This window comes from Pseudohaliea sp. (assembly GCF_040217025.1).
In the GTDB taxonomy this organism is placed as follows: Bacteria; Pseudomonadota; Gammaproteobacteria; order Pseudomonadales; family Halieaceae; genus Pseudohaliea.
Window position 1 is genome coordinate 172,483 of record NZ_JAVJOA010000012.1, and the last position, 57,671, is coordinate 230,153.

At 68.9% G+C, this 57,671-nt stretch carries 48 protein-coding genes (1 of these 48 running past the window's edge); 24 read left to right on the top strand and 24 right to left on the bottom strand.

All coding sequences use genetic code 11. The features are described 5' to 3' along the window. Positions 1–30: 30 nt before the first annotated feature. On the bottom strand, positions 31–510 hold the full coding sequence (locus RKE50_RS17710; RefSeq protein WP_350038749.1) for a YHS domain-containing (seleno)protein: 480 nt from the start codon (positions 508–510) through the stop codon (positions 31–33). A gap of 212 nt (positions 511–722) precedes the next feature. After that, a complete protein-coding gene (locus RKE50_RS17715; protein ID WP_350038751.1) occupies positions 723–1,151 on the bottom strand; it encodes a nuclear transport factor 2 family protein in 429 nt (142 codons plus the stop codon). 212 nt (positions 1,152–1,363) lie between these two features. On the opposite strand from RKE50_RS17715, the gene RKE50_RS17720 reads away from it, so the two are divergent. From RKE50_RS17720 to RKE50_RS17730, 3 genes are all read left to right on the top strand, one after another. Beyond that, entirely contained in the window at positions 1,364–1,930 is a 567-nt protein-coding gene (locus RKE50_RS17720; RefSeq protein ID WP_350038753.1) for a TetR/AcrR family transcriptional regulator, read from the top strand. A gap of 38 nt (positions 1,931–1,968) precedes the next feature. Continuing rightward, entirely contained in the window at positions 1,969–2,823 is an 855-nt protein-coding gene (yghU, locus tag RKE50_RS17725) for a glutathione-dependent disulfide-bond oxidoreductase (protein WP_350038755.1), read from the top strand. 271 nt (positions 2,824–3,094) lie between these two features. Beyond that, positions 3,095–3,229: a hypothetical protein gene (locus RKE50_RS17730; RefSeq protein WP_350038757.1), complete on the top strand. Its 135-nt coding sequence runs from the start codon at positions 3,095–3,097 to the stop codon at positions 3,227–3,229. Between the two features lie 227 nt (positions 3,230–3,456). Here the strand turns inward: RKE50_RS17730 and RKE50_RS17735 are convergent, their stop codons facing one another. Genes RKE50_RS17735 through RKE50_RS17745 form a run of 3 tightly spaced genes read right to left on the bottom strand, consistent with a single transcriptional unit; the run spans position 3,457 to position 6,313 of the window. Continuing rightward, the gene (locus RKE50_RS17735) at positions 3,457–4,539 is read right to left on the bottom strand and encodes a diacylglycerol/lipid kinase family protein (RefSeq protein ID WP_350038759.1); all 1,083 of its coding nucleotides are present in this window, start codon (positions 4,537–4,539) and stop codon (positions 3,457–3,459) included. Next, positions 4,536–5,183, bottom strand: coding sequence for a hypothetical protein (locus tag RKE50_RS17740; protein ID WP_350038761.1), 648 nt, complete (start codon positions 5,181–5,183; stop codon positions 4,536–4,538). The genes RKE50_RS17735 and RKE50_RS17740 overlap by 4 nt, the downstream gene beginning before the upstream one ends. Next, entirely contained in the window at positions 5,177–6,313 is a 1,137-nt protein-coding gene (locus tag RKE50_RS17745) for a mitochondrial fission ELM1 family protein (protein ID WP_350038763.1), read from the bottom strand. Before RKE50_RS17745 ends, RKE50_RS17740 begins: the two co-directional genes overlap by 7 nt. A gap of 142 nt (positions 6,314–6,455) precedes the next feature. Between RKE50_RS17745 and RKE50_RS17750 the strand changes: the two genes are divergently transcribed. The 3 genes from RKE50_RS17750 to RKE50_RS17760 are packed head-to-tail and all read left to right on the top strand — an operon-like array spanning position 6,456 to position 9,645. Then, on the top strand, positions 6,456–7,358 hold the full coding sequence (locus RKE50_RS17750) for a lysophospholipid acyltransferase family protein (protein WP_350038765.1): 903 nt from the start codon (positions 6,456–6,458) through the stop codon (positions 7,356–7,358). A gap of 2 nt (positions 7,359–7,360) precedes the next feature. Then, positions 7,361–9,103 (top strand): ABC transporter ATP-binding protein, encoded by a 1,743-nt coding sequence (locus RKE50_RS17755; RefSeq protein WP_350038767.1) that lies wholly within the window; start codon positions 7,361–7,363, stop codon positions 9,101–9,103. A 29-nt stretch (positions 9,104–9,132) separates the two neighbouring features. Beyond that, entirely contained in the window at positions 9,133–9,645 is a 513-nt protein-coding gene (locus RKE50_RS17760; RefSeq protein ID WP_350038769.1) for a LuxR C-terminal-related transcriptional regulator, read from the top strand. A gap of 73 nt (positions 9,646–9,718) precedes the next feature. Here the strand turns inward: RKE50_RS17760 and RKE50_RS17765 are convergent, their stop codons facing one another. Both RKE50_RS17765 and RKE50_RS17770 read right to left on the bottom strand, forming a co-directional pair. Continuing rightward, positions 9,719–11,371, bottom strand: coding sequence for a SulP family inorganic anion transporter (locus RKE50_RS17765; RefSeq protein WP_350038771.1), 1,653 nt, complete (start codon positions 11,369–11,371; stop codon positions 9,719–9,721). Positions 11,372–11,388: 17 nt separating this feature from the next. Then, the gene (locus RKE50_RS17770; RefSeq protein ID WP_350038773.1) at positions 11,389–12,081 is read right to left on the bottom strand and encodes a carbonic anhydrase; all 693 of its coding nucleotides are present in this window, start codon (positions 12,079–12,081) and stop codon (positions 11,389–11,391) included. Between the two features lie 131 nt (positions 12,082–12,212). Between RKE50_RS17770 and RKE50_RS17775 the strand changes: the two genes are divergently transcribed. Next, positions 12,213–13,193, top strand: coding sequence for a hydrogen peroxide-inducible genes activator (locus RKE50_RS17775; RefSeq protein WP_350038775.1), 981 nt, complete (start codon positions 12,213–12,215; stop codon positions 13,191–13,193). A gap of 12 nt (positions 13,194–13,205) precedes the next feature. Here RKE50_RS17775 and RKE50_RS17780 read toward each other — a convergent pair whose 3' ends face one another. Beyond that, positions 13,206–14,087 carry a LysR family transcriptional regulator gene (locus RKE50_RS17780; protein ID WP_350038777.1) on the bottom strand — a complete coding sequence of 294 codons (882 nt, stop codon included), beginning with the start codon at positions 14,085–14,087 and terminating at the stop codon, positions 13,206–13,208. Between the two features lie 170 nt (positions 14,088–14,257). Here RKE50_RS17780 and RKE50_RS17785 point away from each other — a divergent pair, with 170 nt between their 5' ends. Genes RKE50_RS17785 through RKE50_RS17795 form a run of 3 tightly spaced genes read left to right on the top strand, consistent with a single transcriptional unit; the run spans position 14,258 to position 16,112 of the window. Continuing rightward, positions 14,258–14,758, top strand: coding sequence for a hypothetical protein (locus RKE50_RS17785; RefSeq protein WP_350038779.1), 501 nt, complete (start codon positions 14,258–14,260; stop codon positions 14,756–14,758). Next, on the top strand, positions 14,755–15,741 hold the full coding sequence (locus tag RKE50_RS17790; RefSeq protein WP_350038781.1) for a universal stress protein: 987 nt from the start codon (positions 14,755–14,757) through the stop codon (positions 15,739–15,741). Before RKE50_RS17785 ends, RKE50_RS17790 begins: the two co-directional genes overlap by 4 nt. Further along, complete coding sequence (locus RKE50_RS17795; RefSeq protein ID WP_350038783.1) at positions 15,738–16,112, top strand: hypothetical protein; 375 nt, start codon at positions 15,738–15,740, stop codon at positions 16,110–16,112. The genes RKE50_RS17790 and RKE50_RS17795 overlap by 4 nt, the downstream gene beginning before the upstream one ends. A gap of 37 nt (positions 16,113–16,149) precedes the next feature. Here RKE50_RS17795 and speA read toward each other — a convergent pair whose 3' ends face one another. Continuing rightward, the gene (speA, locus tag RKE50_RS17800) at positions 16,150–18,057 is read right to left on the bottom strand and encodes a biosynthetic arginine decarboxylase (protein ID WP_350038785.1); all 1,908 of its coding nucleotides are present in this window, start codon (positions 18,055–18,057) and stop codon (positions 16,150–16,152) included. Positions 18,058–18,163: 106 nt separating this feature from the next. On the opposite strand from speA, the gene RKE50_RS17805 reads away from it, so the two are divergent. The 10 genes from RKE50_RS17805 (at position 18,164) to RKE50_RS17850 (ending at position 35,044) form a co-directional block, all read left to right on the top strand. After that, positions 18,164–19,195, top strand: coding sequence for an agmatinase family protein (locus RKE50_RS17805; RefSeq protein ID WP_350038787.1), 1,032 nt, complete (start codon positions 18,164–18,166; stop codon positions 19,193–19,195). Positions 19,196–19,301: 106 nt separating this feature from the next. Then, a complete protein-coding gene (locus RKE50_RS17810) occupies positions 19,302–20,267 on the top strand; it encodes a deoxyhypusine synthase family protein (protein ID WP_350038789.1) in 966 nt (321 codons plus the stop codon). A 297-nt stretch (positions 20,268–20,564) separates the two neighbouring features. Further along, entirely contained in the window at positions 20,565–25,982 is a 5,418-nt protein-coding gene (locus RKE50_RS17815) for an AMP-binding protein (protein WP_350038791.1), read from the top strand. Then, positions 25,979–29,617, top strand: a complete 3,639-nt coding sequence (locus RKE50_RS17820) for an SDR family NAD(P)-dependent oxidoreductase (protein ID WP_350038793.1) — start codon at positions 25,979–25,981, stop codon at positions 29,615–29,617. The genes RKE50_RS17815 and RKE50_RS17820 overlap by 4 nt, the downstream gene beginning before the upstream one ends. A gap of 12 nt (positions 29,618–29,629) precedes the next feature. Beyond that, the gene (locus RKE50_RS17825; RefSeq protein WP_350038795.1) at positions 29,630–30,094 is read left to right on the top strand and encodes a hypothetical protein; all 465 of its coding nucleotides are present in this window, start codon (positions 29,630–29,632) and stop codon (positions 30,092–30,094) included. 247 nt (positions 30,095–30,341) lie between these two features. After that, entirely contained in the window at positions 30,342–31,460 is a 1,119-nt protein-coding gene (locus RKE50_RS17830) for a class I SAM-dependent RNA methyltransferase (RefSeq protein WP_350038797.1), read from the top strand. A gap of 23 nt (positions 31,461–31,483) precedes the next feature. After that, positions 31,484–32,464: a CDF family Co(II)/Ni(II) efflux transporter DmeF gene (gene dmeF / locus RKE50_RS17835; protein ID WP_350038799.1), complete on the top strand. Its 981-nt coding sequence runs from the start codon at positions 31,484–31,486 to the stop codon at positions 32,462–32,464. Positions 32,465–32,574: 110 nt separating this feature from the next. Next, on the top strand, positions 32,575–33,531 hold the full coding sequence (locus RKE50_RS17840) for an OmpA family protein (protein WP_350038801.1): 957 nt from the start codon (positions 32,575–32,577) through the stop codon (positions 33,529–33,531). Beyond that, positions 33,528–34,031 (top strand): CIA30 family protein, encoded by a 504-nt coding sequence (locus RKE50_RS17845; protein WP_350038803.1) that lies wholly within the window; start codon positions 33,528–33,530, stop codon positions 34,029–34,031. Before RKE50_RS17840 ends, RKE50_RS17845 begins: the two co-directional genes overlap by 4 nt. Positions 34,032–34,150: 119 nt before the next feature. Then, entirely contained in the window at positions 34,151–35,044 is an 894-nt protein-coding gene (locus RKE50_RS17850) for a fructose bisphosphate aldolase (RefSeq protein WP_350038805.1), read from the top strand. A 27-nt stretch (positions 35,045–35,071) separates the two neighbouring features. Here the strand turns inward: RKE50_RS17850 and RKE50_RS17855 are convergent, their stop codons facing one another. Genes RKE50_RS17855 through RKE50_RS17865 form a run of 3 tightly spaced genes read right to left on the bottom strand, consistent with a single transcriptional unit; the run spans position 35,072 to position 36,434 of the window. Then, entirely contained in the window at positions 35,072–35,536 is a 465-nt protein-coding gene (locus RKE50_RS17855) for a methylated-DNA--[protein]-cysteine S-methyltransferase (RefSeq protein ID WP_350038807.1), read from the bottom strand. A 40-nt stretch (positions 35,537–35,576) separates the two neighbouring features. Further along, positions 35,577–36,170, bottom strand: coding sequence for a nicotinamide riboside transporter PnuC (gene pnuC / locus RKE50_RS17860; RefSeq protein WP_350038809.1), 594 nt, complete (start codon positions 36,168–36,170; stop codon positions 35,577–35,579). A gap of 3 nt (positions 36,171–36,173) precedes the next feature. Beyond that, positions 36,174–36,434: a YkoF family thiamine/hydroxymethylpyrimidine-binding protein gene (locus RKE50_RS17865; protein WP_350038811.1), complete on the bottom strand. Its 261-nt coding sequence runs from the start codon at positions 36,432–36,434 to the stop codon at positions 36,174–36,176. 260 nt (positions 36,435–36,694) lie between these two features. Here RKE50_RS17865 and RKE50_RS17870 point away from each other — a divergent pair, with 260 nt between their 5' ends. Beyond that, on the top strand, positions 36,695–38,551 hold the full coding sequence (locus RKE50_RS17870) for a hypothetical protein (RefSeq protein WP_350038813.1): 1,857 nt from the start codon (positions 36,695–36,697) through the stop codon (positions 38,549–38,551). Positions 38,552–38,624: 73 nt separating this feature from the next. Here RKE50_RS17870 and RKE50_RS17875 read toward each other — a convergent pair whose 3' ends face one another. The 7 genes from RKE50_RS17875 to RKE50_RS17905 form a co-directional block, all read right to left on the bottom strand. After that, positions 38,625–39,512 carry a ribose-phosphate diphosphokinase gene (locus RKE50_RS17875; protein WP_350038815.1) on the bottom strand — a complete coding sequence of 296 codons (888 nt, stop codon included), beginning with the start codon at positions 39,510–39,512 and terminating at the stop codon, positions 38,625–38,627. Then, positions 39,513–41,036, bottom strand: coding sequence for a thymidine phosphorylase family protein (locus tag RKE50_RS17880; RefSeq protein ID WP_350038817.1), 1,524 nt, complete (start codon positions 41,034–41,036; stop codon positions 39,513–39,515). It lies immediately after the preceding gene. Between the two features lie 57 nt (positions 41,037–41,093). Then, positions 41,094–42,950, bottom strand: coding sequence for an AMP-binding protein (locus RKE50_RS17885; protein WP_350038819.1), 1,857 nt, complete (start codon positions 42,948–42,950; stop codon positions 41,094–41,096). A gap of 125 nt (positions 42,951–43,075) precedes the next feature. Continuing rightward, positions 43,076–43,783 carry an OmpA family protein gene (locus tag RKE50_RS17890; protein WP_350038821.1) on the bottom strand — a complete coding sequence of 236 codons (708 nt, stop codon included), beginning with the start codon at positions 43,781–43,783 and terminating at the stop codon, positions 43,076–43,078. 143 nt (positions 43,784–43,926) lie between these two features. Further along, a complete protein-coding gene (locus RKE50_RS17895; protein ID WP_350038823.1) occupies positions 43,927–45,195 on the bottom strand; it encodes an aminotransferase class V-fold PLP-dependent enzyme in 1,269 nt (422 codons plus the stop codon). 3 nt (positions 45,196–45,198) lie between these two features. Continuing rightward, positions 45,199–45,750, bottom strand: a complete 552-nt coding sequence (locus RKE50_RS17900) for a VOC family protein (protein ID WP_350038825.1) — start codon at positions 45,748–45,750, stop codon at positions 45,199–45,201. Between the two features lie 129 nt (positions 45,751–45,879). Continuing rightward, positions 45,880–46,896, bottom strand: coding sequence for an SDR family oxidoreductase (locus tag RKE50_RS17905; RefSeq protein ID WP_350038827.1), 1,017 nt, complete (start codon positions 46,894–46,896; stop codon positions 45,880–45,882). Between the two features lie 141 nt (positions 46,897–47,037). On the opposite strand from RKE50_RS17905, the gene RKE50_RS17910 reads away from it, so the two are divergent. Beyond that, complete coding sequence (locus tag RKE50_RS17910) at positions 47,038–49,197, top strand: dihydrolipoyl dehydrogenase family protein (RefSeq protein WP_350038829.1); 2,160 nt, start codon at positions 47,038–47,040, stop codon at positions 49,195–49,197. 26 nt (positions 49,198–49,223) lie between these two features. Here the strand turns inward: RKE50_RS17910 and RKE50_RS17915 are convergent, their stop codons facing one another. Continuing rightward, positions 49,224–49,883 carry a 2OG-Fe(II) oxygenase gene (locus RKE50_RS17915; protein WP_350038831.1) on the bottom strand — a complete coding sequence of 220 codons (660 nt, stop codon included), beginning with the start codon at positions 49,881–49,883 and terminating at the stop codon, positions 49,224–49,226. Positions 49,884–49,960: 77 nt separating this feature from the next. Further along, a complete protein-coding gene (locus RKE50_RS17920; protein ID WP_350038833.1) occupies positions 49,961–50,641 on the bottom strand; it encodes a carbonic anhydrase in 681 nt (226 codons plus the stop codon). A 140-nt stretch (positions 50,642–50,781) separates the two neighbouring features. Here RKE50_RS17920 and RKE50_RS17925 point away from each other — a divergent pair, with 140 nt between their 5' ends. Next, positions 50,782–53,763, top strand: a complete 2,982-nt coding sequence (locus tag RKE50_RS17925; protein WP_350038835.1) for a diguanylate cyclase — start codon at positions 50,782–50,784, stop codon at positions 53,761–53,763. A 38-nt stretch (positions 53,764–53,801) separates the two neighbouring features. On the opposite strand, the gene RKE50_RS17930 is transcribed toward RKE50_RS17925, so the two are convergent. After that, positions 53,802–54,815 (bottom strand): DUF6607 family protein, encoded by a 1,014-nt coding sequence (locus RKE50_RS17930; RefSeq protein ID WP_350038837.1) that lies wholly within the window; start codon positions 54,813–54,815, stop codon positions 53,802–53,804. A gap of 209 nt (positions 54,816–55,024) precedes the next feature. Here RKE50_RS17930 and RKE50_RS17935 point away from each other — a divergent pair, with 209 nt between their 5' ends. Next, entirely contained in the window at positions 55,025–55,444 is a 420-nt protein-coding gene (locus RKE50_RS17935; protein WP_350038839.1) for a hypothetical protein, read from the top strand. Positions 55,445–55,472: 28 nt separating this feature from the next. Here the strand turns inward: RKE50_RS17935 and RKE50_RS17940 are convergent, their stop codons facing one another. Together RKE50_RS17940 and RKE50_RS17945 are read right to left on the bottom strand one after the other, a co-directional pair. Further along, complete coding sequence (locus RKE50_RS17940) at positions 55,473–56,426, bottom strand: alpha-L-glutamate ligase-like protein (RefSeq protein ID WP_350038841.1); 954 nt, start codon at positions 56,424–56,426, stop codon at positions 55,473–55,475. Beyond that, positions 56,423–57,671 carry the 3' portion of an inactive transglutaminase family protein gene (locus RKE50_RS17945; protein WP_350038843.1) on the bottom strand. It continues 269 nt past the right edge of the window, so only the last 1,249 of its 1,518 coding nucleotides appear in the window; the start codon falls outside the window, past its right edge; the stop codon is at positions 56,423–56,425. The genes RKE50_RS17940 and RKE50_RS17945 overlap by 4 nt, the downstream gene beginning before the upstream one ends.

The following is a 57,671-nucleotide window of genomic DNA, read 5'->3' on the forward strand; positions in this document are numbered from 1 at the left end:
CCCTCGAAGGCCAATAGGGGACCGGTTCAGTCAGTCTTCATTGACTTCGGCAACCGTCAGGTTGTGAATGCCGGACCAGTTGCGCTCGGCGGTCGCGATGTTGCCCGGTACATCCTCGAACCACTTCTTCTGGACCTGCTTGTTGAGGTTCAGATACAGCTTGCCGTCCTCGATGTGCCAGGCCATCGGATCGACGTCCAGCTTCTTGTTGAGAGCTACCCCCATTGCGCAGTAGCCCCCGAACTGCGGTGCGTACTTGGAGGGATCGGCGCGAAAAACGTCGCGATTCGACTCCGATGCGAAGTGGTAGATCGCGTCCTCGTAAGAGGCGCTGTACTTCGACTTGCCCTTTGCCGGGCCGGAACCCGAGAAATAGGCAACCGGATCGTAGCCATGAATCGCCAGGTCATTGGCGTCAGCGTTGATGTGGACATCCGCCGCGAAACTGCCGGCGGAAAGGGCGACCGCGATAACCGCGGTAAAACGCTTCAGGGTCTGAAAAAGTTTCATGTCGTGTGACTCCTTGTTACTCGTCGTGGATAAGTGAGTGTTGCCGGTACTGCGTGGCTGCAGTCATCGCCGGCAGCGGGTCGCTGCAGGCGCGTGACATCAGCTCGGATTTTTCTGCATCGCGATCCTCCCCTTTCTCGTCCTTTGTACTGACCATGGATGGCACGACCTCTGGAGCAAGCGCCGGGCCCCAAGGCACGACGCTGACCCGCTCAGGAGCGATCGTCCGCAGCGAAAAGCTGCCGCTGGTCCTCGCGAATCGCGACTTCATTGATGCTGGCGTCACGATTGTTCATCAGCCCGTCGTCGTCGAAGGTCCAGTGCTCGAGGCCGAACGCGCGAAACCACTGGCCGCTGTCGTCCCGGTACTCGTAGTGAAACTTCACGGCGATCCGGTTGCCGGTAAACGTGAACAGGTCCTTGCGCAGGCGATAGTCGAATTCCCGCCGCCACTTGCGCTGCAGAAATGCCTCGATCTCGCCACGCCCCCGCAGAAACTCGTTGCGGTTGCGCCAGCGGGAATCCTCCGTGTAGGCCAGGGCAACCGTTGCGGGGTCCCGCGTGTTCCAGAGGTCCTCCGCTCGCTGGACCTTCGCCAACGCCGTTTCGCGGGTGAAGGGGGGCCTTATCTGTTCAGTCATGGTGTGCCTCGCTAGGTAAACCGATCTGTCTATCTTGAGGTAAAGGTAGACCGATCTGTTTAGCTAGTCAACGCGCCGACTAGACGTTTTTGTTATATAAATCTGCAGTTTCTCTCGATTTATCTTTGAAAAAGGGCAAATGACCGACACTGACGATTGAGTTAAGGTGTCAAGTAGATATACTGATCGGTGTATCTAGAGGAGCGACGATCATGCCGTCACCGTCAAAGCGAGACCAGATAGTCGACAAGGCGTTGCAGTTGTTCTATCGCCAGGGCTTCAACGGCACGGGCGTCGACACCATCATTACCGAGGCCGGCGTTTCCAAGAAAACCCTCTACAGCCATTTCCGAACCAAGGATGAACTCATCCTTGCGACGCTACGCAAGCGGGATGAACTGTTTCGTAACAACCTGATGCGCGAGACCGAACGGCGAACTTCTGACCCGCGCGAGCGGTTGTTTGCCGTGTTCGACTTTCTTACCGGCTGGTTCCACGAGGAAGGATTCAGCGGCTGCATGTTTATCAATGCCGCAGCAGAATTTGCCGAACCAAGCCACCCCAGCCACAAGATTTCCGCGGAGCACAAACGACTCGTCGAGGACTACATCCGCCAGCAAGCGGAGTTGGCCGGGGCAAAAGACCCTGCTGCACTGGCTGGTGAACTCAACCTGCTCATGGAAGGCGCCATCGTGTATGCCTACGTGATGGGCGACAAGGAAGCGGCAGCGCGGGCGAAGCAGATGGCGAGGCCATTCGTCGAAAGACAGCTGGCCTAAGCGGCCGCCACAGGCAATGCAACCAAGGAGGAACACCCATGAGCGAGAGCAGCTACACACCCCCGAAGGTCTGGACCTGGGACAACGAAAGCGGCGGTCGCTTTGCGGGCATCAACCGCCCCACCGCCGGCGCGACACACGAGCGGGAACTGCCCGTCGGCGAGCATCCGTTCCAGCTCTACTCTCTCGCAACGCCGAACGGCGTCAAAGTTACGGTCATGCTGGAAGAACTCCTGGCTGATGGTGTTGCCGAGGCGGAATACGACGCCTGGCTGATCAACATCCAGGAGGGCGAGCAGTTCGGAAGCGGCTTCGTCGGGATCAACCCCAACTCAAAGATCCCTGCGCTGGTAGATCACAGCGGCCCCGATCCGGCGCGGGTTTTCGAGTCTGGCGCCATTCTCCTGTACCTTGCCGAGAAGTTTGACCGGTTTGTTCCCACGAGCCTCACCGCGCGCGCAGAGTGCTACTCCTGGCTCATGTGGCAAATGGGCAGCGCGCCCTTCCTCGGCGGCGGCTTCGGGCATTTCTACGCTTATGCACCGGAGAAGCTGGAATATCCGATCAACCGCTATGCCATGGAGGTGAAGCGGCAGCTCGATGTGCTCGATCGGAACCTGGCGGGGCGCCGCTACCTTTGCGGCGACGAGTACACGATCGCCGACATAGCGACCTTCCCCTGGTACGGCGCGCTGGCCATGGGGAAGCTCTACGACGCAGCTGAGTTCCTCGACGTTGGTTCCTACCGCAACGTGCTGCGCTGGGCCGAAGAGGTCTTTGAGCGCCCCGGCGTGATCCGGGGCCGACGCGTGAATCGTGCCTGGGGCCCGGAAGAAGAGCAGGTGCTGGAGCGCCACAGCGCTGCTGACCTCGATAGGCACGCACAGCGCTAGTAGTCCACCCGCGCCGGCCAGCCCATCCAATGTCGAAGCAGCCCCCGGTGCCACGCTGAGAACGGCGTTATTCCAGCTCACCAGGAACCGCACGTGCGGGTGAACTCGAGCCTGGACGCCGACAGCTGATTCGGACAGCTACACATCGCTCTGTGGCAAAAGCTCGACAGCCAGCATCTGCCTGCGAGGGTGCGGGCGTAGCTCAAAGCGTAGGTAATGTTGCCTGCAAACAAACAGATCGGTTGTCCGCGATAGCCGAAGGAGTTTCGTCATGGCACAAGCAGCAGTACCCATTCTCAATCTCCTGATCCTGGGTTCCTTCATGGCCTACGGTGTGTACCAGCTTCGTCAGTCCGAAACTGCGCTGACCCGGGTACGCATCGAGGACAAGGACGAAAGGCACTGAAGCTAAGCGGGCCGGCGAAAGTCGGCCCGCTCTCAGAGCATCCACGAGCGGACGTTCCGCGCACTGGCGATCGCGGATACCGTGCGGATACCGCGACGGGTATCGCAGGGATGCATCAAGCACTCGAGCGTGACGACCCTGCCCGCAGCCTGTGTTCCTACCGCGTGAGCGAAACGTGAAAGCAGGGCCACGGCGCGCCGAGGTCGATTTCAGCCGTCTCGATCGCTTTACAACCGTAGGAAGGTGAAGTCGCCGCCACGTTCTACGGTCACCGGACCGTGGCAACGCCGGACCCGATGCAGTTCGCCATCAAGGTTGAGCTCTCCGTCCAGCCGTAGCGACAGGCGGTGCCCCGTGTAGCTGTAGAAGCCTTCGGCTGCGCACAGGCTAGTCCCGGGTCGTCCGGCGAGCAGCCGCGGCAGCCTGCGAAGCAGGTACTCCGCATCTCCGCCAATGACCGTAGTCCTGACGGCACCGGCTCCCTCTCCCCAGAACGGCCGCACGCCGCAAAACAGGCGCGGAAGGCTGCTGACCAGCAGAATCGAAGCGGACGCCTCTTCCAGAACCGCATGGCCGTCCAAGGAAAGGCAAAGCCGAACCGGACGCTTGAAGCGGCAGTCCCCCCGACTGAGACCCCAAAGCGTGCGCGCCACGGCGATGGCGAGGCCGGCGTTGTCGCGGAGCCCGCGGGCGTGGAGCTTGCGGTGCGCATACTCGGTGCCCTGGATAACCGCACCGGCGCCGACGAACATGCCGTAGGCATTGTCGCGACCGTCGGCGAAACGCACCCTCAGGATCGGCCTGCTGAGCATTTCGCATGCGCCCCGATGCCGCCCGGCAGACCAGTCAAACAGCCGCCTGGCAGCCCTAGTCAGGCTGCCGCGTACGCCCAGCCGGCCCGCGGTCATGTTGGCGGTGCCGCCTGACAACAGGGCCAGCGGAAGGCGCCTGGAGAACGGCTCGTGCTCAAGGAGCTCGCCGAGAACCCGGGCCACGGTGCCGTCACCGCCGTTGATGGCCAGCACATCGATCTCGCGCCGGGCGAACTCGGCGAGGGCTTCGCGCACCTCCCCGCCGTGTCCCGTGGGCAGGTGCGTGACGTGAGGGTAACGCTGCGCAAGAGCCTCCAGGCGATCGAGTTGGCGACGGTTGCGGCCGCTGTTGGCGTTGCTGAGCAAACCCAGGCGCAGAGTTCCCTGGCGCAGGGCCGCAGGCGCCTCGCCCTGGACCTCGCCTTCATCGAACGCGGGCAGGGGCCAGCGGGCGACGGCACCGCCGGCCAGCAGCCCCTTCGGCTCCGCGGCGGTCATTTCGATCCCGGCGGCAGCGTGCCGCAGTCAACCCGCGGGCCGCACCCCGGATCAAGGTCTGCGGCCGGCGCTTCGCCTACGGTGACCAGCACGAGCAGCAACGCGTAGGCGTTCAATTCGAGTAGCTCCTCAAAGAGGCGGTTCGGGACCGCCAGCTGAACCAGCCCCTTGTCCAGCGCAGCCGCCGCAAGAACGAGTCCCGTGGCCAGCGGCAGCAGGAGGCCGGCGCCGGCGAGAAGGAAGCGGAGCATTCGGGCCGGCTCCCGGTAGAGGCAACGCAGGAGCAGGTAGAGCAGGTACCCGTAGCAGGCCGGGAAGACCGAGTACTTGAGCAGGTAAGAGAGCTGGTGCAGCAGGCTGCCGGGGGCAATCCAGGCCTGGAAGTCCGCCTCGCGATAACTGATCGCCAGCAGCGCCAGGGCCAGCGCGCCGAACACCCGGCGCCCGAATTCATCCACTGCCACGACCACGCGATGCCAAGCGAGCAGCGCTGCCAGTGCCACGAGCGCCAGCTGGCCGTACTCGAGCACGCTGTTCTCCTGGTAGGCCTCCGCCAGCGCTCCCCAGGGAAGCCGGGCGAGCAGCAGGTCCACGGCGAGCAGACCAGCCAGGGAGAGCGCCACCATGGTCCTGCGCATCAGCACGGCATGGCCCGGCCAAGGAGATCGCGGATGCGCCAAAGGGCACGGAGCTCATCGGCAGCCGCGGCAGGCCGCGAGGTCGCTTCGCGGGTGTAGGCGTCATCGCGATTCAGCCAGGCGGCCCCGCCGCCCGCGACCAGCTGCCGCTGGATGACGCCGATATCGCGCTGCATGTACGCGGGCCCGAAGAGGTGGGCGAGGCGGTCCCGCAGCGCGTGATAGCGAAAGGCTGCGCGCAGGCGCTGCAGCGATGTCCCGCCAGCGGGCAGGGGCTCGGCGAGATCGTAGATGAACAGCGGCTTGCCGGTCACGCTGGCCTCGGCAAGCATCGACACGCTTTCCCCCGTGGTGACGAGCCTGTCCGCTGCACCGAGAAAGGCGAAATAGGGGTTGTTCGCTGCTCCCTCCTGCCAGCGATATAGATAGCTGGGCACCGTGAGCTCGGCAGCGAAGGCCTCGAAGGTCTCCGGAGCCGTCCGCGCACTGTCGGTAACCAGCAGGGACCCCCCTTCCGCCCGTGCCCGGTCATTCACCAGGCGCCCGAGCTCGGCGCCCTTGCGCGGATTGAACACGAAGGAGCCACTGTTACCCCCGAGCAGCACCACCGTACGAGGGCCCGGCAGACGGCTGAACCGCGGTGCCCAGGCCGCCGCTTCCACGGCCAGTCGCTCGCGCGTGACGCGGTGCAGGGGCATACCGATCACCAGCACGTTGTCCCGCTCGGGCAGCGCGTACTGCGGCGTACTGATGACGAGGTCGAAGGCCTCGAGCGGCGCCCAGGGGCGGCCCATGTGCACGAGGCGGGTGCGTCCCCCGGCCTGCCGGCGAATCCAGCGCGCCACCGGCTCCATCTCCCGTCCAGCACTGACAACGAGGTCGGGCCAGGGCGGCGCCAGCGGCGTGCTGCGGCGCCGGTCCACGCCCGCCACAAGCAGGTTGCTGGAGCGGGCAGCAATGATCTTCGGTAATAGTACCGGCGAGCGGTAGACGACCCGTTTCCGGGCCGCAGGCAGGCCGAGTAGTTCCCCCAGGGCGACGACCTGGTTGTTGTCCCCCGCCCGGTCGCTCTGGAGAAGCCAGACCCTTGTTTCTATAGGCTTTTCAAGGCAGGCGGCTTTCAGCGGTGCGGTCATCGGTCCCCGGCTGGTCGGTGAAGGTGGCGCCGAAACTAGCCCAGGGCACAGGCCCGGCAATCCTCCCCGGGGGCTTATCCGGCGCCCCGGACCCGTTTGCTACCGTGCGCGCCGTGCAAAGGACACCGACAACCCACGCGCCATGAACGCCCGACCGGACAGCGCCCCCTGGCCCCGACGCCTCGCCTGGCACGCGCAGGCACTGCCCCTCGGCATGTTCTGGGCCTGCTCGAGCCTGCTCCCGCCGCCGCTCGCCGCCGCGGCCGGGAGCAGGCTGTTCCGCTGGCTGGGGCCGCTGACCCGCAAGCAGCGTTTCGTCGCCCGCAACCTCGAACTCGCCTACCCGGAACTCGGCGCCGCGGCACGCGACGCCATCGCCCGCGATGTCTGGAGCAACTTCGGTGCGGTGCTGGCCGAGTATCCCCACCTCGGCCGCTACGCGGCACCGGGTGCGGGGGCGCTGGAGACCGAAGTGCACCCGGCGACCCGGATGCTGCTCGACGCAGGTCGGCCCGCGGTCTTCGTCACGGCTCACCTGGCCAACTGGGAGCTGCCGGGGCTCGCCCTCAGCCGCCTCGGCATCCCCCTGAGCGTGGTCTATGCGCCGCAGAGCAACCCCCACGTGGACGCCATGCTGCAGCGCCACCGCAGCGCTCTCGGCTGCGACTTCGTGCCGAAAACCGATTCCATCCGCACCCTGCTCGCCGCATTGAAGGCGGGCCGTTCCGTGGGCCTGCTCTCGGACCAGCGCACGGATTTCGGTGAGCAGCTGCCGTTTTTCGGCCGGCCGGCCATGACTGCCATCAGCCCGGCCTGGCTCGCCCTGCGCCAGGGCTGCCCGCTGGTGCCGGTGCGGGCGGGACGGCGCGCCCAGGGGAGCTACCGCGTCCGTGTGCTTGCGCCGTTGGTCGGAGACGACGCGTCCCGCGCCGGTGTGCTCGCGCTCAGCCGGCGGCTGAACGCGCTGTTCGAGTCCTGGATCCGCGAGCGGCCCGGCCAGTGGCTGTGCATGCGCCGGCGCTGGCCCGGCCGCATCGAGGCCTGAGCGTGCGACTGCTCGGCGACATCTTCCGACGCTACCCGCTGCGCGGCGCCCTGCTGCTGCTCGCTTTGCTCCTCGCCAGCCTCGCCGAGGGCGTGGGTCTCGGCAGCCTCCTGCCCATGCTCACGGTGGCCGTGGAGGGCGAGGCGGGCGACGGCCCGGGCTACGCGGTCGTGCGCTGGCTCGCAGCCGCCGGGATCGAGCCGGAGCTGGGCCCGCTCCTCTTCCTGATTCTTCTCGGCATCACGCTGAAGAGCGTGCTCCTGCTCCTGGCCCACGGCCAGGTCGGAATCACGGCAACGCGCTTCGTGACCGCGCTGCGCCACGAACTGCTGGCCAGCACGCTCGCCAGCCGCTGGAGCCATTTCCTCCAGCTCCCCGCCGGCGCGCTCACCAATACGGTGAGCATGGAAACGCAGCGCGTCGCCACCGCCTTTCTCGCCGGTATCAACGCCGTGACTTTCCTGCTGCAGGCGCTGGTCTACGCCGCCGTTGCCGTCGCGATCTCCTGGCAGGCAACGCTGGTGGGCCTGGCCACGGGCGTCGTGGTCATCGGCACCTGCAGTCTTCTCGTCGCCGCGTCGCGCCGCGCCGGGCACCGGCAGACGGCGTCCATGCGCGACCTCGCCGGGCAGCTCGCCGATATCCTGCTCTCCGCGCGGCCGCTGAAGGCCATGGGCCGGGCATCCCTCGTGGAGGCGGCGCTGGTCGGCGAGAACCAGCGCCTGGACCGCGCCCTGCGGCGGCAGGTCGTGAGTGCGGCAGCGCTGACCGCCGGCCAGGAGGAGCTGTTCGCCATCGTCATCGTCGCCGGCCTCTACCTGGCCCTGGTGCCGCTGCAGATGCCTTTCTCGACGGTGCTGGTGCTGGTCCTCGTGCTCGGCAGGATGCTGGCGCAGCTGGGCAAGGTGCAGAAGGAGTACCAGAGGGTCGCGACCGGCGAGAGTGCCTACCTGTCCTGCCTAGGCACCATTGCCGCGGCGCGCGCTGCGGGCGAGCGGGGAGGATCGCGCCCGCCGCCACCGCTGCGCCGGGGCATTACCCTGGACAACATCCGCTTCAGCTACGGCGACGCACCGCTCTTCGACGGGCTCGACCTGCATATTGCCGCCGGCACCCTGACCACGCTGATCGGTCCCTCGGGATCGGGCAAATCGACGCTGCTGGACCTGGTGCTGGGCTTTGCGACCCCCCAGGCAGGGCAGGTACTGGTCGACGGCCAACCGCTGCAGGAAACCGCGCTGGCCGCCTGGCGACAGCAGGTCGGCTACGTGCCGCAGGAAACCCACCTGCTCCATGACAGCGTGCTGCACAACGTCACCCTCGGCGACCCGGGCCTCGGTCCCGCCGATGCCGAGCGGGCGCTGCGCGAGGCCGATGCCTGGGACCTCGTCGCCCGGCTCCCGGGGGCGCTTTCGCACGTGGTCGGCGAGCGCGGCGGGCGTCTCTCCGGGGGCCAGCGCCAGCGCATTCTCATCGCCCGGGCCCTGGCTCACCGCCCCCGGCTGCTGATCCTGGACGAGGCGACCAGCGCCCTCGACGACTTCAGCGAGGCGGCGATCTGCCGGACGCTCCAGCGCCTAAAGGGCAGGCTCACGATCCTCGCCGTTTCGCACCGGCCCGCCCTCGCCGAGATCGCCGACCGCGTCTACCGCCTGCCGGCCCCGGACACGACTACCGCGGCCTTGACCGCGATCAAGGTTGCGCAGGATTGCCCGCCTGCCGGCAGGGCGAATCCGGTACCCTGAAACGCTAGACTCCCAGTGGAGGATTGACTGTGCTCGAAGAAGCTCTCACCAGCGCCGAACTCGGCATCTGCATCAAGGACGCAAGCCGGCTCGTGCTCGCACAGAATGACCGCTGCCGCAGCATCTGCGGTGACCGCAGCGGCGCGGTGTGCGAGGACGGCTGCATGGCCCTGCACAGGGACGACGACAGCCTGCAGTGGCCCGACTGGGGCACGTCCGTTCACCGCAATGCCCGCATCGATGACGGCCACTACGACGTGACGCTCATCTGCAGCAGCGAGCGGGTCGTCACCCTGCTGCAGCCGCTCGAGAAGAAGTACCAGGAGGCCATGGCCTACTACCGGGCCCAGGACCTCACCCCGCGGGAACTGGAGGTGGTTTCCCTGCTCCTGCGCGGCCGCAGCAACACGGAGATCACCGCCGACCTCGGTATCAGCCACGCCACCCTGCGCACCCACCTGAACCGCGTCTACAGCAAGCTGCGCGACCAGGGTATCGACACGCACTTCCTGCCCCGCCGGCGCACTGCAGCGGGCCAGTAGCTCCCGCAATCCGGGCCTGAAAACAAAAACGCCGCTGCCTCTCGGCAGCGGCGCAGGTTGTGCCGGGAAAGCCTCAGGCCGGCGCGGGCGCCACGCCGTTCGGGGCCGCCTCGATGCGGCCGCGCTCGAGGTCTTCCACGGCCTGGCGCACCGCATCGATACGGCGCTTGAAGCGGGTATCAGTGGGTAGGTGGTGGTCTGCATCGAGGCCTGCCAGCACCGAGGCGACCTCCTCTTTGAGACCCGTCACATAAACATGCTTGCCGGCCTCGGTTGCATCCGTGGCGATCGTTTCCACCGCCCGGGCCGCCGAAACGTCCATAAAAGGCACGCTCGAGAAGTCCAGCACCAGCGCCGCCGCGCCGCGTCCCTTGCGGGTGCGCTCGCGCACGTGGTGGCCGAGGTCCGCCGCGGCGCCGAAGCTCAGCGGGCCGCCGAAGTCGAACACCTGCACCAGGCCCTGGGCGCGCTTGAGCAGCGCCGCCTCTTCCTCGGAGTCCGGCTCGAACTGCATCTCGCGGATCGCCCGCGTCTGCTGCTCGGCCACCTGGCGGACAAAGGCCAGCGCCGCGAGCACCACGCCGACACCGACCGCCGTGATCAGGTCGACGAAGACCGTGAGACCGAGGACCAGCACCATGAGGGCGAGGTCCCAGCGCGGACCGCGGTGCGCATTCTTCAGGTAACGCCAGTCGATGATGTCCCAGCCGACCTTGACCAGGATGCCGGCGAGAGCGGCGTGGGGAATCTTCGCCGCCAGCGGACCGAGGCCGAGCACGACCGCCAGCAGCAGCAGGGCGTGCAGCATGCCGGACAGGCGGGTACGACCGCCGGTGCGGATGTTCACCACCGTGCGCATCGTAGCGCCGGCGCCGGCGAGGGCACCGAAGAGGCCGGCCACGGTGTTGCCGATACCCTGGCCCACCAGCTCCCGGTTGGAGTTGTGGCGCGTACGGGTCATGTTGTCGGCGACCAGCGAGGTGAGCAGCGAGTCGATGGCGCCGAGGGCCGCGAGGATCAACGCCGCCTCCAGCACCAGGAACATGGCGTCGCGCTCGAACACGGGCATGTGCAGGCTGGGCAGTGCGCTGGGAATATCCCCGAGCACCGGCGCGGCCGGCAGGGCGAGCCCCAGGCAGGTGCAGATCACCAGTGCCGCCAGCGGTCCGGGCAGGTACTTGCCCCAGCTCGCTGGCCAGAGAAACACCGTGGCCAGGGCCACGGCGCCGATCCCGGCCGCCGAAAGGTTCAGCTCGGAGACTGCCGTGGGGATGTAAACCAGTGCCGGGATGGTACCGCCGGGCGGCTCCCCCCCGATGAGGCGGCCGACCTGCAGGATGATGATGATCGCGCCGATCCCGCTCATGAAGCCCGACACCACGGGATAGGGCACAAGCCGTATGTAGTTGCCGAAGCCCATGGCGCCGAAGATTACCTGGATGATGCCGGCAAGAAAGATCGCCGTGAAGATCAGCTCGGGGCGTCCGGAGAGGCTGGCTGCAAGGCCCGCGACCACGACCACCATCGGCCCCGTCGGGCCCGAGATCTGCGACGCCGTGCCACCGAAGAGAGCGGCGAAGAAGCCGACGAAGATCGCGCCATAGAGTCCGGCGATCGGGCCGAGCCCCGAGGCAACGCCGAGGGCGAGGGCCAGCGGGAGGGCGACGACGCCGGCGGTGACACCACCGTAGATGTCGCCGCGCAGGTTGTTCAATTCAAATCGCATGAGGTTCTCCCGGGCGCTCAGGCGCTCGCCGCCGCTTTGCGCGCCGCGAGACGCTCGAAGCGCTCCGCGATCGGCATGAAGGTGTCGGTCTCTTCCTCGTGGCAGCTCACCTCACCGGTCTCGATATCGTAGACCCAGCCGTGCAGCTGCAGCGTGCCGGCGCGGACCCGCGCAGCGACGACCGGGTGCGTGCGCAGGTGCTGAAGCTGCTGCAGCACGTTCTCCCGGGTGAGTTCGTCCAGGTGCTCGGGGCCGCAGTGCCCGTGCCGGGCGCGCACCACCTCGACGGCGCTGCGGGCGTGGTCCAGCCATTCCTTGACGTGCGGCAGGTCCTTGAGCGCTTCCGTGGCCAGGGCACCCTTCATGGCGCCGCAGTCGGTGTGGCCGCAGACCACGATATGCTCGACGCCGAGCACGGCGACGGCGTACTCGATGGAAGCCGTCACGCCGCCGGCCTGGCTCACGTGCGGCGGGACGATGTTGCCCGCATTGCGGCAGATGAACAGGTCCCCGGGCTTGGTCTGGGTTACCATGTTGGGATCGATCCGGGAATCGGCACAGGTGACGAGCAGCACTTCCGGGCTCTGCCCGTTGGCGAGCTCGCCGAAGAGCTCCCGGTGGCCCGGGAAGACGTCGCGCTTGAACTTGAGAATACCGTCGACCACGTGGTCCATGTTGTTGCCTCCATCGGGTTCTGATGCCGGTGCCACGCACCGGCGCTTTCAGCGGTTCCCTGAAACCTTAGGGGCAGGCGAGCGAAAGGCATACGGTAGTTAGTCGGAGTTTGTGATAAGATTTTCTTATCACTGCCCGCGTGGACCGGCAGCCAGAGGACAAGAACGTGACCCAGGCGGACAAGCCCGCGGCGCCCCGGAGCGCCGCCCTGGACCCGGACAAGGTGTCCCTGAAGCAGCTGCGCTGCCTTTCCGCGATCGCCGAGACCGGCAGCTTTCGCCGCGCCGCCGATCGCCTCGGTGTCACCCAGCCGGCGCTCACCGCCCAGATTGCCGCGCTCGAATCCGGCCTGGGGCTGCAGCTGTTCGAACGTTCCAGACGCGGCGCCGCCCTGTCGCCGGAGGGCCGCGAGCTGCTGGGCAGCGCGCACCGCGTGCTGGAGGAGTTCCAGGGCTTCGTCGACCGGGCGGCGACGCTCTCCGGCGGCGCCGTGGTCACCTATCGCACGGGGGTCCCGCCCACCCTCGGACCCTACCTGCTGCCACACATCCTCCCCCCGCTGCACCGCAAGTACGCCGGGCTGCGCCTCTACGTGCGCGAGAGCGTGCCCCGGGACCTCGAGGAGGGCCTGCGCAACAACCAGCACGACTTCATCTTTACGCCGCTGCCGGTGTCGGACCGGCAGCTTACGATCGTGCCGCTGTTCCGTGAGCCCCTGAAACTGGTGATGAGCAATGACCACCACCTCGCCGGCAAGGCGCGCATCAACCGCGAGGACCTGCTCGGCGAGGAGGTGCTGAGTATCGAGGAGCACCACCATTTCCATCGCCAGGTGGCGCAGCTCTGCGAGCGGCTCGGCGCCACCGTGCGCCGGGATTTCGAGGGCACCAGCCTGGACACGCTGCGGCACATGGTGGTGATGGGGACCGGGATGGCTTTCCTGCCCTCGCTCTACGTGGCCTCGGAGATCCACGACCAGAGCGAGCTGCGGGTCACGGACCTGCACGGCGACAGCATCGCCCGGATCCAGGCCATGGCCTGGCGCTCTTCCTCCCCCGCCCGGGCCCTGTTCCGGGAGCTCGCGCAGGAGATCCGGGAGATCCTGCGCAAGCAGCAGCCCGCGGACATCATCGTTATCGACAGCTGAGCCGGGCGCGCGTCATTCCACCCGGCCGATATCCACGAGCAGCGTCTGCAGGGCCGTGGGCACGTAGCTGCGCTTGATCGTGATCGCATAGAAATACTCGAAGACGTTGGGCAGCGTCATGTATTCGACGAGCTGACCGCGCTGTATCTCGTCGCGGACCACGACCGTCGGCAGTACCGCGAGCGCGTCGCCATCGCGCGCCAGCAATCGCAGCATGGCCATGTCGTCCGCCTCCGCCTGGATATCCGGCGCGTACTGCCAGAGCGTGCAGAGACCGTCGAAGGCCCGGCGCACCTCGCTGTCCCGCGAGGGCAGCACCCAGTACTTGCCATCGTAGCCGTGGGGAAAGGTCGTCTCCGGGCGCAGCTCCGGCGGCCCGACGATGGATACCGGCTGGCTCGCCAGCAGCTGGCTCTGCCATAGCTGCTCGTCGCTGCCGCGCACGTCGCCGTTGGTGAGGGCCACGTCGAGCTGGTGTCGCGCGAGGCCGTCGAGGAGCCCGTCCAGGGTATTTGCGTGCAGCGTGAAGCGGATCTTCCGGTCGATCAGCAGCGGCGTGACCAGGTGGTCGATGAAGTTCCGCGACAGCGTCGAGAGCATGCCGATGCGCAGCATCTGCGCCTCCGGCTCCATGCCGTGGCGCAGCATCGACTCCAGTTCCTCCCCCTTGGCGAAGATGTCGTTGGCGTAGCCAAGGACCCGCTGCCCGGCGTCGGTCAGCGTCATGCGCCGGCCGCTGCGGTCGAACAGCTGCGTGTTCGTGCTCTCCTCGAGCTGGCGGATCTGCGACGACAGCGCCGACTGGGAGACGTGCAGCTTCTTCGCCACTGCGGTGAGGTTGCCCTCCGCGGCGACCCGCCAGAAGTAGTAGAGATGCCGGTAGTTGAGACGCACGATCCACCTCCCGGTAAGGAAACGCAATCACTCAATCGTTAAGAAAAACAGAACCATCTGCCCTAGGTTCTTAATTATAGAACCAAAATCAAATATATATCTATTTTACTTGCGCTTTATGCGCCGGGATACTCCTGCCATCAATCACGAGGGACGACAAGGATGGCACCATGACCCTGGCACCCGCCCTGCAAAGCCTCCCGACAATGCTCCTCGCCACCGGCCCGCTGCTGGCTGTGCTGGCCATGGCGCGGGCCGGCGCGCCCCGTTTTGCCGGCCGCCTTCGCCCCGCAACGGTTGCCCACACGGGCATGGCCGCCACGGCCATCGCCCTCGGGCTGCCGGCGCTCGCGGTGCTGCAGCTGATCGCTGCCGCCGCCTGCGCCGTGGCCCGCAGCGAGGTGGGGCAGGCGCTGCTGGCCCGCGCTGACCGGGAGCCCGTCGCGCCGCAGGCACCCCGCGATGCCTGGGCCGGTGCCCTCGTGCTCGCCGTACCGCTCGCCGCGGCGGTTGCCCTTGCGGCCGGCCCTGACGGGCTTGCCGGCCCCTGGCTGTGGATTGCCGCTTTCCTGGTCGTGGCCCTCACGGAGCGCGCCGTGACACCGCGGCGGGCGCCGCTCGCCGCCGCGGGCGCCTTCGCCATCCTGCTCCTCGCGGGGCTCACCCCGTGAGTGTATTCCGCAATATTCTCGTCTACGCCGAGGCGGCCGATGCCGACTGCCTCGCCGAGGTCGTCGCCTTCGCCGAGCAGTCCGGGGCGGCGCTGAGCGTGTGCGACGTGATCGCACACGCACCGACACTCGAAAGCGACGGCGCCGTTGCGCGCCTCAAGGCGCTGGACTGGAGCCTCGCCTTCGAACGGCTGCGCGGCCTCTGCGCGCCGCACCAGGGCCGCGTGCGCCTCGACTACGCGGTGCTCACCGGAAGCCCGTTTCTCGCCGTGACCGAGCAGGTCACCCGGCAGGGCTTCGATCTCGTGGTGCATATCTCGGAAGTGGCCACCGATGGCCCCGGCGCTGCGCTCAACCCCACCGGCATGCACCTCGTGCGCAAGTGCCCCGCGGCGGTATGGACGTTACACCCCGAGCGCGCGGAACACGGCGACAGCCTGCTGCTCGCCATCGACCGCGAAGTGACCGCGCAGGCCGACGCCGCCGAGCGCTTTGCACGCGAGCTCGCGACCACCGCCTGCGATCTCGCCGCCGCCCGCGGTGCCGCGCTACACCTCGTGCACGCCTGGCAGCCCTACGGCGAGGCACTCCTGGACCATCCCCGGGCGGGTCTGTCGCCTGCCGAGGTCACCAGCTACCTGGCGGCCCAGGAAAAGGACCACCGCGCCTGGTTCGAGCGCCTCGCCCGCGACGTGAGCCGCCGGGAACCCGCGGTAGGCCTGGAACACCACCTCGAACGCGGCGCTCCGGTAGATGTCATCCCGGCCCTGGCGCGGAAAACCCGCGCCTCGCTGGTCGTGCTCGGCACCGTGGGCACCAGCTCCCTGCCCGGCGTACTGATCGGCACCACCGCCGAGGCGATCCTCGCCGCCGCCGAGACTCCGGTTCTCGCCATCAAGCCCAGGGGCTTCACCACCCCGATCCAGTTTGCCGACCCGGTGGAGAAGCTCCGGGCGGTCAGCGAAGGAGGTACCGCAACGTGAACAAAGCCCCCGAAACCGTGAACACAGCCTCCGAACGCCAGGACACCGGCGAGGACTCGCTGGCCCGCTGCGACGCGGCCCGCAATGACCTGGACGCCCTCTGGCAAGCCGCGGAACCCGCGCCACCGGTGCTCCTCGATCTCGAGGAGGCGCTCGAGCGCCTGCCCCTCGAGCAGCGCTTCGTCGCTCTTTGCCAGCTGGCCCGGGCGTCCTCGGTGTTCCAGCGCCTCGCCGCCTACCGCTGGCTCGCGGGCCTGCACCTGCTGGACCTGCGCTACGAGCAGCGGGCCAAGCGGGTCATTGCCGGGGGCCTGAAGCTCGAGGAAGGCCTCGCGCGGGTGCGCGTGCGGGAACTGCTCCGCCGCTGCTAGTGCCCCCGGCCGGCACGGGCCCGGACGGCCCCCGGGGTCAGGGCAGATCGAGGTAGGAGTAGGATTCGAGTTCCTCCTCGTAGAAGCGCCGCAGCGCCTGGCTCTCCGCCAGGGTCAGGCGACCGTCGCGCACGGCGCGCTCGCAGTCCCGCCAGATCCTCGGCCGCAGCGACTCGGTGCTGAACTGCATGTAGCCCAGCAGCTCGCTGGCCGTGTCGCCACGGACGATCTCATCGATGGACCAGCCGCCATCGGCCTCCGGGTGGATGGTCACCACGTGGGTGTCGCCGAACAGGTTATGCAGATCGCCGAGGGTCTCCTGGTAGGCACCGATGAGAAACGCGCCGAGGTAATAGGGCTCGTCCTCGCGCAGCGGGTGCACCGGCAGCACCGGGCTCGGGCCGCCGGGCAGGGCGAAGCGATCCACCTTGCCGTCCGAGTCGCAGGTGATGTCCGCCAGCGTCGCCGAGCGCGCCGGCGGCTCGTCGAGCCGGTGGATCGGCATGATCGGAAACAGCTGGTCGATCGCCCAGAAGTCCGGCAGGGACTGGAACACGGAAAAATTGCAGAAGTAGATATCGCTGAGCGCGGCGGGCAGGTCCGCCACCGCGGCCGGCAGCTCCTCGCCGTCGCCGTAGCGATCCCGCAGGCGGGTGCAGATGGCCCAGAAGAGCCGTTCCGCCAGGGCGCGCTGCTCGAGGCCGAGAAGACCCACGGTGAACAGCTGCATGGCCTGCTGGTAGGCCTGCTCCGCGTCGTGGAAGACTTCCACCGGGCGGTCACCGTCGAGGTCGCGCCAGGCGGTGACGAGGTCCGCCAGCGGCTGCGGCTGCGGGTCGTCGTCCGCCGGCAGTGTCAGCGGGTCCCGGTCCTCGAAGCGCAGGCTGCCCAGGGCATTCACCACCAGCACGCTGCAATAGGCCGACAGGGCCCGGCCGGACTCGGACAGGATGACCGGGTGCTCGATGCCCGCCTGGTCGCAGACCGCCGCGATGCGGTAGACCACGGCCGAGGCGTACTCCGCCAGGCTGTAGTTGAGCGAGCGCGGCAGGTCCTGGCCCGTGCCCTCGTAGTCCACGCCGAGGCCGCCGCCGATGTCGATGTAGCGCAGCCCGGCGCCTAGCTGGTGCAGGGCTGCATACATGTGCGCGAGCTCGCCCACGGCGTCCTTGATGGCGCGGATGTCGCTGAGCTGACTCCCCGGGTGGCAGTGCACGAGCTGCAGGCAGTCGAGCATGTCTTCCCGGCGCAGCACGTCGACGAGTTCGAGGACCTGGGTGGCGGACAGGCCGAACTTGGATTTCGGCCCCATGGTCGTGGCCCAGCGCCCGATGCCCTGGCCGCCCAGCTTCACCCGCACGCCGATCGCCGGGCGCACGCCGTGCCGGTGCGCGTGCTTCAGGATCAGCTGCAGCTCCTCGAAATTCTCCACCACCGGGATGATGTTGCGGCCGAGTTTCGCCGCCAGCGTCGCCACCTCGATGTAGCTGTCGTCCTTGAAGCCGTTGCAGACGATGGGCCGGTCGCCGGCGTCACCGGTCATCGCCAGCACCGCGAGCAGCTCCGGCTTGGAGCCGGCCTCGAGGCCGAAGCCCAGGGGCTCGCCCTGGCGGTAGACCTCTTCCACGACCTGCCGATGCTGGTTGACCTTGATCGGGAACACGGCGCGATAGCTGCCGCGGTAGCCGTTCTCCGCCATGGCGCCCTCGAAGGCTCCGGCGAGCCGGCGCATGCTGGCGGCGATGATGCCGCTAAAGCGGATCACCAGCGGCGCGGTGAGGTCGCGAGCGCGCAGCCCTTCGACCACGTCGTGGAGGTCCACGGCGGGGCCATCGGTGCCGCCCGGGCGCACGCAGACATGGCCGGCGTCGTTGATCGCGAAGTAGCCGCTGCCCCAGCGATCGATGCCGTACAGCGCGGTCGCGTCGTCGAGCGTCCAGCTCATGGAGAGGCCTCGTGTTGTGTCGGAAAGGGGGTCGCAGCTTACGCAAATCCTGGCCCGCCGGACAAGCGTGCTACCCTTTCGCGAAACCTTCAGAATGACGGCAAGCATGACGTTGACGGACCCCAATGCAGCGTCGGCCGGCGACGGCATCTTCGGCCTCGACTGCACTCCGGAAGAGGCCGCAGTGGTGCTCGTCCCGGTCCCTTTCGACGCGACCACTTCCTACCGGCCCGGCACCGCCGGCGGCCCGGCGGCGATCCTGGCGGCCAGCGGCCAGGTCGACCTGCATGACCGTGAGGTGGGCGACCCCTGGCGCGCGGGCATCGCGCTCCTGCCCGAGGACCCGGCCATCGCGACGCGCGCGGGCGAAGCCAGGCGGCTCGTGAATGCGCTGCGGGACGGCGAGAGCGGCGACCCCGCCGGCGAGCTCGAGGTCGTCAACAGGCTCTGTGGCGAGGTCAACGACACGGTGCGCGACAGCGTCGCCGGCTTGCTCCGGGCCGGCCGCATCGTCGGTACCGTGGGCGGCGACCATGCGACCGCCTTCGGCGCGATCGCCGCCCATGCCGAGCATTACGGCGAGATCGGCCTCCTGCACATCGATGCCCACGCGGACCTCCGGCGCGACTACGAGGGCTTCCGCTGGTCCCACGCCTCCGTCATGGAGGCGGTCTGCCGCGAGTTGCCCGGCGTCACGCGCCTGGTGCAGGTCGGCGTCCGGGACTTCTGCGAGGAGGAGGCGCAGCGCATCGACGGGAGCGCCGGGCGCATCGTCACTTTCTTCGATGCGGACCTGCAGGCCCGCCTGGCGGCCGGCGAACCGTGGGCCGCGCTGGTGGAGGAAATGCTGGCGCCGCTGCCGCGAACCGTGTATCTCTCCTTCGACATCGACGGGCTCGACCCCGCCCTCTGCCCGCACACGGGCACGCCGGTGCCCGGGGGGCTCAACTTCGCGCAGGCCTGCTTCCTGCTCCGGGCCCTGGCGCAGTCCGGGCGTCGGCTCGTCGGCTTCGACCTGGTCGAGGTCGCGCCGGGCCCCGCCGGTGACGAGTGGGACGGCAACGTCGGTGCAAGGCTGCTCTACAAGCTCATCGGGCACGCCCTGGCCACCCGCGCCGTGGAACCGGGCACACCCTGATCCGCGCCGGGACCGGCGAACGGCGAACGGCGTAGCACGGTACACGAGCGGCGCACGCAGAACCTCAGGTTAAAGGCGCAAGAAAGGCGCAGAAGGAGAACGACCCATGGGACACCTTTCCCGCTTCATGGACCACCACTACCGCCACTTCAACGCCGCGGCGATGATGGACGCCGCGAAGGCCTACCGTGCGCACATCGACGCGGGCCGACCGATGCTGGTCAGCCTCGCGGGGGCCATGAGCACGGCCGAGCTGGGCCTCTCCCTCGCGGAGATGATCCGCCAGGGCAAGGTCCACGCCATTTCCTGCACCGGCGCCAACCTGGAGGAGGACCTCTACAACCTGGTCGCCCACGACCACTACGAGCGGGTTCCCCACTACCGCAACCTCAGCGACGCCGAGGAACAGGCGCTCCTGGACCGGCACCTGAATCGCGTCACCGATACCTGCATCCCCGAAGAGGAGGCCATCCGCCGCATCGAGGATGCCATCGTGGCACTCTGGCAGCGCGCGGGAGCGGCAGGCGAGGCCTGGCTCCCGCACGAGTACTTCTTCGAGCTCATCCGCTCCGGTGTGCTCGAGGCGCACTACCAGGTCGACCCGAAGGATTCCTGGCTGGTCGCCGCCGCTGAGAAGGATATCCCAATGGTGGTTCCAGGCTGGGAGGACTCCACCACGGGGAATATCTTCGCCGCCCGGGTGATCACCGGCGAGGTCGAGCGCTCCGTGATGAAGGGCGGCATCGACTACATGATCGCTCTCGCCGACTGGTATGCGAGCGAGGGCGGCGAGCACGGCTTCGGCTTCTTCCAGGTCGGTGGCGGCATCGCCGGGGACTTTCCCATCTGCGTCGTGCCCATGCTGGAGCAGGACCTCGGCCGGCCTACGCCGAAGTGGAGCTACTTCTGCCAGATCTCCGATTCCACGACCAGCTACGGCTCCTATTCCGGCGCCGTGCCCAACGAGAAGATCACCTGGGGCAAGCTCGCGGTGGACACGCCGCGCTTCATCATCGAGTCTGACGCGTCCATCGTCGCCCCCCTGGTGTTCGCCTACGTGCTCGACTGGTAGACCCCCGGGGAGGACGCCGCATCACCCCCGGTTGAGCCACGCTTGCGCCCGGAGAGTCGATCGGGGTCAATTTCCCTGACAAAAACATGGGAAATGTGGCGTCCGAGCTTGCCGCCGCCGGCACTTCCCTTCTACTTTCCATAAACCGGCTGGCAGGTAGACCGGCTGAAAGGCGTGGCGTGGCTTGATCCGCCGTTTGCCGGCGGGCGTAACTCGTCTTGGTGCCGCGCAAACCTCGGCCCCTCTGGGGCCGCTCGGCAACCACACCATAACGACAGCAAAAATGAGGGGGATCGCGTGACGGCGAACAGCGACCTGTGGGGGCGTCTGTCCAGCGAGACGGACGAAGCGGCACAACGGCGGCAGGCCATCGACGATCCCGGGGCCTACCACGGTACGATCGCGGCCGGCGAACTGCACTGGTATGACGGCGAAGGCTGGGTCAATCGCGACCCGGACGGCGGCTGGCACCGCCTCGACGCCGGCGGCGCCACGGAAGCATCCCACGACGACAGCTGGCGCCCCTGGCACACCGGTTTCGACGACAGTGCCGCACCTTTCTACCGGTGGTTTGTCGGCGCCGAGACCAACGCCTGCTTCAATGAAGTCGACCGCCACGTGCTGGCCGGCCGCGGCAGTCACACGGCGATCATCTTCGAGGGCGACCGCTGGGACCCGTCCCGCAATGATGGCCGGGGCGGACCCGTACACGAGGAGCACGTCAGCTACCGGCGGCTGCTCCGGGAGACGGTACTGCGGGCGCGGGTGCTGACGAAGCTGGGCCTTGCGCGCGGCGACCGCATCGCCTTCAACCTGCCCAACATCCTCGAGCAGATCTACTACACCGAGGCCGCGAAGCGCCTGGGCATCATCTACACGCCGGTCTTCGGCGGTTTCTCCGCCAAGACGCTGTCGGACCGGATCTACGACGCCGGCGCCCGCGTGGTGATCACTGCCGACGGCGGCTACCGCAATGCGGAAGTCGTGCCCTACAAGGAGGCATTCACCGACCAGGCCCTCGACAACTTCATTCCCCGCACCGCGGCGCTGGCCTGCTTCGAGCGCGTGCTCGCGGACTACGACCTCGGCGACGCCCGGGAGCGCATCGTAGACGCCGTGCGCGACGGCATCGCGGGAGAGATCACCCTGGAGCGCAGTGACCTCATGCGCGAGCTCGGCGCCGCCCTGGCCGCGGAGGAGGGCCTGCCAGCGGAGCGCTCTGCGGAGCTGCGCACCGCCGTGGCGCGGGAACTCGCGGGCGTCAACCACACGGTGGAGCAGGTTGTGGTGGTCCGCTACACCGGACAGGATATCGTCGTGCAGCCGCGCGACCGCTGGTCGCCGGACCTCGTGGCCGAGGCCACGGCAGAGATTCTGCGCGAGGCGACCGACGCGGGCTTTAAGGCCGACAGCCTCGAGGCCCTCGATGCGCTGGCCGACGGCGACTACTGGCGCGCCCTGGCGGGCAGCCATCCGGCGGTACCGGTACCGGCCGACTGGCCGCTGTTCGTGATCTACACTTCCGGGTCCACCGGCAAGCCAAAGGGCGTGGTGCACACGCACGGCGGCTGGCTCGCCGGCATCGCGCACACCATGCGCATGGTCTTCGACGCGAAAGACGACGACCGGCTGTACGTGGTCGGCGACCCGGGCTGGATCACCGGGCAGTCCTACCTCGTGGCCGCGCCGCTGGCGCGGGGCATCACCACGGTGATTGTCGAGGGCTCGCCCCTGTTCCCGCACGCCGGCCGCTTCGCCTCGGCCATCGAGCGCCACGGGGTCACCCTGTTCAAGGCGGGCTCGACCTTCCTCAAGGCGGTCATGACCGACCCGGCCAGCATCGAGGACATGGCCGCCTACGACATGAGCGGCGTCAAGGTCGCGACCTTCTGCGCCGAGCCCGTATCGCCGGCCGTGCAGCAGTTCGGCATGGAGCGCATCTGCCCGCGCTACATCAACTCCTACTGGGCAACGGAACACGGCGGCATGGTGTTCTCCTGCCCCTGGGGCGACCTCAAGGACCTGAAGCCCGATGCGCGTACCTGGCCGCTGCCCTGGATCCAGGCCGAGGTCCGCGTCGCCACGGAAACGGACGAGGCGGGCCGTGCCACGGCCTGGCGCCGCGCCGAGCCTGGCGAAAAAGGCGAGCTCGTGCTCACCCAGCCCTACCCCTACCTGGCCCGCACCATCTGGGGCGATGCGGAGAAACTGGGCTCCGACGAATGGCGCGGCGACATCGAGCGCTTCGCCGAGGTCTACTTCAACCGCTGGACCGACGGCCTCGCCTACACCCAGGGCGACTACGCGCGGGAGCTCGACGACGGCGGCATCACGCTGCACGGCCGCTCCGACGACGTGATCAACGTCTCGGGCCACCGCATCGGCACCGAGGAGATCGAGGGCGCGATCCTGCGCGACAAGACGCTGCGCTCGGATTCCCCGGTGGGCAACGCCGTGGTCGTCGGCGCGCCACACGACGAGAAGGGCGAGACGCCGGTGGCGTTCCTCATCCCGGCGCCGGGCTCGCGCCTCGGCGACGACGACTTCGCCCGCCTGCAGGGGCTGGTGCGCGCCGAGAAGGGCGTCACCGCCGTGCCCTCGGACTTCCTGGTCGTGTCCGCCTTCCCGGAGACCCGCTCCGGCAAGTACATGCGGCGGACCCTGCGCTCGCTGCTCCTCGAGGACCCGCTCGGCGACCTGTCGACGCTGCGCAACCCGGAGGTCGTCGACGAGATCCGCGACACCGTGGCCCAGTGGAAGGCCTTCGGCCAGCTCGCCCAGGCCCGGCAGATCGTGCAGAGCTACCGGCACCTGCGGGTGGAGACGCACGATATCGTGCCCGGCCGCCAGGTGGCGCTGCTGGTGATCGATTCACCGCCGGTGAACTCCCTGAACGAGCGCTCCCTCGACGAGCTGAACACGGTGTTGCAGCACATTACCCACCAGGACCACATCGAGGCCCTGGTGATCACCGGCGCCGGCAGCGCTTTCGTGGCCGGCGCCAACGTCAAGGAACTGCTGGAGGTCGGTGAGGCCGGCGACCTGGAGTCCGCGCAGACGCCGCCGAACGCCGCGCACACGGCGTTCTCGCTGCTCGAGAACCTCGGCAAGCCCGTGGTGGCCGCGGTCAACGGCCCGGCCCTCGGCGGCGGCTGCGAGCTCATGCTCGCCTGCGCCTGCGTGGTCGCGGACCGGCACGCGCGCTTCGGCCAGCCGGAGATCAACCTGAACCTTCTGCCCGGCTACGGCGGTACGCAGCGACTGACCCGGCGCCTGTACCAGCGCCGCGGTGAGGAGGGGCTGCTCGAGGCGGTGCGCCTGATCGCCTCCGGCCGGGCCCTGGACGCGCAGGAAGCGGAGACCGCGGGCCTGGTCGATGTCGTGGTCGAGCGCCGGGGGCCGGTGGAGGCCGCCATGGCGCTCGTGCGCGAGTACCTCGAGGGCGGCGGCCTGCTCACGGCCGCCATGGAGCGGCATCGGGCCTACCTCGCGGCCCGGGAGGAGCAACTGCCCTACGACGACAGCCTGCTCGAGGACCCGCGGCTGGCGCCGACGCTCGCGCAGCTCCGCGCCGGCGGGCGCGGCCACTGCCTGGAGCGCATTATCGACGCCATCGGCTACGGTGCCCGCGAGGGCCAGGCCGCGGGCCTCAAGCACGAGGCCCGGCTCTTCGCCGAGGCGGTCTGCGATCCGGCGGCCGGCCCGGTGGGCATCAGCGCCTTCCTGGAGCGGCGCAGCGCGCCGCTGCCGCTCAAGTACAACCCGGTGGCGCCGGACGCGGATGCGACAGAGCGGGCGGAGCTCGAGGCTGCGGGCAAACTGCTGCCCCTCGATGCGCCTTTCTACCCCGGTGTGACCCCGCTGCCGCCCTACCAGTACGGCATGGGCGTGGCCCGCAGCGCCGCTGACGGCGCGCCGGCGCACGGTGACCCGGAGGTGGCCGAGAAGCTGCTGGTCTTCCCGACGCCGAAGCCGGGCCCGAACGAGGCGCTCGTGTACGTGCTCGCCTCGGAGATGAACTTCAACGACATCTGGGCCATCACCGGCATCCCGGTCTCGCCCTTCGACGCGCGGGACGCCGACGTGCAGGTCACCGGCTCCGGCGGCGTCGCCCTCATCGCCCAGCTCGGCGAGGAACTGGTGCGCGAGGGGCGCCTGGCCGTCGGCGACCTGGTGACGATCTACTCGGGCCAGAGCGAGCTGCTGTCGCCGGACCAGGGCCTCGACCCGATGGCGGCGGATTTCCGCATCCAGGGCTACGAGCGCAACGACGGCAGCCACGCCCAGTTCCTCGTGGTCCAGGGGCCGCAGCTGCACAAGAAGCTGCCGACGCTGACCATCGAGGAGGCCGGTTCCTACGGCCTCACCCAGGGCACCATCCACCGCGCCCTGTTCACGACCCTGGACATCCAGCCCGGGCGCCGCCTCTTCGTCGAGGGTGCGGCCACCGGAACCGGCCTCGACTGCCTGCGCACGGCGCGGCAGACCGGGCTGTCCGTGGTCGGCATGGTTTCCTCGGACGAGCGCGGCGAACGCGTCCGCGCCTTCGGCGGCGAGCCGGTAAACCGGCGCGACGAGCGCTGGGCCGGCTGCTTCACGCCGGTACCGGACGACCCCGCGGGCTGGGAGGCCTGGGAGAAAGCCGGCGAGCCCTTCGTAGACTACGTGCGCAGCGCCGCCGGCGGCGACATCGACTACGTGGTGTCCCACGCCGGCGAGAACGCCTTCCCGCGCTCCTTCCAGGCGCTCGGTGAGACCGGCGTCCTCACCTTCTACGGCGCGTCCTCGGGCTACCGCTTCTCGTTCATGGGCAAGCCGGGCGCCTCGACGCCGGCGGCCGTGTTCGAGCGCGCCGGCCTGCGCGCCGGCAACACCCTGCTGGTGGTCTACGGCCCCGGCGCCGAGGACGGCATCGTCGACCCGGTGGCCATCGAGGCCATCGAGGTGGGCTGCAGCCTGGGAGCCCAGGTCGCCGTGCTTGCCGACACGGTATCGCAGCGGGAGTTCGTGACCTCCCTCGGCTTCGGCACCCGTCTCACCGGCGTTGTCAGCATCGACGCCATCGCCCGCCGCCTCGGCGACGAGTTCGACCCGCCGGGACCCTTCCCGGTGCTGCCGGACGCGTTCAACGAATCCGCGGAGTTCAAGGAAGCGGTGCGCCGCTTCTCCGATCGCACGCTCAAGCCCATCGGCTCGGCGGTCGCACCGTTCCTGCGCAATACCCTGGACAAGCGCGGCCTGCCGGACGTGGTCTTCGAGCGCCCGGGCCGCGACGGCCTCGGCCTCGCCACCGCGCTGGTCAAGCCGAACGTCGGCAAGGTGGTCTACGCCGAGGACCTCGCAGGCCAGCGCCTGTCCTTCTACGCCCCGCAGGTCTGGATGCGCCAGCGGCGCATCCTCATGCCCAGCGCGGAAATCCGCGGCACGCACCTGAACACGGCGCGGGAGTTCGCCGAGATGCAGGAGCGCATCGCCGCGGGCATGGGTGACGTGATGCCCCCGGTGCCGGTGCCCCTAGAGGAGATTCACGAGGCGCACCAGGCCATGTGGGAAAACCGCCACGCCGGCGCCAACTACGTCGCCGTCCACGGTCTGCCGCGGGCGGGCCTGAAGACCCGGGACGAGCTGTACCGCGCCTGGGCCATCCGCGAGGCGGAGAAACGGGGCGAAACCCTGCAACACATCGATACGGGATCGGCAGGAGCACTGCGATGAACGACAACAACACTTCCACCGGCAGCGCCGCGGGGGCCCGCCTCGCGGACAAGGTCATCATCCTCACCGGCGCCGCCGGCAGCATCGGCAGCTGGATTTCCCGCAGCCTGCTGCGCGAGGGCGCAAAGGTGGTGATGACGGGCCGCAACGCGGAGAAGCTCGACGCCTTCATGGACGAGCTCGCAGCGGAGGACTTCGACCGCGCGGCGATGGCACCGGCCCTCGGCGATACCGCCGATCCGCAGGTCTGCCGTGACATCGTCGCCACCGCCCTAGAGCACTTCGGCCGCATCGACGTGCTGGTGAACAACGCCGGCGCCGCCGGGCCGCGGCGCACACTGCGGGAAATCCCTTTCAGCGAGGCGGAGATGCGCGCCCGCGGCGACGACCAGACCATGCTCGACTCGGCCATGAACCTGCTCGCCGCACCCTGGAACATGGCGCGCGCCGTGGTGCCCCACATGACCGAGTGCGGCTCCATCGTGAACGTCTCGACGATCTTCTCGCGCACGCACTACTACGGCCGTATTCCCTACACGGTGCCCAAGAGCGGCCTCAACGCCCTCTCCCACGGTCTTGCCCTGGAACTCGGCGACGAGCGCGGCATCCGCGTGAACACGGTCTTCCCCGGGCCCATTGAGTCCGAGCGCATCGACAACGTATTCGCCAACATGGACGCGCTGCAGGGTGCCGAGCCGGGGAGCACCTCGAAGGAGTTCCGCGACCTGATGATCGCGCGGCGCCCGGGGCCCGACGGCGAGCTGGAATACCGTTACCCGACGCCCGCCGACGTCGCTTCGACCATCACCTTCCTGTCGACGGAGGAGTCGGCGTCGCTGTCCGGACACGCCTTCGAGGTCACCAACGGCATGCAGGTGCCGGCGCAGAGCCGCTCCAAGCTCGTGTCCTGGCCGGACAAGCGTCTCGAGGACCTGACCGGGCAGGTCGTGTTCATCCTCGGCGGCAGCGAGTACGAGGAAGCGCTGGTGTTCGCCGAGCGCCACCTGGTCAGCGGCGCCCGCGTCGTCCTCGCCTTCCGTACCCTGGAGGCCCTGGGCTACGCACGCTCGCTAACGGCCTCCCGCGGGCTCGACCAGCTGCATTTGCTGCACCTGGAGCCGCTGCGCGGCGAGTCCGCCGACCGCTGCTTCGACTACATCCGCGACCACTTTGGCCGCCTCGACGCAGTGGTGGTCCTGCCGCGCTCCGGCAACGGCGTGCACGGCTACTCTCTGAGCACCGCCGGCGACGAGGACGTGGCAGACTTCGTCCGCGACGAGATCGTCTCCCCGGTGGCCTTCGCCAAGGCCCTGGCCAATAACCTGGACCGCTGGGGAACGATCACCGAGGCGCCGGCGCTGACCTACGTCACCAACCCGAGCGACGGTCACGGCAACTACCTGAACGAGATCAAGCGCGCCGCCATCGAGGCGCTGCTGCGCACCTGGCGCCACGAGGACTCGCAGCAGAAGAAAAAGGGCGAGCGCAGCTGGTCGGTGCTGCCGAACCAGCTCGTGCGCTACGACAACCAGGAGGAGGACAACCTCACCTTCTCGGCGGACTGGGCGGCGACGCTCACCAACCGCGTGCGGCGCATGGACCCGATCAACCTCTGGGTGCCGAAGAGCATCAAGCGCGCCACCGGCAAGGGCAGCATGCCAGCGGCGATCCAGCGCGTGCTCCCGGGCCTGCACAAGGGCAAGACCGCCGTGATCACCGGCGGCAGCCTTGGCATCGGCCTGCAGCTCGGCCGTTTCCTCGCCATTGCCGGCGCGCGGGTCCTGCTCTCCGCGCGCAGCGAACCCAAGCTCCGCGAGGCGCGGGACGAGATCGTGGAGGAGCTGCGCGGCATCGGCTACCCGAAGCCGGAGGAGCGGGTACACATCCTCGCGGATATCGATGTCGGCGACGAGGCGTCCCTCGAGAAGCTCTTCCACCACTCCATCGACCTCTTCGGCCATGTCGATTTCCTCATCAACAACGCCGGTATCTCGGGCGCGGAGGAGATGGTGGTCGACATGACCCTCGAGGCGTGGAACCGCACCATGGATGCGAACCTCATCTCGAACTACTCGCTCATCCGCAAGTACGCGCCGCTGATGAAGGCGCGCGGGTCCGGCGTGGTCATGAATGTCTCCAGCTACTTCGGCGGCGAGAAGTACGTGGCCGTGGCCTACCCGAACCGCGCCGACTACGCCGTGTCAAAGGCCGGTCAGCGGGTGCTCGCGGAAATCCTCTCGCGCCACCTCGGGCCGGAGATCCAGATCAACGCCCTGGCCCCGGGGCCGGTGGACGGCGCCCGCCTGCGCGGCCTCGGCGGCGCGCCGGGGCTGTTCGAGCGCCGCGGTCGCCTGGTACTGGAGAACAAGCGCCTGAACCGGATCCACGCGGCGGTCCTCGCCGCCCTCGGCGAGGGCATGACGCCGGAAGACCTGCTGGTGCTGGCTAAGAACGCGGTGGGCGACATCAAGCTGCCGCGCACGGCGAAGGCGCTGGCCAAGCTGTTCGTGCAGGTCGAGGAGAGCCGGGAGGGCGGCAACTCCACCGCCTTCCTGCTCAACCGGGACCTCGCCGGCAAGCTCATAAACCGCCTCACCACCGGCGGCCTGTTCCCGCCGGCGATTGCCGAGCAGTTCCTCGAGAGCTTCGTCGACACGCCGACGCCGTTCTTCGACGACAGCGCCGTGAAAAAGGCGGCCAAGGGCATCGAGACAGGCATCCTCAACCGCCTGCACCTGCACAAGATGCCCACGGACGAGCAGATCGGGCTGTCGACGGTGTTCCACCTTGCCGACGACATCGCCAGCGGCGAGACCTTCCACCCCTCCGGCGGCCTCAAGTTCGACCGCTCGGTGACCGAGGGCGAACTGCTGCTGCCGCCGGACCGGGAGCGCCTGGCGCAGCTCAAGGGCAAGCGCGTCGTGCTCATCGGCGACGCCATGCGCGAGGAACTGGCCGCCATCGGCGAGGGCTTCATCAACCTGGGCATCGCCTCGCTGTCCGTGCTCACACGCTCGAAGGAGGCGCAGGAGGAAATCCAGCACGGCCTGGAGCCCAAGGCCAGCATCCCCATCGACGTACGCGTCATCGGCGACGACCTGGAGGCGGCCCTCGATGACCTCCTGCACAACCAGGGCGGTTTCGACGTGGTGGTCAGCGCGCCCTTCGCGCGGCTGCCCTTCAACGCGCTCGCCGCGGAGAAGGGCGAGTCATGGGACCGGGTGCTCTCGCACACGGACTTCGCAAGGCTGGTCGAGGAGCAGCTCACGCACCACTTCCGCGTCGCCCGCCGGGCAGCGCTGGTGCCGAACTGCCAGATCGTGCTGCTCACGCCGGACACATCTTTCGTCTCGTCCCGGGAGGAGTTCGCCCTGGCGCTTTTCGTGAAGAACGCCCTGCACGCCTTCACGGTAACCCTGGGCGTGGAGACCGAGCGGCTGCCGACGACGCCGGCGGTAAACCAGGTGCAGCTCACCCGCCGCGCCCGGGCCGAAGAACCGGCGAACGAGCAGGAGCTGGCGGAGGAAATGGAGCGCCTGGTGCAGGCGGTGCTACAGTGTGCCGTACCCGCGCCGAGCCCGGCGGAAAGCCGCTACCTGGCGCGGATTTTCCGCGGCAACGCGGTCACCGTCTGACCGGAGGCAGCCATGCGATACTGGTCCCTGCTTGCTCTGCTGGCTCTTGTCTCCGCCGTCCAGGCGGCGCAGGAGTCGGCAGACGCAACGGCGGCGGCCGTGCCCGAAGACGGCCGCCAGGCCGTTGCCATGCCCCCGCTGCAGCGGGCCCTTCTCCGCGAGGAGATGATCCAGCACACGGCCACGGTGCAGCAGCTCGTGGACCTGCTGGGCAAGGGTGAGCTGGCGCGGGCGGCCGAGGTGGCTGAACGCGACCTCGGCCTCTCTTCCATGGGCAAGCACGCCGCGGCGACTCGGGGCATGGGCCCCGGGCGCTTTTTCCCGCAACCCATGCGCAGCGTCGGCATCGGCATGCACGAAGCGGCCAGCCGCTTCGCCGAGGTCGCCCGTGAGGACGATGGCGAAGCGGCGCTGAAGGCACTCTCACCCGTGCTGGGCGCCTGCGTTTCCTGCCATTCGGCCTACCGGCTCGAGTGAAATCCACTCCCGGATAGAGGTCGATGCATGCGCTTGCTTCCGGCTAGCTAGAGTGGCGGAAAACGCCGCAGGGCGCGGCCATCTCCGGTAGCATTCCGTCCACTGCGGCCACTCCGGATACCCGTCCATGCCGAAGAGAACACCCCCAGAACGATGCGGCAGGCGCCGCGGCCCCACGCAATCGCGTCGCCGGCCTGCCCGGCAGGCGACCGGGATCGGAGAGGAATTCACCGGGACGGTGCGGGATATGGCGGCTACGGGCGAAGGTATCGTCGAGCATCCCTCCGGGCAGGTGTGCTTCGTGCCGGGCGCATGGACCGGCGAGCGCGGCCGGTTCCGGGTGACCGGCCACCGGGGCCGGGCGGCCCTCGGCGCTCTCGTCGCCCTGGAATGGCCCTCCCCGGACCGGGTCGCGCCCCCCTGCCCGCACCACGGTCACGATGACACCCATTGCGGCGGCTGCCCGTGGCAGTTCGTGGCCTACGGCGCGCAGCTGGCGGCGAAGGAGGCCAGGCTGCGGCGCGCCCTGGCGCGCTTCGGCGTCGAGGCCGCGCAGGCACCGATCTGGGCGGCGCCCGAGACCCTCGGCTACCGCAACCGGGCCCGGCTGCGCAGCGACGGCGAGCGGATCGGCTTCCTCGCCGCCGGGTCCAATCGGCTGGCGCCGATCGAAGACTGCCCGGTGCTTACCGCGCGCAACCGCGAAACCCTCGCGGCCCTGCGCGAGCGGCTCCCCGAGCCCGCCTGGCGGCCGCGGCGCCGCGGGCCGCTCACGGTGCTGCCGATCGACGATGAGCACGGCCCCGAGGCGGTCGTACCCGGCGCCCCGCAAGCCTTCCGCCAGGGCAACAGCGCGCAGAACGCGCGCATGCGCGAATGGCTGGCTAGGTCGATCGGAGACTACGCAGGGCGTGCCACGGTGGAGCTGTTCGCCGGCTCCGGCAATTTCACGGAGATCCTCGCGGCAGGGGGCTGCAGCCCTGTGCTGGCCGTGGACAGCGCCGGTAATGCGCTTGCCACCCTCGAGGGGCGGGCGCTGCCCGCCGCGACCACACAGGCCCTCGACCTCTTCGACGATACCGCCACGGCTAGGCTGGCGGAGGCGCTCGCGAGTGCGGAGTTGCTGGTGCTGGACCCGCCACGGGACGGCCTGCGCCAGCTACCGGTCTTCCTCCAGTACGCGCCCCGGCTGAGCGCCGTACGCTACATCTCGTGCGATGTCGCCACTTTTGCCCGCGACCTTGGCGTCCTGCTCGACGCGGGTTTTACGCTCGAAGCGGTACAGCCCCTGGACCAGTTCCCGCATACGCCCCACCTGGAGCTGCTGGCGACGCTGTCGCGTCCCGAGTGTCGCGTGCGGGGCTGAGCCAGCGGCCGTGGAGGCGTACCATGGCCAATGAACACCAAGCGGGAGGCAGTATGCACAGCGACAACCTGCATCTCTGGACGCACCACCATGTCTTCGGCCAGGACCGGCGCCGGGCGGGTGAGCGGCGGACCCTGCTGGTCATCGCCCTCACGGCCGCGACCATGGTGCTCGAAATCAGCACCGGTATCCTGTTCGGCTCCATGGCCCTGCTCGCCGACGGGCTGCACATGGCCTCGCACACCGTTGCCCTAAGCATCACTGCGTTCGCCTATGTCTATGCGCGGCGCCATGCCGCCAACCCGAGCTTCAGCTTCGGCACCGGCAAGGTCAACGCGCTGGGGGGCTTTACCGGCGCCCTGCTGCTCGCCGGCTTCAGCCTCGCCATGGCCTGGGAGAGCGTGGCGCGCTTTATCGCGCCGGTGCCGATCGCCTTCGACCAGGCCATCGGCGTAGCGGTGCTCGGTCTCATCGTGAACGGCGTTTCCGTGCTGCTGCTGGGCGAAGGCCACGATCATGGGCACGATCACGGGCACTCGCATGGGCATGAGCACAGACACGCCGATGGCCACGACCACAACCTGCGCTCGGCCTACCTGCACGTGCTCGCAGACGCGCTGACCTCGCTGCTGGCCATCTTCGCACTGCTCGCGGGCAAGTACCTCGGCCTCAACTGGATGGATCCGGCCATGGGCATCGTCGGCGCGCTGCTGGTCGCCCGCTGGTCTATGGGACTGCTGCGCGACACCAGCCACACCCTCCTCGACCGACAGGCGCCAGAGCCGCTCTGCGAGCAACTGCGCAGCGCCGTCGAGGGCCATGGCCACGACCGCATCGCGGACCTGCACCTGTGGTCCATCGGCCCGGGCCTGCATGCCGCAGAAATCGCTGTCATCACCCACGACGATCTGTCCCCCGATGAAGTCCGGGCGCGGCTTCCGGAGGCACTGCGTGTCGTCCACGCCACGGTCGAGATTCACCGCTGCCCGGCGGTCGACGCCTAGGAACGGTAGTAAAGACCAACAGAGCGGTACACGCGATCGTCGGCTAGACTGGAACCGAAAAGAGACCCCGGGGCAGGCCAATGAGGCAAAGAGAAACCGCAGCAGCGGCCATGATCACCTTTCTGCTGGCAATGCCGGTATTGGCCGACGAGCTTCCCGATGTCGTGGAGCACCCCATGGTCCAGCGTTACCCGGGCCAGGAGCTTCGCTGGCAGACCATCGACAACTACCGCGAGTTCCGGCTTCCCGTCGGTCCGGTCACCGGCTACCGCCACATCGACGACTGGGTCGACACGGAAGGCCGGGTGACGCGGACCTTCTATGCCCTGGAGGGCAGCGGGCGGACCTGGTCCGAGGTATACCTCAACTACCGGGGGGCCTTCGAGGCCGAGGGCTTCGAGATCCTCGCCGAGGGTTCCTCCGAGGACCGCAAGGGGCCCGCGGTCGGCGGCCGCCAGTGGCTGGAGATCTACCTGCGCACGAACCCCGCCGGGACGGGCGGCGAGGTCGGCACGCTGGCGGCGGGTTCCTCCACCTCCGGCGGCCAGGGCGCCTTCGTGGCGACGCGGGACCGGGCCGCCGGCCCCGTCTACGTGGTCGTCACCGTGGAGCAGCACGCCGAGGACTACATCGGCACCCTCGTCGACATCGTGGAAGTGGAGCGCGCCGAGACAGGCCTGGTCGCCGTGGACCCGGAAGCGATCGGCCGGGACCTCGAGGAGAAGGGCCGGGTTGTGCTCGACGGCCTCTACTTCGACTTCGACAGCCCGACCCTCCAACCGCGCTCCGCCGAGGCGCTCGGCAACATCGCCAGCTACCTGGACGCGAACCCTGAGCGCGCGTTCTACGTGGTGGGGCACACGGATGCCCGCGGTTCGCTGGGCTATAACCGCGAACTCAGCCAGGCGCGGGCCCAGGCGGTCGTCGATGCGCTGGTCAACGACCACGGCATCGCCCGGGAGCGCCTCGACGCCGCCGGCGTGGGTCCCCTGGTCCCGGTCTTCAGCAACGCCGACGACGCGGGCAGGGAGCGCAACCGGCGCGTGGAGCTCGTCGAGCGCCTGTGACGGCCGGCGTCATCGACGACCTCGCCGGCGACCCGCCCGGCGGCGGCCGCTGGGCCTGTGTCGCCGACACGGTCATGGGCGGGGTCTCCGCTGGACAGCTGCGCACGGAGCCCGTCGCCGGCCGGCGCGCGCGGCACCTGACCGGGACCGTCAGCCTCGCCAACAACGGCGGCTTCCTGCAGATGGCCATCGATCTCGCCGCGGACGGCAGCAGCGTGGATGCGAGCGCCTCTACCGGGCTCTCGCTGATCGTCTGCGGCGACGGCCAGGAGTACGGCGTGCACCTGCGCACGGACGACGTGCGGCGCCCCTGGCAGAGCTATCGGGCCCGCTTCCGGGCACCGGGCGCCTGGACCACCGTCACCCTGCCCTTCAGCGGCTTTGCCCCGCATCGCCTCGACGCACCCCTGGACCTTTCCCGGCTGCGGCGCATCGGCCTGGTGGCCATCGGCCGGCCCGGGCCCGTGGACCTCGCCCTGGGTGACCTGCGGTTCTATTGAACGGGCGCAGCAGCCCCGCCTTCACGGCGCCACCTCCTATGGCCTAACATAGGACCACGGGGCCACGGCATTTACCCTGGGTCCCGATCCCCCAGCCACCACGAGAACGGAAAGCACCCGTGAGCCAAGTCGACGAACAACGCGAGAAAATCCGCAGTGCCACCGGCTTCATCGCCGCCCTCGACCAGAGCGGGGGCAGCACCCCGAAGGCCCTGCGACTCTACGGCATCGAGGAGGACGCCTGGACCACGGACGCCGAGATGTTCGACCTCGTGCACGCCATGCGCACGCGGATCATGACCGCCGACGCCTTCGACGGCGAGCGCATCCTCGGCGCCATCCTGTTCGAGGACACCATGGACCGGGAGGTCCTGGGGCGGCCGACCCCCGAGTACCTCTGGGGCGTCAAGCACGTCGTGCCTTTCCTCAAGGTCGACAAGGGCCTCGACGATCCCGCCGACGGCGTGCAGCGCATGAAGCCCATCCCGGGGCTCGACGACCTGCTCACCCGCGCGGTCGGGGCCGGGATCTTCGGCACCAAGATGCGCTCGGTGATCAAGGAAGCGAACGACACGGGGATCAATGCCGTGGTGGCGCAGCAGTTCGAAATTGCCGGCCGCATCATCGACGCCGGCCTCGTGCCCATCGTCGAGCCGGAGGTGGACATCCACTGCCCCGACAAGGCCGCTGCCGAGCAGCGGCTGAAGGCGGGCATCCTCGCCGCGCTGGAACAGCTCGGCGAGGGACGGCAGGTCATGCTCAAGCTGACTCTGCCGGAAGAGGACGGTTTCTACAGCGACTGCGTCGCCCACCCCGCGGTGCTGAGGGTCGTGGCGCTGTCCGGCGGTTACAGCCGCGCGGAGGCCAACGAGCGCCTCGCCCGCAACCCGGGGGTGGTCGCCAGCTTCTCCCGCGCCCTGACCGAGGGGCTCTCCGCCCAGCAGAGCGACGAAGAGTTCAACACCGCGCTCGACCGGTCCATCCAGAGCATCTACGACGCCTCGGCGACCTAGGGCCCGGACCGAACCGGTGGCGGGGCGTCAGCCGCGCCACCCCTCCAGTTCCAGCAGCCAGCGCTTGCGCGCCATGCCGCCGGCGTAGCCGGTGAGGCTGCCGTCCGCGCCGATCACCCGGTGACAGGGCACGACGATGGGCAGCGGGTTGCGGCCGTTCGCCGCACCGACGGCGCGCACCGCCCGGGGCCGGCCCAGGTCGCGGGCGAGGTCACCATAGCTGCGGGTCTCGCCGAAGGGGATGGCCGCGAGCGCCGCCCACACGGTCTCCTGGAACGCGGTCCCGGCAGCTGCCAGGGGCAGGTCAAAGGCGCGGCGCCGACCCGCAAAATATTCGCCCAGCTGCGCCACGGCGCGGCTGAGCACGGGCGTGTCGCCCGGGGGCAGGCGCTCGACGTGGGTCCCGGGAAAGGCGATCCGCTCGAGCAGCCCGTCGCGGGCAATCAGCTGCAGGGAGCCCAGGGGAGTAGCCAGGATGGCCGCGCTCAGCATGACGGTTCCTCCGCGCGCATCGTTCATCGTTCCCTGTAGCTTAGCCCGAAATGGCCACCTGCGCGCGGTAGTGGCGCCGCCAGGTGAAAAAACCGACGGTCACGATCACGAGGTATGCAGCGAAAAGCGCCGCAGTCAGCTTCAGTCCCCGGTCGAGGTAGAGCACGATGCTCACCCCGTCGACGACGATCCAGTACAGCCAGTTCTCCAGGATCTTCCGCGCCACCATCCAGGTAGTGACGATAGCCCCCCAGGTGGTGAAGGCGTCGAGATACGGCAGCGCGGCATCGGTGTAGCGGGTCAGGAGCGCCCCGGACAGGACGGACAGCACGAGGACGCCGGTGATGGCGAAAAAGTGATCCCGCGGTCCGAAGCGGCTGATCGCCAGGGCGCCGGTCTCACCCGGGCGCTTCCACTGCCACCAGCCGTAGACGGCCATGCCGAGGTAGTAGACCTGCAGCGCCGACTCCAGGTACAGGCGGACCTGCCAGAAGAGCACGAGGAAGATCGCCGTGCTGGCGAAGGCGGCATACCAGCACCAGAGGCTCTCCCGGGCCGCCAGCAGCAGGTAGGCGATGCCGAGGAGGACGGCGAGCGCCTCCCAGGTCGCCAGCCACTGCCAGGCGGCCGCCACCGGTCAGCGCGCCGCGTCGATCGCCAGCGCACCGGGAATGAACTTGCACACGAGCACCTGCCTGCCGAAGCGCTCTGCGCTGGCCCGCAAGGCGCGGGCCACGGTGCGCATCACCGTGTCGAAGTCACCGCGCAGCTGCGTGCTCATGGCATTGGTCACCACCGTGAGCCCGGCTTCGTCGGCCAGGTCGTCGATAAGCGCGCGGATCGGTGGTTCATAGTCTTCCTGCAGCGGGTAGAGGCTGATTTCGGCGGTCAGTTCCATGGGGTGTTCCGGGCTTGTTGCGGATCGCCAGTATAGCGGCAGCAGCGAGCCGCTTCAGGTCTTGACGAGGAGGGCGGCGAGCAGCGGTGCTTCCCACGACCCAGCAAAAGCTGCAAGCTAGTGCGCATCCACGAAACCAGCTCGGCTTGCCCGACCACGATATCGTGCGCGCGATATTTTCGCTGTCGCCAACCTGCGCTGGAAAGCCAAGGGCCTTCGGCACACGGACCGGAGCCTGAACAAGAACAAAGGGGGACGTTGTGAAAGCAATCATGCCAGGGGCGCTGGGCCGGTACTCGCCGATCCCTGCTGCTATCGTCGTGTCTCTTGCGACCCTCCTGTTCGCCACTGCACTACCCACCCGGGCCGAAGGAAAAATCTGGGAGACCGACCAGTCCGTTGAGCGAAAAGTCGGCGGGGTCTACGTATTTATGGCAAGGGAGTTTGCGCGCGACGCGGAGCCGGAGTCGTTTTCCGTCATTGCCACGGAACGAGAGACGAGTATCAGAGGTATTTTTCGAGGGGTGTGCTCGCCGGTGGTCGCGGTCGATATCAGGCTGACCGACGCCCGCAAGGTCGATTTGAGCCGCTTTGCAGAAACCCACCGCGGCGCCGATTTACCCATCGATGCAACGCTGAGGGCCATGCGCGAGTCACTGGTCGAACAGTGCGAGCAGTTACAGGTCATCCGGCTCAGCTTCGATGCCATCAACGAGCGCCAGCGCGACTACTCCTACACGGGCACCCTCAGCAAGGCCAACGGCTGGCAGCTACAGGACGGCAGAATAGCCTCGGACTACGATAGCGCTTATACCTTCAGCCTGCTCATGCACAGCCCCTTCAGCGCGGCCGGAGTCCGATACAAAGGTGGGTGCGAGGACGAACCGACGCTTTTACTCGAGGCAATCTACCAGAACAACACGGAGCGAGCCGCCGCAAAGCCCATCCCCATGAGCGAATACGCGTTCATCGCGCCGAGGATAGCCAGCGCCTATGTCAGCGAATGCCCGGGCGTGACACGCATACGCTATGCGCTGAATCCCATGCCCGATGATTATCGGTGCAAAGAGGACGGCGATTGCTTTATGGAGGCCGTGCACACGCCTGCCGCAGACAATAGCTGGACCATCAGCAAACAGCAGTTTGAGTTGAAGGAATACAACAATCCCATCGCCGATGCCCGGGATATGTTCGAAGTGCTTGCGGCAGGCCGCTTTGACATTCTCGCGGACTATGACGGCTTCTTCCGTTTCTACTTTGAAAACTGGTTTGGCGCGTATTCCGACATGTGCAAGGCGCACATAGAAAACCCTGTGGGCCGCAAGACGCAGATCGTCGAGCGCACCTACGATAACGGCGTCTTGATAGACGAGGATTTCGGCGCAGAAAGGCTGATCGTGATCGAGAGCGCCTATGCCGACGACTATGACCGCTACTTCGGCTCTGCAAAGGCCTGGGCCACGACCTACGTACTCAACAAGGTAATGAGCCAGCAAAGCAGTGCGCGAGGGCCGGTCGACGCTGTGTTCAGCAGCTTCGGTTTCCTGACCGCCACCATCGATCAGCTCGAAGACATCACTCGCGATCGTTGCAGGGACGACAAGCTGCTCACGGCTCAGACGAATATGATCAGCTACGCGCGCAAGCAGCCCGCCGCCATTACCGGCAGGTACGACACCAGCAAGAAGCCACTCATCAAGTATCCGGACAACGGGCCATCGGCCCCCGCCTTTACAGCCGCGCTCCAGGAGCGCCGTCGCCAGGCCGAACAGGCGATTCGTCAACGCAATCAGATCGGGACAATCGAGGACTGGCAAGTGCGCCAGGCGAATATTCAGGGTGACTCTCAGCCAGCTAGAGTGCCGGGAAGCAGTACCTCAGGGAAGTCGACGCCCGCTGCCGCAGCAGGGGGCGTCGACAGCGCCAGGCAGTTCCAGGACCGGGAGCAGCTCGTTCAGGACCAGCAACGCCGCGTCGCCGCCAAGCTGCAGGAGTTCCAGGAGCGCATGATGAAGGCGGGCAATCCCGGCGAACGCCAGGCGATACAGCTAGAAATGCAGGAATACTTCGCAACCATCCAGCAACAGTTGCAGCAGGAATTGCAGGCGTTCGACTAACTGTCAGGACGATGTGACGGTCGCCGCCAGGACCGTTGCAAGGCCGTCGGCTTCGCCGCCGCGGCTGGCAGCTTCAGACCTCGGCGAGCGCGGCGGCCAGCAGCGGCGCGAGTTCCACGGCGTTGCTCTCGTGCAGGATCGAGTCGGTGCTCAGCACCTCGCCCACACCGGCTTCGGCGAGCACCGCCAGGGCATCGCCCGCGAACAGGGCGTGGGTCACCGCCACATCGACGCGGGCCGCGCCCGCCGCGCGCAGCGCCCGGCAGGCTTCCGCGAGGGTGCGGCCGGTGCTCGCGACATCGTCGACCAGCACCACCGAACGCCCGGCAAGGGGCACCGCTGGCAGCTCGATGACCACGGCGCGGTCGCCGCTGCGGGTTTTCGCCGCCACGGCGTGATCGAGGCCGGCGCGGTCGGCGATCGCCTCGACCCACTGCGCGGACTCTTCATCCGGGCCGAGCAGCAGCGGCGCATCCTCGCGCGCGGCAAGGCGCGCCGCGAGCGGTTCCGCGGCGCTCAGCGCGAGGGCCCGCGGTACCGGCACCGCGTCCGCCAGCACCGGCGTCCGGTGCAGGTGCGGGTCGACGGTAACGACGGTGTCGAAGCAGCGCGCCAGCTCCCGCCCGATGATGCGCTGGCTGACCGCTTCCCCGGGGTGGAAGGCCTTGTCCTGGCGCATGTAGCAGAGATAGGGCGCTACCAGCGCGAGCGCTTCGGCGCCGAGTTCCCGGGCCGTGGCCGCCGCGAACAGGAGCTCGACCAGCTTGTCATTGGGCCGGTCGAGGCTGCGGCAGAAGAGCACCCTTGGCGGCACCGGCGTCGGCAGGCGCACCCGGCTCTCCCCGTCCGGGAAGCGGTGCACATCGACCTCCGCATAGGCGACGCCGAGCGCAATCGCGAGGCGCTGCGCCGGCGCGCGGTAGTCGGCGAAGCCGAGGACAACGTCGGCGACCGCGCCCATTCAACCGTCCACCGCCAGCACGAAGCCGCTGTCGGCCTCGGCGGCCTCGCAGGCGAAGGCGAAGTCCGCGTCGAAGGCCGCGTGAATCGCGTAAAGGGGTTCGCCCTCGCGCACCGGGTCGCCCACCTTGCGCAGCAGGTCGACCCCCGCGCCCTGGTCCAGGGGTGCGCCGGCCAGGCGGGCGATACGCGCCAGCTGCAGGTTGTCGATCGCCGCCACCTTGCCGTCCCGGGGCGCGGCGATCTCGCGGCGCAGGCGCCCCGGCTCCGGCGGCTCGGGGTTGAGGCCCTGCATCTCCATGATCGCGCGCATGCGCTCGAGGGCCCGGCCGGAATCGAGGATGTCGCGGGCGAGCACGTAGCCCTGACCGCCGCGCACGTCCGGGTCGAACTCGAGGATGCGGCTCGCCAGCTGCAGCGCCTTCTCGCGCAGGTCCCGGGGCTGGTCCGGGTCGTTTTCCAGCACCTGCATGATGTCCCGGGCCTCGAGCACGGGCCCGATGCCGCGGCCGATGGGCTGCAGCCCGTCGGTGATGATCACCTCCACGTGCAGACCGGTGCGGTCGCCGACGAACTCGAACAGCTTGCGCAGCCGGAGCGCCTCGGCCTGGTTGCTCACCTTGGCCGTGGGCCCCATGGGGATGTCGACCAGGAGGTGCGTGGCGCCGGCGGCGATCTTCTTGGCGAGAATCGAGGCCACCAGCTGCCCCGGAGAATCGAGGGACAGCGGCCGCTCCACGGCGATGAGAATGTCGTCCACCGGCGCCAGCCGCGAGGTACCGCCCCAGGCCAGGCAGCCGCGCTGCGCGCGCACCACCTCGTTGAAGCGCCGCGCGGTGAGTTCGACGTTGGCCAGCACTTCCATGGTATCCGCGGTGCCGGCGGGCGAGGTGATGGCGCGGCTGGAGGTCTTGGGAATGAACATGCCGTGGGCGGCAACGATGGGCACCACGAGCATGCTGGTCCGGTTGCCGGGAATGCCGCCGATGCAGTGCTTGTCCGCGACCAGCGGCTCCTTCCAGTCGATGCGGTCCCCGCTCTCGGCCATGGCGCGAGTGAGATGCAGCACCTCGTCGCGCTCCATGCCGCCCTGGGTACAGGCCACCAGGAATGCCGCCATCTCGATCTTGGTGTAGCGGTGCTCGCCGATCTCGCGGACGATAGCCCGGTAATCGGGGTAGCCGAGGGTCTCGCCGGCGATCTTGCGGTGCACCGCGCCGATGGAGCGCGGCGGCCGCGCGTGCGCAATCCGGGCCGCCTCCCCCTCCGCGAGACCCAGCTGCTGGAAGGCCTGCAGGCTGAGGCCGAGCTCGTCCGGGCGGGTGATGGCGTCATCATCGACGACGTTGAGCACCGCGAGCACCGGCTCGCCGCCATCTGCCGGGGTGATCTCCACCTTGTTCAGGGCCTGGAAGCCCGCGCTGCGATAGACGTGGCAATCCCGGTGCAGGAAGGCGACGTTCTCCCGGTAGGTATCGATACCAACGCGCCGCACGGTCAGCGTGTGGCGTCCGTCACCGGGCATGGCTCTTTCCTTGTGCCGTCTGAAAGGCTACAGCTTGCCCCCGCGGCCGCCCCGCGTCTAGGACCCCGCGCCGCGCAGCAGCGGCGCAATCTCGTCGAGGGTCGCCGGATCGTCGATGGTGCCGGGCACCTTGTAGTCCTCGCCGTTGGCGATCTTCTGCAGCGTGGCCCGCAGGATCTTGCCGGAGCGGGTCTTGGGCAGCCGCGCGACTACCCGCGCATGGCGGAAGGCAGCCACCGGGCCGACTTCCCTGCGCACCAGGGCGACGACCTCGTCGGCTATCTCCGCCTCCAGCCGGTCGACCCCGGCGTTCAGGATCATCAGGCCCAGCGGTACCTGCCCCTTGATTTCGTCGCGCACGCCGAACACGGCGCACTCGGCCACATCCGGGTGGGAGGCGATCACCTCTTCCAGGCGCCCGGTGGACAGGCGATGCCCCGACACATTGATGACATCGTCGGTGCGGGCCATGATGTGGATGTAGCCATCCGGGTCGATATAGCCCGCGTCGCCTGCATCGTAATAACCGGGGAAACGCTCGAGGTACTTCTCGCGGAAGCCCGCGTCATTGTTCCAGAGCGTCGGCAGTGCGCCGGGCGGCAGCGGCAGCCGGATCGCCAGCGCCCCCATCTCCCCACGCGGCACCGGCTCGCCGGCCTCGTCGAGCACCGCGATGTCGAAGCCCGGCACCGCCTTGCCGGAGGAGCCGTGGCGCACAGGGAAAAAGCGCTCGCCGGCGAAATTGGCGATCGCCGGCCAGCCGAGTTCTGTCTGCCACCAGTGGTCGATTACCGGGACATCCAGCAGTTCCTCGGCCCAGATGATCGTATTCGGATCCGCGCGCTCGCCGGCGAGAAACAGGTACTGAAGACTCGACAGGTCGAAGGCCCCGGCGCCCTCCCCGTTCGGATCCTGCTGCTTGATGGCGCGGATCGCCGTCGGCGCCGTGAACAGCACTTTCACCCGGTGCCGCTCGATGAGGCGCCAGTAGGTCGAGGCATCCGGCGTGCCCACGGGCTTGCCCTCGAAGAGCACGGTGGTGGCGCCGCGCAGCAGCGGTCCGTAGACGATGTAGGAGTGGCCCACCACCCAGCCGATATCCGATGCCGCCCAGAAAACGTCGCCCGGGTCGATGCCGTAGATGTTGGCCATGCTCCAGTAGAGGGCCGCCATGTGGCCGCCGTTGTCGCGCACGACGCCCTTGGGGCTGCCGGTAGTGCCGGAGGTGTACAGGAGGTAGAGCGGGTCCGTCGCCGCCACCGTGGCACAGGGCGCGGGCTCGGTGCCGGCGACCGTTTCCCAGTCGAGATCACGGCCCGGCACCAGCCCGGCGGGCTCGGCCTCGCGCTGCAGGATGACGCAGTGCGCCGGCTTGTGCTCGCAGGCCTCGACTGCCGCGTCGAGGAGCGGCTTGTAGGAGATAATGCGCGCGTGCTCGATGCCGCAGGAGGCGGAGAGTACGACCTTCGCCCGGCAGTCATCGATGCGGAAGGCGAGCTCACTGGCGGCGAAGCCGCCGAAAACCACGGAGTGCACGGCGCCCAGGCGTGCGCAGGCGAGCATGCCGATCACCGCCTCCGGCACCATGGGCATGTAGATCACCACCCGGTCGCCGGGGCCCACGCCGAGTTCCCGGAGTCCGCCGGCGAAGGCAGCGACCTGGTCGCGGAGCTCGCGGTAGGTGAAATAGGTGACGGTATCGGTCACCGGGCTGTCGTAGATCAGGGCCAGCTCGTCACCGCGCCCCGCCTCCACGTGCCGGTCGATGGCGTTGTGGCAGGTGTTGCACCGGCCGTCGCTGTACCAGCGGTAGAGCGGCGCCGCGCTGTCGTCGAGGATGGTCTCCGGAGCGCGGACCCAGTCGATGACCTCCGCGGCCGCCCCCCAGTGTGCGTTGGCCTGATCCCTGTCCATGGTGTCCCCCTGCTGACCGTGGCGGCGGGCGGGGCCGCCCGCCATTCCGGCGCAGTATAGACAAGGGGGCGTGCGCGCACCCTTCAACCAAGGTCGAAGGGTGCCGGAGCCCTGGTGCCCGCCTCTCAGTCGCTGCTGGCGATCGCCGCACCGCGGCGACGCAGTTCGATGCGCACGCGACGCTCCAGCGCATAGCCGTCGAGATCGCCCTCCGCAGCCCGGGACTGGTCCTCGCCGTGGCCGTGGACCGAGACCCGCTCGACCGGAACCGCGGCATCCACCAGCGCACTGGCCACCGCCTGCGCGCGGTCCCGGGCGAGGACGGCGTTGTCAGCGGCGGGACCGCGCGGGTCCGCGTAGCCATCCACGCGCACCTCGATATCCGGGTTTGCGGCCAGGAACTGCGCCAGCAGGCCGAGCCGCGCTCTGCCGGCGTCGGTCAGCCGGCTCTCGCCGGTGCGAAACAGCAGTTCCAGCTCGAGCTGCTCCAGCGCCATGCGCGCGTAGCGGGCCGTTTCCCCCCGCTCCGCGCGCAGGGCCTGGTCAAGCGCGGCCAGGTCCTGCTCGAGGCCGGCGACGTCGCGCTCCCGCTCGGCGAGCTCGGCACTGACCGCAGGCAACCGGTCCGCGCGCTCAACCTGCTCACCGAGCCAGGCGCCGCCGAGGGCGCCGACAAACGCACCGAGGGGACCGCCGGCAGCGGCGCCGGCGGCAATGGCCGTCAGGGTCGTGGCATCGCGCTTGACCTCCGTGGCAACGGCCGCGCCGGCGGGTGCGGCGAGCACACTGCCGAGGACGAGGATGCTGGCTGCAGTAGTAAGGGGCTTCTTCATGGCTGTCTCCTTGCTCCGGGAATGCCGGCAGGGCCGGCGGGCAAGAAGAATTACAGCGCGCGTCGCGGGCAGCGCGGAGGCAGGTCCGTGGCGGTCCGGCGATTGATCGTGGCGAATAGTGGCAGCGGCGGATCGGGAGCGGGTCAGCCGAGCACCGCTTTCAGCGCCTCACAGACCCGCTCCACCTCCTCCGGGCTGTTGTAGTGAACCAGCGACAGGCGGACCACGCCGCTCGCCGGGTCGATGCCCATGGCCTCGAGCAGGCGGTGGGCGTAGAAGTGACCGCTCTCCGCGCCGATGCCCGCGCGGTGCAGGCCGGCCGCCACCGCCGAGGGAGCCTGCCGCGTTGGCACGAAGGAGACGGTGGCCGAGCGGTTCGCCGTATCGCGCCGGCCCAGCAGGCGTGCGTCAGCGCGGTCGGCCAGCAGTGCCAGCAGCGGCGCGGCAAGACCGGCCTCGTGCGCGGCCATGGCGGCCCCCACGCAGGCCAGCCGCTCGCGGCGCGGGGCGGCTTCCGGCACGCCAAGCCGGACGGCCAGCGCATCGAAATAATCGAGGACCCCGGCACAGCCAGCCACCGCCGCATGCTGCGGCCCCGTGGGGTTGAAACGCTTGTGGCTGTCGCCCTCGAGGAAGTAGTGGCACTGCGGTGTCGCGACCGCCTCGGCGGCGCTCGAGAGGGTCATGATGCCCTGGTGCGGGCCATAGACCTTGTAGACACTGAACAGGTACAGGTCGGCGTCCAGGTCGGCCGGGCTGCAAAGCTCGTGCGGGGCGTGGGCGACTGCATCGACCGCGACCAGGGCATCTGAGCGCTCGCGCACGGCGCTGGCGATGGCCTGCACCGGGTTGGTCCCGCCGAGGATGTTCGAGCTCTGGGTAAAGAACACCCAGCGCGTGCGCGGCCCGAGCAGCGGGTAGAGGTCATCGGGGTCGAGTTCCCCGCTCACCGGGTCCACGGGCCATTCGCGCACGGTGACACCGCGCGCCGCCGCGGCCCGCCGCCAGGCGCCCTGGTTGGCCTCGTGGTCCTGCACCGCGACCACGATCTCGTCACCCGGCTCCCAGCCCGGCGCGAACGCCTGGGCCATGACGTAGCTGTTGGCGGAGGTGGAAGGGCCGAAGGTCAGCTGCGACAGCGGCACACCGAGCGCTTCCGCCCAGCCCTCGCGCGCCCGGTCCATCGCCGCCCCCGCCTCCCGGGACGGTTCGAAGGGGCTGTGGGGCTGCACGCGCATGCGTCGCTGGTAGTCGTCGAGAATCCCGAGTACCGGCTCGGCCACGAAGGTGCCGCCGGCATTGGCGCAGAAGACCTGTTCACCGAGCCCGGCGAGCGCCGGGAACTGGCTGCGCACCCAGGGGAGGTCCAGGGCGGGCGTGTCGGCTTTCCGCAACGGGTGGCTCGCCGGCATCGGCTACCCGTCCCGCTCGTCGTCGCGCAGGAGCCCGAAGACCAGGATGAGATGGCCGTCAAAATCGATGATGCCGAACTCCATGCCCGGTCGTCCGGCCTCGCGGCTCATGAACTCGACCGGCTCGATGGTCTCGAGGCCCATGGCCTCGACCCGGGCCTTCACCCCCTCGACATCGGCCACGGTCTGCACGAAGGCGACGGCGCGCGGGCTGTCGGGCAGCCCCAGCGCGATGCCCGGCACCTCGCCGAGGCCGAGGACGTTGCTGTGCCCGCCGTCACCGTCGAGGTAGGCGAAGCGCTTCATGGCACCGGGCTCGATGTTGAAGAAACGGTAGGAATAGGAGTCTGCCGGTGTGTCCGTTACCCGGCTCACCGTGAGGCCGAGCACGTCACGGTAGAGGGTCAGGGCGCGCTCGAGGTCCGCAACCAGGATCGAGTGGCGATAGATCGGCGCCAACCGCTCGATGGATGCATCACCGGCCCGGGCCGAGGCAATGGGTAACAGCAACGGCAGGGCCACCAGGGCAACGAAGAAAGCGCGCAGGACGGGCATGGGAACTCTCCGGTAGCGGTTTACTGCAAACGAGCGCGTGCAAACCATCGCTTGCAAGGGATCTTGTGCATTCAATCTCCGGCAAACATAGCACAGGGCCGGGTGCCCCTGTTGCCCCCGGTCAGAACCCTAGAGTTCGCCCAGGTCCACCAGCGTCCTCGCGCTTTCGAGGATGGACTCCCGCGCCGGCACCAGGTCGCGGCCGAGCAGGGCCCGCGCCCGGCTGTTGTCGAAGGCGCGGGTCTTGCCGAGCTCGGGGACGATCTGCTTCAGCGTGGGGTTCAGCAGCGACAGCGCGCGCACCAGCCAGTTGGGCAGTTCGCCTTTCGGCAGCTTGCGCGTCGGGTAGGCCTCGCGGAGCACCTCGCCGATCTCCCGGAAGCTGAGCACCGATTCACCGAGGAGAAAGCGCCGCCCCACCGCCTCCGGGTCCGTCATGGCGGCGACGTGGGCATCGGCGACGTCGCGCACATCGACGACGCCGAAGGTGAGCTTCGGGTAGGCCGGCAGCTTGCCCTGCATGGGCTGGACGACGACCTCGAGCGATGCCGACACATCGCCGCTCATCGCCGGCCCGAGCACGACCACCGGGTTGATGCAGGCGAGCTCGAGGCCGGCGCCCTCGCCCTCCACGTACTCCCAGGCGGCACGCTCCGCCAGCGTCTTTGAACGCGTGTAGGCGGTGTTGTCCGCGAGGTTGTCGGGGTTCGACCAGTGGCTCTCGTCGAGCACCGCGGGGCGCCGGTCGCCCCAGCCGTAGGCGATGGCCGCCATGGACGAGGTCATCACCGCCCGGCGCACCCCGGCCGCCTTCGCCGCGCGCAGGGCGCGGAGCGCGCCCTCGCGGGCCGGCCGGATCAGCGTGTCGTGGTCCTTCGGCAGGTTTGCCGGCAGCGGTGACGCCAGGTGCTGCAGGTAGTCGATGCCGTCCATGGCCTCGGCCCAGCCGTCGTCACTGGTGAGGTCCGCCGCGACGATCTCGATGGCGATGTCGCGGCCGGCGTAGCGGCTGAGCGTGGCGTTGAGCGTGGCCGCACGCTCTGCACTGCGCGCCGTACCCCGTACCTCGTGCCCGGCGTCGAGCAGCCTGAGGATCGTGTGCGATGCAATGAAACCGGTCGCGCCGGTGACGAGTACCCTGGCCATGGGCGGTTCCCTCACTGCGAACGTCCTGCCATGCTACACCCGCCCCCGGGGCGCAGCCACCCTCGCCCGGCCGCAACCGGCCGCGGGAAAGGCCGGCAGCCCCACGGACTGATCGTCTCACGGATCGAAAGGACACCCGCTATGCGCCGCCTCGCCCTGTTCCTCGCCATCGCCGTCGCCATCGGCCTGTTCTTCGGTCTCGGCCTCGACCGCTACCTGACCCTCGCCTACGCCCGCGAGAGCGTGGCGCAGTTCCAGGCCCTGCGGGAGAGCGAGCCGGTGGCGCTGATCGCCGGCTACTTCGCCGTCTACGTGACGGTGGCGGCACTGTCGCTGCCGGGCGCGGCGATCATGACCCTCGCCGGCGGTGCCCTCTTCGGCCTCGCCCAGGGGACGCTGATCGTCTCCTTCGCCTCGAGCATCGGCGCCCTGCTCGCCTTCCTCGTCGCGCGCTACCTGCTGCGCGCAACGGTGCAGGACCGCTTCGGTGACCGGCTCCGGGCCATCAACGACGGCATGCGCCGCGACGGGGCGTTCTACCTGTTCACGCTCAGGCTGGTGCCGGTGTTTCCCTTTTTCATCATCAACCTGCTGATGGCGCTCACACCGATCCGCGCCGGTACCTACTACCTCGTAAGCCAGGTCGGCATGCTGCCGGCCACGATCGTCTACGTGAACGCCGGCACCCAGCTCGGGCAGCTGGAGAGCGCGAGCGGGATCCTGTCGCCGGAGCTCATCGCCTCCTTCGTTCTCCTCGGCCTGTTCCCACTGCTCGCCCGCAAGCTCACGGAAGCGCTGAAGCGCCGACGGGTCTACCGGCGCTGGGAAAAGCCGAAACGCTTCGACCGCAACCTGCTGGTCATCGGCGCCGGTGCGGCCGGCCTCGTCTCCGCCTACATCGCCGCCACTGTGCGCTCGCGCGTGACCCTGGTCGAGGCGGGGGCCATGGGCGGTGACTGCCTGAACACCGGCTGCGTACCGAGCAAGGCCCTGCTCGCCAGCGCCCGCCTCGCGGCGCGCCTGCGCGACGCGGAGCGCTACGGCATCCGGCCCGGGGGCGAACTCACGGTGGACTTCCCCACGGTGGTTCGGCGGGTGCAGTCGGTGATCCGGGCCATAGAGCCCCACGACAGCGTGGAGCGCTACGAGGGCCTGGGCGTCGACGTCGCGCGCGGCTACGCGCGGATCGTGGACCCGTGGACCGTCAGTATCCGTGACGAGAACGGAAACGAGCGGCGGCTGAGCAGCCGCGCTATCGTCATCGCCGCCGGTGCCGCCCCGGTGGTGCCGCCCCTGCCCGGCCTCGATGCGGTGGAGTGCCTGACCAGCGAGACGCTCTGGGATGCCATGGCGACCCGCTCGGAGCCCCCCGCACGGCTGGTCGTACTCGGCGGCGGGCCCATCGGCTGCGAGCTCGCGCAGGCCTTTGCCCGGCTGGGCAGCCGGGTCACGGTGGTCGAGATGCTGCCGCGGCTGCTGGGCCGGGAGGACGGCGAGGCCGCGGAGATCATCGCCACGACCCTGGCTGCCGACGGCGTCAGCGTGCAAACGGGCCACCGCGCCGTGCGCTGCGACCCGGGGGAGAACGGCGAGCCGGCTGTGCTGGTCACGGAGTGCGACGGTACCGAGCACCGCCACGCCTTCGACACGCTGCTCTGCGCCATCGGCCGGCGGCCACGGCTGACCGGTTACGGCCTCGAGGACCTCGGCATCGAAACCGGCGCGCCGCTGGTTGCCAACGACTACCTCGAGACCCTGTACCCGAACATCTATGCGGCCGGCGACGTGGCCGGCCCCTACCAGTTCACCCATGTCGCCGCGCACCAGGCCTGGTACGCCGCGGTGAACGCGCTCTTCGGCCAGTTCAAGCGCTTCGCCGTCGACTACCGGGTCATCCCCCGGGTGACCTACACGGACCCGGAGGTCGCGAGCGTCGGCCTCACGGAGGCAGAGGCGGCAGAGCGTGGTATCGCGGTCACGGTGACCCGCTACGACCTCGAGGATCTCGACCGCGCCATCGCCGACGGCCACCCCGGCGGTTTCGTGAAGATCCTCACCGCGCCCGGCAAGGACCGCATCCTGGGCGCCACGCTCGTGGGTGACCATGCGGGCGAACTGCTGGCGGAGGTCGTGCTGGCCATGAAGCACAAGCTGGGGCTGAACAAGCTCCTGGGCACCATCCACGCCTACCCGACCTGGGCGGAAGCGAACAAGTTCGCCGCCGGCGCGTGGAAGAAGGCCCACGCGCCGGAGCGTGTACTCGCGCTGCTGGAGCGCTACCACCGCTGGCGGCGGGGTTAGCTCGGCGACTCCCGGCTCAGCAACGCCTAGCGCGGCGGGTCCACCCGCAGAGCGCTCGAGCCGTTCACCCGGTACCAGCCCGCGATGGAGTAGCGCGGGCGGGCCGCCGGCAGTACTTCGTGGGGGACTTCCTCGGACAGGAAGGTGACCAGCGTCCCCTGCAGCGGCGTCACCCGCAGCCCCTCGTGGTCGTCGGCGTCGCGGTACAGTACCAGCTCACCGCCGTCGGCCGGCCCCCAGCCGGGGTTCAGGTAGGCGACCAGGGACAGGACCCGGTTCGCCTCACCCCGGAAGGCGTCCACGTGCCGTCGGTAGAAATCACCCGGGCCGTAGCAGGCGTAGTGACTCTCGAAGGAGAACAGGCCGAGGAGCAGGTGGCGGTTCAGTGCCTCGCGCAGCCGGCCGGTCCAGGCTACCCAGGCCGCGGCGGCCGGTGAAGCACCCTGGATCCAGCAGATGGCGTCGCTGCGCACGAAACGGTTGAGCTGGTGGTCCCCGGCCCGGCCGACCCCGGCGGGCCGGAAGGCCTGTGCCGGCAGCGCTGCCACCTCGGTCCGCAGCGACGCCGCGAGATCCTCCGGCAGGGCTCCGTGACGAACGCTGTAGCCGTGTTCGTGCAGGTCGGTGGCTACCGCCTCGAAGAGGGTCTCGTCGCCCCCACCGGTGGTGGCTGGCTGCGCTGGCATGGATTGATCTCGACAGGGGCGGCGAACCGCCGGTGCGGCTTTTTACGCCGATCCCACCCCCGTGGCAAGCGCCGCCGTCAGTGGTCGCCGTGCTCCGGCAGGTTCGCGGCGATCTCGGCGGCCAGCTCGGGCTGTTCGCGGTAGACGTCCTCGACACTGCGCCAGCGCCGCTCACGCTCGTCATAGCAGCGGATATCGCCGTGGCCGATGTCGTAGATCCAGCCGTGGAGTTCGAGGGCATCGCTGGCGATGGCGGCGGCTACCGCCGGGTGGGTCATCAGGTGTCGCAGCTGCAGCACCACGTTTTCCTCTGTCAGCTCCGAGAGGTGCTCACCGCGGATGCCGCCGTGCCGCGCCCGCACCGTGGCAACCGCTGCCAGCGTGTGGCCCAGCCAGTCACTCGTGTGCGGGAGTTCCGCGAGGTCCTCCGGTGCCATGGCGCCCTTGATGGCCCCGCAGTCCGTGTGCCCACAGACCACGACATGCTTCACCCGGAGCGCGGAGACGGCGTACTCGATGGCGGCCGTGGTACCACCCGCATGGCGCTCGTGCGGCGGCACGATATTGCCCGCATTGCGGATGATGAACAGGTCGCCGGGGGCCGCCTGGGTCACCAGGTTGGGGTCGATGCGCGAATCGGAGCAGGTGATGAAGAGGATTCTCGGGTTCTGCGCGCTCGACAACTCCGTGAACAGCTCCTGCCGCTCCGGGAAGATCTCTGTCTTGAACTTGTATACACCGGCCAGCAGCTTGCGCATCCCGCCCCCGAAAGCCCGCGGCTACCTGTAACGACTCTGCTCGCGAGTATAACAGGGGCGGCGCAGCGGCTGTTCTCTTGCGCTGCCTGCCGGGTTATCCTGCGGGCCGCTGCGGGGGGCGGCCGACATCAAGACCAATAATGCAAAATCCTAGAAGCCTTGCCGACGGAGGACGCCGCGTACGCGCCGCGGGGCCGCGCCTGCCCCTGCTGCGGCGCGCCGCCCTCTACCTGCCGCTGCTGTTGTTGATGCTCGGGCCCGCCAGCAGCCTGGCACTTCAGCACGAGCGCAGCCCCAGCCAGTTCCTCCTGCGCCAGTACGAGCGCGAGCACGGCCTGCCCTCCGAGACGGTCTGGATGGCGCGCCAGGGACCGTCGGGCTATCTCTGGCTGGCGACGCGCCGGGGCCTGGTGCGCTTCGACGGTCTCAATTTCACCGTATTCAACGCCGAGAACCACCCGGCTTTCGCCAACAGCGATGTGCGGGTGATCGAGTGGACCACGGACGGGCAGCTGTGGATCGGCACCTACGGGGGCGGCGCCCTGCGCATGAACGGTGACCGCTTCACAGCAGTCACCCGCGAGGACGGGCTCGCCAGCGACACCGTCTACGACATCCACGTCGCCGACGACGGCACCGTCTGGTTCGCCACCGGGAGCGGCGTTAGCCGCTACCGGGACGGGGAGTTCCGAAGCTGGGGCAAAGCAGAGGGGCTGGCCACCGACCGCCTGTTCCAGATAGCGGAAGGCGGCAATGGCGTGCTCTGGTTCAGCAGCCTCACCAGCGGCCTTTCCGTCTTCGACGGGGAAGGCTTCCGGGCCGTCGGCGTTGACGGGGGGCTGGACTCGCCACAGGTGTTGCTGCTGCACCGCGACGCAGACCTGGGCATCGTTGCCGGCACCCAGCCCGGTGGCCTCTATCGCCTGGGCGACGACGGTGGCATCGACACGCTCGGCCTCGGCGAGCCGCTCCCCGTGCAGGCCATGCTTCGGGATGACGAGGGAACGCTCTGGCTGGGTACCTATGGCCGGGGGCTCTGGCGGCAGTGGGCGGACGGCCGACGGGAGCGCTTTCCGCTGCCGGGTGCCGGGCTGGTCTTCGACCTGACCGAGGACCGGGACGGCAACCTCTGGGCATCCACGGTACGCGGCCTGTTCCGCATCCGCGACAGCGCCTTCCTGCCCTTCGGCGAGGCGGAGGGTGTCTCCGATGCCGCCTTTGTCGTCGCCGTCGACGGCGGCGGCAACGTCCTGGCCGGCGCCGAGAACGCCGGGCTGTTCCGCATCACCGCGGACGGCCGCAGCAGCGAGCCCTGGCCCATGCTCGCCGGGCAGAGCGTGTCGTCACTGCTGCTGCGGGACAACGGTGAACTCTGGGTGGGCACCTTCGGCGATGGCCTCAAGCGCTTCGCCGACAGCGCGGGCGGCCGGCTTATCGGCACCGTGGACAACCTTGCCGGCAGGCACATCCTGGCGATGGTCGAGCGCGCGGACGGCAGCGTCTGGATCGCCTCCGACGGCGGCGTCGACCGCTGGCAGTACGGGGCGGTCGGGCCGGCGCCGCTGCAGCAGGCCGTCTCCGGAACGCTCGTGCGGCATTTCCGGGAAACCCGCGACGGCACGCTCTGGCTGGGTACCAACGACGGGCTCCTCGCCTGGGACGGAGAGTCGGTGCGCCGCTGGACCCGCGACGACGGCCTGGCCGGGAACATCGTCGTCGCCATGCACGAGGACCCGCGGGGCATCCTGTGGATCGGCAGCCGCGATGGCGGCCTGACGCGCCGCGAGGGCGAAACGCTGTTTGCCTTCGGGGCGGAGCAGGGGCTGCCGCAGCCCTCCGTGCAGGCCATTCTCGAAGATAGTGAGGGCGGGCTATGGCTGTCGGGCGGTGAGGGTCTCACCTGGGCGGACCGCGACAGCCTCGACGCCGTGGCCCGGGGCGAAGCCGCGCAGGCGACCGCCCGCTTACTGCGCGAAAATGACGGGCTGCGCTCGGCCCAATTCCAGGGCGGCTTCCAGCCCGCGGGCGCCGTTGGCCCGGACGGGCGCCTCTGGCTGCCGACCAATGGCGGTGTCGTCGGCTTCGACCCGGGAGCCGTGCTCGCGCCCGCGCCGCGGCTTCAGACCTATATCGAGGCCGTGCGGGTCAACGGCGAACCCGTCGCACTCAGCCGGCCGCTGACGCTGCCGGCCACGCTCAACAGCCTGGAGATCGATTACACCGCGCCGCAGCTTTCCAATGCCGAGAATGTGCGCTTCCGCTACCGGGTCGGCGACGAGGGCGAATGGCAGGATGCCGGCGCCCGGCGGACGGCGTACTTCACGTCCATGCCGGCGGGCGAACAGGTGTTCACCGTGAAGGCGAAAACCGGCGCCGGCCCCTTCCCCGAGCCCAACGGCGACAGTGCGCGGCTGCTCCTCCACCGCACACCCCACTGGTTTGAAACGCCCTGGGCCCCCGTTGGCGGCGCGCTGCTGCTGGCGCTGGCGGCGGGCCTCGGCTACCGGTTCCTCGCCCGGCGGGCCCGGGGCCGGGAGCAGCGCCTGGAGCAGCTGGTAAACCGACGCACCGAGGAACTGCAGGCGGCGCTCGCCAAGGTGGAGGAGATCTCGCGTATCGACGGCCTCACCGGCGTCGCCAACCGGCGCTACTTCGAGGAGCGACTGGCGGCGACCTGGAAGATGGCGGCACGGGCAGTGCGGCCGGTGAGCGTGATCATGCTGGACATCGACCGCTTCAAGCAGTTCAACGACAGCCTCGGCCACCAGGCCGGGGATGAATGCCTGCGGCAGATCGCCGAGGGCCTGCAGGGTGGCCTGCTGCGCGATAACGACCTGGTGGCTCGCTACGGCGGCGAGGAGTTCGTGATCCTCCTCTACGACGCCGACGGCGAGGGTGCGGCGCGCGTGGCGCGCCGGATCATCGAGCAGGTCGACGCGCTGAAGCTGCGCCACCCCGAGAGCGATGTCTCTCCCTACGTGACGGTCAGCCTCGGTTGCGCCACCGCCCGCGCCGGCGAGCTGGAAGACCCGTACGTCCTCGTGGACCGGGCCGACCGGGCGCTCTACGACGCCAAGCGCGCAGGCCGCAGCCAGCTCAAGGTGTTCGCGACCTCCGGCTGACCTGCCCCCCGGCAGAGACAGGGGCCTGCAACAGCGGTTCAGCGACGGGCAATGGCCGTGCTGTCGACGGTATAGCGGCGCAGCGTCTGCCGCGCCTCGGCGACAGCCGCGGCGAGGGTCTGCTCACCACTCGCCAGCGCATCGGCGTGGCCGAGGAAGTCCGCGTACATCGCCTCCGGCTCGCCCTCGAGCGTCAGGCCGATTTCACCCTGCTCCTGTTCCAGGCGCGTCCACAGCTCGCGGACCGCGGCCCAGTAGTCAGCGGTCTCCCGCCAGTAGTCTTCGGCAATGGCCACTGCAAAGTCACCGTTGTGCTGGTAGCGATTGACGCCGACTTCCCGCACCAGCGGCTCCGGCCCCGCCGCACCGAGACGCACCTTCGTGTTGTCCTGCTCGTGCACCCAGCCCCCCGGCGTGAGCGCGTGGCGGTTCACCGCGCGGATCGCATCGTAGTCATCGCGCTTGGTCGCGTCGCGGCGGGGCAGCGGACGCAGGGCCGGTTCGGAGGTCCAGGCGGCCGTGCCCCGGTCGTGGCGCCAGTCACCGAGGGCTGCATAGCGGGGGCTGTCATCGACCTGGTAGACGAACTGCGCCCAGCGGCCAGCGGCTTCCCCGGGGTCGAGGTCGCGACGGCGCCAGCGGTTGTCGCCCAGGTAGTCGAAGACGTAAGCCGGCTCGTAGACCCACTTCTGCCGCCAGTGCTTGACCGGCAGCTGCTTGCCATCGGCACCCACGACCAGGATGTGCTGCAGCTCGATCAGCCCGGGTTCGTCGCGGATGACCCGCACTACCTCGAAGGCACCGGAGTGATAGGGATCTGCGGGCGTATAGGCGGCATCGAAGCTGACCGTCTCCTCGAAATCGAAGGTCACGGCGTAGTCCCCGGCCATCGCGAGAATTGCCTCGCGGTCCGCGGCGGGCGGCGCCGCCGTGTTATCGGCAACGCCCGGGCCGCTGCTCGCGCAGCCGCCGAGGGACGTGAGCAGCAGCGTCGCCAGCAGCCCCGCCGCCAGCTTAAGGGGCCGCCGGGCCCCGGTCATGGTGTGCATCATTATCGATCTCCCTGTTACCGCCACCGCATAAGCGGCGGCCTCCATGAACGAACGCTAACTTTAATGCGAATCATTATTGTTTGTGTTCACCAATTTTGCAAGGCGGAAAGCAGGGAACAAGCTGAAGGGGACAAAACACTGACAGGGGTCATGCACCGGCGGGTAAGGCCGTGGGAAAATGACGGCTCAGCCATGTACAGGGGGGACCCATGGACAGCTTCGCAAAGAAGTATCTCGTCGGCCTCGTCGCGGTGGTCCTCATCGCCGCCGGCTACTGGTACCTGAACCGGGACACCCGGGTCGCGGACCTCAACGCCATGCTCGCGGCCGACGCGGAGCTCGCCGAGTACCCCTATCCCTTCCGGGTAAAGAGCCTCGCCAACGGTATCGCCATCATGGGCAGCCCGCGCTCAGCGGAGGTGCCGGTCATGCAGTTCCTGCGCACGGCTTTCCCGGCCCTGCGCAACACCCCGGTCGACGACCCGGCCATGATGGCGGCCCAGGATACGCTGGTCGACAAGCAGTCACGGGCCGCGAAGCTGGTCGAGGCCGAGGAGGATGTCCGCGCGGTGCGCTGGGAGCTCGACGAGCGCTGGTACAACGAGCACGGGGTGTTCCTGAACCGCTGACGCCGCGGTGCCACGCCGGCCTCGGCGATCAGGCGCCCGCAAAGGCCTCCATGGCCCAGGCCACGCGCTCGGCGGGTTCCGGAAGGCGCCGGTCGCCGAGGGCCTCCACGCGGCGCAGCCGCGGCAGCAGGCCGCAGCCGTTGGCGACCTGGATGGCGAGGCCCGGCCGGGCATTGAGCTCGAGGAGCAACGGGCCCTGCTGCCGGTCCAGCACCAGGTCCACCCCCAGGTAGCCAAGCCCGGTCATCTCGTGGCAGCGCGCTGCCAGCACCAGCAGCTCACGCCAGCCCGGAACGCGAATGGCATCCAGGGGCCGCCCCGTGTCCGGATGCAGCGCGAGCGGCTGACCGAACTGCACGGCGCGCAGGCAGCGGCCGCCGTCGAGCGCGAGGCCCACACCGACCGCGCCCTGGTGCAGGTTCGCCTTGCCGTCCGAATCGTGGGTGGACAGGCGCAGCATGGCCATGACCGGGTAACCCCGGAAGACCACTACCCGGATGTCGGGTACCCCTTCGAAGGAATAACCGCTGAAGCAGTCGTCGGCGCTGATCAGGTCCTCTACCAGCACCGCATCCGGGTTGCCGCCGAGCGAGTAGAGCCCGGCCAGGGTGTTGGACAGGTGCCGCTGCAGGTCCGCGAGGCCGACCCGGGCCCCGGAGGCCTTGACCCAGGCATCTTCGTCCCGGCGCTGGATCACCCAGATGCCCTTGCCCCCGGATCCCTTGGCGGGCTTCATCGCAAAGCCCTCCAGGGCCGCCAGCCGGCTGCCCACGCGCTGTACCTGGTGCTGCGCGCGCAGCACGAGGCGAAGCGACGGCGTCGGCACGCCGTATTCCTCCGCGAGGAGCTTGGTGCGCAGCTTGTCGTCCACCAGCGGGAAGCGGGAGCGCTCGTTGTAGCGCTGGATGAAGGCGAGGTTGCGCGCATTCATGCCCAGCATGCCGTAGGCCTCGAGGCGTTGCGGCGAGACCCAGCCCCTCACCGCCACTCCTCCTCGATGGCGTGGAAACGGCGCAGCTCCGACAGCTTGTAGCCCGTGTACTGTCCCATGGCGAGGATCGCCGCGAGCAGCACGAGGTTCAGCTCCGGGAAATTGAAAGTGAGGTGCTGCACCAGGGGCCAGCGCATGAGCGCGTAGGCCGCGACCGCCACGACGAGACTGCCGGTACCCTGGATCAGCACCTCGCGCACGCCCTCCTCCTCCCAGAGGATGCTCATGCGCTCGATGGTCCAGGCGATGATGATCATCGGGAAGAAGGTGATGATCATGCCGGTGCTGTAACCGAGCTGGTAGCCGAGGATGCTCAGCGCCGAAATGATGAAGATCACCAGTACGATGAGCGTCGCGATCCGCGCGACCAGCAGCAGGTTCAGCCGCGACAGGTAGCCGCGCATCATGAGGCCGAGGGCAACGACGGAAATGAAGCTCGCCAGCCCCGGCAGCAGGGAAGTCTGCAGGAATGCGAGGGCGATGAGAATCGGCATGAAGGTGCCCGCGGTGCGCACCCCCACCAGGACCCGCATGAACACCACGACCATGGCGCCCAGCGGCAGCAGCAGGAGCATCTTGAACATGCCCTGCTCCTCGATGGGCAGGCTGTGCAGTCCCACCTTGTAGAAGGCGCTGTCGCCGGCCGCGGCCCGGGCCAGCGTTTCCGCCGGCACGGACTGGCGCAGCATGGAGAAGTTCACGCGGGACTGGCGGGCGCCGCTCACGTCGATGAGCGAGCGGCCCTTGCGGTGCCAGAGGAGCAGGTCCTCCGGCACGCCGGCAGCCCCGGTCTGGGGGTCGATCAGCGTCCATTCACCGGCCTGGAAGACCTCCACCATGGGTTTCAGGTCCTGGCGCCGGCGCGCATCCTCCAGCTGCAGCGCGAGCACCTGCCGCGCCGGGACATCGGCATCATTGAGCAGCTTGTTCAGGAGCGCGGCACGGGACTCGGCCTGGCCCAGCAGGAGCGCGGCATTCTGGTCGCCCTGGCGGGTCGCCATCAGCTTGACCAGCTCCCGTGCCAGGCTCAGCGGGTCGCTGCTCGTCTCCCCGGCCCGGGCGAGGAGCTCCGCTGCGGCGGTGCCCTGCACCTCGCTCCAGAATACCGGCTCCGCCCTCGGCAACCGCGGCGGCGGCGCCGCAGGCGCGCGCGGGCGCGGCAGGAACTGCGCCGAATAGTAGAGGGACTGCGGGCCGCTGGCCTCGCGCCGGGTCCACTCGGCCCGCCGGTCTCCC

What these genes read in the sequence shown, in the direction of transcription:
- RKE50_RS17935 (WP_350038839.1), top strand. Translation starts at nt 55,025, where the DNA reads ATGGACAGCTTCGCAAAGAAGTATCTCGTCGGCCTCGTCGCGGTGGTC.
- RKE50_RS17880 (WP_350038817.1), bottom strand. Translation starts at nt 41,036, where the DNA reads ATGCCCGGTGACGGACGCCACACGCTGACCGTGCGGCGCGTTGGTATC.
- RKE50_RS17910 (WP_350038829.1), top strand. Translation starts at nt 47,038, where the DNA reads ATGCGCCGCCTCGCCCTGTTCCTCGCCATCGCCGTCGCCATCGGCCTG.
- RKE50_RS17715 (WP_350038751.1), bottom strand. Translation starts at nt 1,151, where the DNA reads ATGACTGAACAGATAAGGCCCCCCTTCACCCGCGAAACGGCGTTGGCG.
- RKE50_RS17915 (WP_350038831.1), bottom strand. Translation starts at nt 49,883, where the DNA reads ATGCCAGCGCAGCCAGCCACCACCGGTGGGGGCGACGAGACCCTCTTC.
- RKE50_RS17730 (WP_350038757.1), top strand. Translation starts at nt 3,095, where the DNA reads ATGGCACAAGCAGCAGTACCCATTCTCAATCTCCTGATCCTGGGTTCC.
- speA (WP_350038785.1), bottom strand. Translation starts at nt 18,057, where the DNA reads ATGAGCTGGACGCTCGACGACGCGACCGCGCTGTACGGCATCGATCGC.
- RKE50_RS17810 (WP_350038789.1), top strand. Translation starts at nt 19,302, where the DNA reads ATGGGACACCTTTCCCGCTTCATGGACCACCACTACCGCCACTTCAAC.
- RKE50_RS17750 (WP_350038765.1), top strand. Translation starts at nt 6,456, where the DNA reads ATGAACGCCCGACCGGACAGCGCCCCCTGGCCCCGACGCCTCGCCTGG.
- RKE50_RS17925 (WP_350038835.1), top strand. Translation starts at nt 50,782, where the DNA reads ATGCAAAATCCTAGAAGCCTTGCCGACGGAGGACGCCGCGTACGCGCC.
- RKE50_RS17745 (WP_350038763.1), bottom strand. Translation starts at nt 6,313, where the DNA reads ATGACCGCACCGCTGAAAGCCGCCTGCCTTGAAAAGCCTATAGAAACA.
- RKE50_RS17855 (WP_350038807.1), bottom strand. Translation starts at nt 35,536, where the DNA reads ATGCTGAGCGCGGCCATCCTGGCTACTCCCCTGGGCTCCCTGCAGCTG.
- dmeF (WP_350038799.1), top strand. Translation starts at nt 31,484, where the DNA reads ATGGCCAATGAACACCAAGCGGGAGGCAGTATGCACAGCGACAACCTG.
- RKE50_RS17825 (WP_350038795.1), top strand. Translation starts at nt 29,630, where the DNA reads ATGCGATACTGGTCCCTGCTTGCTCTGCTGGCTCTTGTCTCCGCCGTC.
- RKE50_RS17875 (WP_350038815.1), bottom strand. Translation starts at nt 39,512, where the DNA reads ATGGGCGCGGTCGCCGACGTTGTCCTCGGCTTCGCCGACTACCGCGCG.
- RKE50_RS17920 (WP_350038833.1), bottom strand. Translation starts at nt 50,641, where the DNA reads ATGCGCAAGCTGCTGGCCGGTGTATACAAGTTCAAGACAGAGATCTTC.
- RKE50_RS17890 (WP_350038821.1), bottom strand. Translation starts at nt 43,783, where the DNA reads ATGAAGAAGCCCCTTACTACTGCAGCCAGCATCCTCGTCCTCGGCAGT.
- RKE50_RS17805 (WP_350038787.1), top strand. Translation starts at nt 18,164, where the DNA reads ATGACGTTGACGGACCCCAATGCAGCGTCGGCCGGCGACGGCATCTTC.
- RKE50_RS17710 (WP_350038749.1), bottom strand. Translation starts at nt 510, where the DNA reads ATGAAACTTTTTCAGACCCTGAAGCGTTTTACCGCGGTTATCGCGGTC.
- RKE50_RS17905 (WP_350038827.1), bottom strand. Translation starts at nt 46,896, where the DNA reads ATGGCCAGGGTACTCGTCACCGGCGCGACCGGTTTCATTGCATCGCAC.
- RKE50_RS17785 (WP_350038779.1), top strand. Translation starts at nt 14,258, where the DNA reads ATGACCCTGGCACCCGCCCTGCAAAGCCTCCCGACAATGCTCCTCGCC.
- RKE50_RS17830 (WP_350038797.1), top strand. Translation starts at nt 30,342, where the DNA reads ATGGCGGCTACGGGCGAAGGTATCGTCGAGCATCCCTCCGGGCAGGTG.
- yghU (WP_350038755.1), top strand. Translation starts at nt 1,969, where the DNA reads ATGAGCGAGAGCAGCTACACACCCCCGAAGGTCTGGACCTGGGACAAC.
- RKE50_RS17735 (WP_350038759.1), bottom strand. Translation starts at nt 4,539, where the DNA reads ATGACCGCCGCGGAGCCGAAGGGGCTGCTGGCCGGCGGTGCCGTCGCC.
- RKE50_RS17765 (WP_350038771.1), bottom strand. Translation starts at nt 11,371, where the DNA reads ATGCGATTTGAATTGAACAACCTGCGCGGCGACATCTACGGTGGTGTC.
- RKE50_RS17720 (WP_350038753.1), top strand. Translation starts at nt 1,364, where the DNA reads ATGCCGTCACCGTCAAAGCGAGACCAGATAGTCGACAAGGCGTTGCAG.
- RKE50_RS17895 (WP_350038823.1), bottom strand. Translation starts at nt 45,195, where the DNA reads ATGCCGGCGAGCCACCCGTTGCGGAAAGCCGACACGCCCGCCCTGGAC.
- RKE50_RS17840 (WP_350038801.1), top strand. Translation starts at nt 32,575, where the DNA reads ATGATCACCTTTCTGCTGGCAATGCCGGTATTGGCCGACGAGCTTCCC.
- RKE50_RS17865 (WP_350038811.1), bottom strand. Translation starts at nt 36,434, where the DNA reads ATGGAACTGACCGCCGAAATCAGCCTCTACCCGCTGCAGGAAGACTAT.
- RKE50_RS17930 (WP_350038837.1), bottom strand. Translation starts at nt 54,815, where the DNA reads ATGATGCACACCATGACCGGGGCCCGGCGGCCCCTTAAGCTGGCGGCG.
- RKE50_RS17900 (WP_350038825.1), bottom strand. Translation starts at nt 45,750, where the DNA reads ATGCCCGTCCTGCGCGCTTTCTTCGTTGCCCTGGTGGCCCTGCCGTTG.
- RKE50_RS17885 (WP_350038819.1), bottom strand. Translation starts at nt 42,950, where the DNA reads ATGGACAGGGATCAGGCCAACGCACACTGGGGGGCGGCCGCGGAGGTC.
- RKE50_RS17820 (WP_350038793.1), top strand. Translation starts at nt 25,979, where the DNA reads ATGAACGACAACAACACTTCCACCGGCAGCGCCGCGGGGGCCCGCCTC.